A 55,856-nucleotide genomic window follows, 5' to 3' on the forward strand; every position below is an offset into this window, starting at 1 on the left:
TGCCAAACCAGCGCACTTTTCCTTCGGCAATTAGATCCTGTACCGTACCGGCCACCTCTTCCATCGGCACGTCCGGGTCAACGCGATGCTGATAGTAGAGGTCGATATAGTCGGTCCCCAGACGTTTCAGGCTGCCTTCTATCGAGCGGCGAATCTGTTCCGGGCGGCTATTGACGCCGCCGCGATGCTCGCCGGTCTGCTGATCGATATCCCAGCCAAATTTGGTGGCGATTTTGACCTGATGGCGAAACGGCGCAAGCGCCTCACCGACCATCCGTTCATTGGTCCAGGGACCGTACACTTCGGCGGTATCGAAGAAATCCATCCCCCGTTCAACCGCATGGCGAATCAGCGCAATCATCTGCTCGCGGTCCGGTAGCTCGCGGGCTTTGCCATAGCCCATCGCGCCAAGCGACAGCGCCGACACCTCAAGCCCTTGCCCTAACTGACGTTTTATCATCATGCCTCTCCTTACGGTTATGCCGCGCGCAGTTCGGCGGCAAACCGCGCCTGGAACTCGCTCAGCTTGTCCTTGTTACGGGCCGCCACCTCAAAGAACGCCAGCGGCGGGCGGTAGCCCATGCCCACGTAGCGGGCGCTGGCTTTCATGGGGGTGAGCACCTCTTCCATGGTGCTGTTGAGCAGACCTTCATGGGAATAGGTGAACTCGCTCGCCCCCGCTGTGGTAACAATTTGCAGTTGTTTCGCTTTCAGCGCCTCGCCGCCGGGGCCAAAGGCCCAGCCGTAGGTCCAGACCGCATTCAAATAGGCTTTGAGCATCGGCGTCAGGTTGAACCAGTGGGTAGGATAGAGAAACACCACCCGGTCGGCATCCGCATAGGCGGCCTGCTCTGCCGCCACGTCGATGGCCGCAGGGTTATCACCGTACAGCGCTTCCAGGTTACGTACCGTCACGTTTTCTGCCTCTTCGGCGGTTTGCTGCAGCGCGTGGATCGCGCGGGATTGTGAGAAATAAGGATGGGAAACCACCACCAGCGTTTTCATATGTCGATGACCTTGTCGTGTTTATCTCGAATGACACGCAGTATGCGACGACCTATTGCTAACTTTAATAGACCTTATGGTTGATGTACTTTCAACCTAAGGTTAATAATGAAGTACATTTCCCCAGCTACCGGAACCGGGCATGGACCTTTCTCAGCGCGTGCGCGCCATTACTTCGTTTATCGATGCCGCCGATGCAGGTAGCTTTGCCGCCGCCGCACGGCTTCAGGGCGTGAGCGCCGCCGCCATCAGTAAAAATATCGCCGGGCTGGAGCAGGCGCTGGGGGTTCGTTTAATGAACCGCACCACCCGCAAGCTCAGCCTGACCGAAGAAGGGGCGGCCTTTTTACAACAGGCGCGCATCGCCATTGAGGCACTGGATACCGCCGTCGATACGGTCGTAGCCGGGAAAATGGAGACGCGGGGGCACGTGCGCATCTCCACCAGCGCAGCTTTTGGGCGCGAGCAGTTGCTGCCCGCCCTGCCGGGGCTGCGTCAGCGCTATCCAGGCCTTTCCGTTGAGGTGGATTTTGACGATCGGGTGACGGATATCGTCCGCGATGGCTACGATCTGGCTATCCGCGGCGGACGCATTGTCGATTCGTCGCTGATTTCTCGCCCGGTCTGTCTGCTGAATATGGTGCTGGTAGCGTCACCGGCCTACCTGGCGGAGTGTGGCGTACCGACCACCCCGGACGCGCTCAGGCATCATCATCTGATCGCCCGTCGCTTTCTCGGCGGCAAAGTGTCGCCCTGGAACTTTCACGCACCCGATGGCAGCCTGATAACGCTGGAACCGGACGCCGCCGTTGTTACCCTCTCCGCCCCCGAAGCCCAGCTTCAGGCAGCGCTGCTGGGTCTGGGGATTGCGCAAGTTGGCGTCCATCACGCGCTGGCGCATCTGCAAAACGGTCAGCTAAAAACGCTGCTCTTCGGGCAACACGATAGCGGTAGCTATGAAATGGTGATTCAGTACCCGCACCGGGCGCTGGTTGCGCCGCGCGTCAAAGCCACCGTCGAATACCTGCTGGAGACATTCCGCCAGGATCCCAGACTGCATTTCCCTGTGGCCAGACTGGCGGAGTTTGCGGCATAGTCCAGAATAGATATATTCATCACACAAATATTGCATTTCATGCCGCATTTTCGGCATTTCATTCCCGTTTTCAGGCCGTTAATGCCTGAAATGTCTGACGGGCGACAAAAAGGCCTACAGTAGCGTTTATTTACAGGTGTGCCCTATGCCGAAGTCTCTGTTTCAACGTGAAAACCTGTTGTCCGGTTTTCAGTGGTTCTTCTTTATTTTCTGCAATACCGTGGTGGTTCCACCAACGCTGGTTTCCGCTTTCCATCTGCCTGACAGCAGCCTGTTGATGCTGACCCAGTACGCGTTTCTCAGCACCGCGGTTGCCTGTTTACTGCAGGTCTTTTTTGGCCTCCGCCGCGCCATAATGGAAGGGCCAACCGGCTTATGGTGGGGTACCATTCTGACCATCACCCTGGCAGAAGCCTCGCGTGGCACCCCACTGAACGATATTGCCAGCAGCCTGGCGGTGGGAATCGCCATCTCTGCGGTATTGACCGTTATTATCGGCATCAGCGGCCTTGGGAACCGCCTGTCGCGGCTGTTTACCCCGACGGTGATGGTCGCCTTTATGCTGTTGCTAGGCGCGCAGCTCACCACCATCTTCTTTAAAGGGATGCTGGGGCTGCCGTTTGGTATCGCCAAATCAACCGTCGGCCTGCAGCTTGCGCCGTTCGCCATTTCGACGGCCATTATGTTCTTCGTGATTGGCCTGATTATCTTCTTACCTGCGCGCATTTCCCGCTACGCCCTGCTGATTGGCACGGTCGTCGGCTGGCTGGTGTGGCGCATCTGCTTTGGCACGTCGGCCACCTCCTTCGGTGAACTGCACTGGCAACTGTTCCCGCTGGGCAGCCACGGTACGCTGTCGCCGGGGATTATTCTCACTGCGGTTATCACCGGTCTGGTGAACATCAGTAATACCTACGGCGCCGTGCGCGGTACCGATGTGTTCTACCCGCAGAGCCCTGCCAGCAGCGCGCATTATCGCCGCAGCTTTGTGGTTTCCGGGGTGATTACGTTGGTGACCGTGCCGCTGGCGGTGATCCCTTTCTCGCCCTTTGTCTCTTCCGTTGGCCTGTTAACCCAAACCAACGACAGCTCGCGAAAATCCTTTTTCTACGGTGCACTGCTGTTCCTGCTGGTCGCCATGGTGACCCCACTCACCCGCTTCTTCTGCTCTATTCCGCTAGGCGTCAGCAGCGCGGTGATGCTGGTCTCTTATCTGCCGTTATTATATTCCAGTCTGGTATTTAGCCAGCAGGTGAAGTTCACTTCGCGGAATATCTATCGCCTGGCACTACCTTTATTTATTGGGCTATTTTTAATGAACCTTCCGCCGGTATATTTACAGGATGTGCCGCTCACCATTCGTCCATTGTTAAGTAATGGCTTATTGATGGGGATTTTGTTATCCGTATTGTTAGATAATATTATTCCGTGGGATCGTTTTAAATAATTGTTCCTGCCGCTCCCCGTACCTTCGGGGAGCACATGCGCGTTCTACCTCACACACCGCTTTACATGCCAGCGTAATGTGCTATTAATAAGTATAGTTGTATGGCAAGTAATTAATTCAAAAAACACATAACGCAAGCGTTTCCTGTTGCATAAGAGAGAACGGTAAGAAGCTTTTTATCCCTTCCGCAAAGATGTGAATAAAGTGTTTCTTTACGTAACCAAATAATAGGCAAATCGTAATGAAAAAACGTATTGATAGCGACAAAATAACAAAAACATTCCTCGAATATACCTTAATTAACACCACTTCCGTTCCCACCAGTCAGAATTTACCGAGTTGCGATAATCAATTTAAACTCGCACAACACGTCGCCAATCAATTTGCTCATCATGCGGCAGTAACCGTTGATATAAACAGCCACGCTATCACCACCGTTACGCTTCCGGCGAATATTGCCAACGCCCCTTCTATCGTCTTCTTCGCGCACCTCGACACCGCGCCGGATCATACCGGCGATACCCATGCCATTCGCGTGAACCAGTATGACGGGCAGGCCATCGTCCTGCCGGGCAGCGGCGAACGTTTCTCACCAGAGAACCACCCGGAGCTGCTGGATTACATCGGCCAGGACCTCATCACCACCGATGGCACCAGCCTGCTGGGCGCCGATGACAAAGCGGCGATTGCTGCCGGTGCCGAAGCGCTGCAGTACCTGATTGCCCACCCAGAGGTGCCGCACGGCGATATTCGTCTGGTGCTGCTGCCGGATGAAGAAATTGGCATTCGCGGAGCAAAAGCGCTGGACGTACAAGCGCTGAACGCCGACTACGGCATTTGCCTCGACTGCTGCGGCGTCGGCGAATACGTGATTGAAAACTGGTACGCCGGTAGCGCGCAGATTACGGTTAAAGGCACCACCGCTCACCCGATGAGCGCGAAAGGCAAGCTGGTGAACGCGCTGTGTATCGCCACGGAAGTGATTACCTCTTTGCCGCCAAAAGAGCGCCCAGAGCACACCGAGGGCCGCGAAGGCTATTACTGGCCGCATAAGCTGACCGGTGATACTGCCAGCGCCACGCTGGATATCGCGATCCGTGATTTTGAAATCGACGGCTATCAGCAGCGTAAATCCACGCTGCAGGCGATTGTGGCCGACCTTAAACAGCGCTGGGGCGATGAGCGCATCTCCATCACGCTGAATGATATTTACGACAACGTGAAGCCGAGTCTCGACAAATCACCGGAGATTCTGGAAAACGTCAAACGGGCGATGCATAACCTCGGCATTACGCCAAAACCGCTGCTGATGCGCGGCGGCTACGACGGCAGTGTGATCACCCCGAAAGGCCTGCCGACCATCAACATCTTTACCGGCGCGCACAACTTCCACTCGACCAAAGAGTTTTTACCCGTCGAATCCCTGCGTCTGGCCGCTGAAATGTTGCTGGAGATGGTGGAGCTGAGCACCGGTGAGGTTCGCGCGTGAAAAAGTGGACCATTGAATTCGTACTCTATGCCGTCTACATGGTGTTCGGCGCCGCCTGGGCCACCACCGGTTCGGTGATGCCGCAGATTATGGCTGATTTCAACGTTGACGTGTCGCACGCCGCGCTAATGTCGAACGTTATTCTGTGGGCCAAGATTGTCGGTGCCGTGGGCACTGCCGTGCTGGTTGCCCGCATGGGAACGCGCAAATCGTACCTGCTGGGCTGCGTGATGATTGGCGTGTCGGTTTTTATTCCCTTTGTCGATAACTTCACCCTGCTGTTGATTATTCGCTTCCTCGGCGGCCTCGGCGGTGCAGTATGTCTGGTATCGCTGGTGCCAACGGTGGCCCGCTTCTTCGATAACAAAATGGCGGCCACCCTTAACAGCATCAACTGCACCTCAAACATCATCGGTACCATCATTGCCCTGACGCTGGCGGGCTATCTTTCCACCTTCTTCGGCGGCTGGCGTAACCTGCTGGCAGCCTACGGGGTCATTACCCTGGTGCTGGGCGCGGTGTGGATGCTGTGCTTTACCGACGAAGAACGCAGCGAGCAGCACGCGGCGAACCTGAGTCGTGAAAGCAAGATAGCGGTGCTGAAAGAGGCGATATTCAGCCGCATCGTGTGGGGGATGATTGCCCAGTACGCTGGCGCGATGATCATGATGGTGTTTATGTTCACTTTCCTGCCGCTGTACTACGCCAAATATGCGCATCTGCCGGCAGACTCGCACGCGCATCTGAGCGGAACAGTGAACCAGGTGGGGATTATGCTCGGCGCGCTGGTGGGGCCGTACTTTAAAAACCGCGGCTATCACTATAAAAACTGGCTGTTTATCTCCAGTATCTTTATGGCGGTAACGACTTTTGCCATGCTGTTCGCCACTAACGACATGGTGATCCTGGTCTGTTCATTCCTGACCGGCGGTATCTTTGCGACCTGGTTTGCGTTTATCTTCTCGATTCCCAAAGAGGGGCTCAAAAACGCCACCACGCAGACCGTCACCTACGCTATGTCCACCTTCTGGGTCTGCACCTTCCTGCTGGCCACCATCAACAGCCAGCTTATCGGCTGGTCGGTTGACCTGACCGGCGGCTTTACCGTGGGCTTTACCTACGTCTTCGCCCTGATGGTGGTTTCACCGATTGTGGCGCTGCTGGTCTTTCCCAAAAAAGCACGATAATCAGAAACAACAACGGGCACGATATTGTGCCCGCTTATCATGAAAAACGGGCCACCAGGCCCGTTAACGATTAACACACTTCAAGTAGCTGCCGCTTCGCGCTTTCCGCCTGCGTTCGGTAGAACTCATACCGCGCACAGAACCACGTTCTTTGCTGCTCGTTCATATTGCCGGTTACCGCGCAAATATCGACAGGGCGGCCTCGCGACTGCATTTGGGCAAAACTGCGGGCCAAAAAATCAAAGTTCATTAACGCCTGCTGATCCTGTTGTTGCATTGCATATCCCTCCGGTCTGATACTCGTTTTCAAGGCTATATGCTCTACTGTTTCCAGTATTCGCCTGTTATCAGTTACTTTTTGAACACTGCGTGCGCATTCCAGTCGCGCGCCGTCACACTTCAGCCATTTCCCTTTTTTCTTCACGAGCGGATCGTGCTGAATACGCGTGCGGGTCCATATGCGGGTACATCAATCAACATTTTTGCAATATACTGTGACAATTGTAGAACAGAGTGAGTACAGGTGAGCGATGGAAATTGATCTCGATAATCTGGTCTTTGATGGGCTGGAAGAGGCGCAAGAGCGCAACGCAGAACGTCTTGACGATGCGGACAAGAAAGCGCAGGCGATTGTCGCCGACGATGATTGCGGCGATGCCTGCAAAATCTGATAACCGAAACCGGCCTGAGGGCCGGTTTTTTTATATGGAGCGGGAGTCTTTCCCGGCGTCGCTGCGCTCGGCCGGGCTACTGCTTCGTGACAGTGTCACGCTAAATCAATCCGCTATCTGTTCTTTGGCGAGCGCTACTAGCTTTTTAATCGCGGCGGTGCGTTCCCGTTTGCGGTACAGCAGCCACAGCACAGATGGGATCGCCTCACCGGCAATCTCCCGATAGCACACGCCGGGGAGATTGATGGTCTGCGCCATCACCGCCGGAACCACCGCCACGCCGTTGCCCAGCGCAACGTTCGCCAGCACCTCCGTCAGCGCCCCGGCCCGCCGGGTGTGTTCAAGAGTAAAGCCGCCGCGTCTTGCCACTTCAACGGTGCCGGAGCGCTGTTCCGGCAGAATAAAGGTTTGCTGACGAAGGCTTTCCGGCACTATTTCCGCTGTCTGTGCCAACGAATGACCGTCACTTAGCGCCAGGCAAAAGTGGTCATGATGCAGCGCCAGATGGGCTATTTCAGCGGGCAACGCTAGCGGCCCGCGCACCAACGCGACGTCCAGTTTCCCCTCCCCCAATAGAGCTGCCATCCCCTCCATCGGCAGTTCGCTAACCTCAACGGCGACGTCGGGGTACTGCTGGCGATAGTGATTAAACAGCGAACTCAGTACCCCGGACATTAACGTCGATGACACATATCCGACACGCAGATACCCCCGCTCACCCCGCGCCGCACTCTGCACCCTCGCCCTCGCCTGCTCGGCCTGCGCAAGCGTCGCCTGCGCCTCATCTCGCAGAATCTCACCCGCCTGCGTAAGCTGTACCCGCCGCTGGCTGCGGACAAACAGCGACGTCCCCAGTTCACGCTCAAGCTGGGCTATCTGTACGGAGAGCGTTGGCACGGCGATACCGAGCGCCTCCGCCGCCGCACCAAAATGCAGGGTGTTAGCCACTTCAAGGAAATAACGCAGATGACGCAGCTCCATAGCCATTCCTGATTATTAGGTTTTATCTAATAATAACGGCAAGCATCTGGATTGAACAAGGCAGCCAGAACGCCGATGCTAATGGCTATACGAACCTTTTCGGATGCCGACCATGCTGTATCGTTTTGCCATTTTTAGCGATGTTCACGCCAATTTACCGGCACTTGACGCCGTCCTCGCCGATATTGACCACCACGACATTACCCAATGCTTCTGCCTTGGCGACGTTGTTGATTTCGCCCCCTGGCCGAATGAGGTTATCGCCCGACTGCGTGAGCGGCAGATTCCGGTGCTACGAGGAAACCACGACCAGCGGGTGGCCTGCGATGAACCGGTGACCACCATGGCGGTGCACAGCCCCGAAGAGCGGGATGCCAGGGTCGAAGCCATTGCGCTAAGTAAACGGGTTCTCAGCGAGGAAAACCGACGCTGGCTGCAAGCGCTTCCCGATACATTGCGCCCGGATCTGCCGCTGCCAATTCTGCTGGTGCATGCCAGTCCGCGCTCACTGTCGGAATATCTGTACGCCGATACCAGCGCACGCACGCTGCTGGCCTTTCCACAATTGCACGACGTCGACGCGTTAATTTGCGGACATACCCACTTTGCCTGCGTGCGGGAAATCGACAGAGGTACGAGACGGCCGTTACTGTTCGCCAACCCTGGCGCCGTAGGGCGTATTAAACCGGGACAGCCGCAGGCAAGCTGGTTATCAGGAGAAATTCGTGAAGGGAAGTTGTCGTTGATGGTCAAAACGGTGCAGTACGATGTGGAGCAGGTGGTACAGGCCATCCGCGACAGTGAAGTACCGGATTATTATGCCGATGAACTCATGCGTCGCATCGCGCAGTGATAAGCGCCGTTGCGCACCGAGCGGCGCAAAACAGCGGCAATGGTATGCACACCACCGCGTACCAGTCGCTGCTCTACTGGATTAAGACGTAAATCCAGCATCTCCTGCGCCCAGTCGGGCAGCAGGTCAATCCCTGCCTTCATCAGAATCGTGCCCGAGGGTTGTGCCATCCGCCCCGGAAGACGGGTGGTCATCAGCACGCGAGCGACTTCTCGTGTGCGTTCATCGCATCTTAGCTGAGGCCGCATCTGCTCGAGATAGTCCGCCACTGCCTGCGGCGTTTTTGGCACGTTACGCGCCCCCAACCGCTCGGCGATACTCGCGGACTCAATAAAATATTGCGCCTGCCTTGCCGGGCTCACCACTACACGGCGATAGCGCAGATGGGAGGCCATAAACGAACTGCACTCCGCAACGTGAACCCAGGTCAACAGATCCGGGTCGCTGGCGGCGTACGGCGTCCCGTCGATATCTACCCCGCTAACCCGCTCATGAATCGCTTTCACTTTGGCAATCAGCCGTTCAGCATCTGGAACGGTGGCGAAAGTGGTTGCTGAGATAAACTGGCTGGTACGGCGCAGGCGGCCAAAGATATCGTCACGAAACGAGGAGTGATCCCACACACCGGCCAGCGCCAGTGGGTGCAGCATCTGCAGTAATAACGCGCTGATGCCGCCGCACAGCATGGAGGTGAAATCGCCGTGCACCGGCCAGATAGCCGACTGCGGGCCGAACAGCCCCGGTTCCCCGGCAGGATGCTCGAAGTCGATTTCATTCAGCGCAATCCCCGTCAGGCCTAGCACCTGACGTTCAATACGCTGGCGTAGCCACTCCATGCGCTTTCTCCTTCAGGCTTACGCTTTACGCGCGTTATCAAGCCAGGCGTATACCGCCGCCAGATCCTGCTCGGCCAGCCCGCCCTGCGACGCCTGCGTCCACATATCGACGATATCGGCCATCATCGGCATGGTGCCCTGCGGAGCGTTTTCCAGCGCCAGACGCGCATCTTTGAGCGCATGCTGAAGCTGCATCTGCGGGGTGTAGTCCTCTTTACGGATCATCTCCAGCTTGCCCTTGACGTACGGCGCCGCCAGCGGCCCGCCTTCCAGCGTTTCCCACAGCTGGCCCGGCGTGAAGCCAAACTGTTTGGCAAGCTGCATACTTTCCGCCACGCCCTGCATCATTGAGATAAGCCAGGCGTTGATCACCAGCTTCATCTTCTGGCTGTTGCCCGCGTCGCCGTACCACTGGGTGCCGCGAGAAATGGCGTCAAAGACCTGCTGTGCATCGCCCGCTCGCGACGCATCACCGCTGGCCATTACCAGAATTTGAGCGTTTTCCGCCGGGGCTTTGGTGCCGGAAACCGGCGCATCGAGGTAGAGCATATCGGGGCGAAGTGCTTCGAGCAGCGCGATGGCATCAGCGGTTTCCTGAATGCCGATGGTCCCCATCTGGCAGAAGGTTGCCCCCTGCTGACAGGATGGCGCAACGGCGCGGATGGCCGCCAGGGTGGCGTCACCGTCGGTGAGCATGGCGATAATCACCTGCACGTCGCTTGCCGCTTGTGCGGCAGTTTCACGCACGATAAGGCCCGCTGACAGCAGATCGTCGCCGCGACCCGGCGTGCGGTTCCAGCCGTATACGGTGAAACCTTTTTTGAGCAGGTTGGCGGCAAATGCGTGCCCCATCGCGCCTAAACCCAGTACCGCTACCGCGGGCAGTGCCTTCATGTTTCTCTCCTCAGATGGTCGGTCTTTTAGGTAGCGTGATGATTATTCGGCAGAAAAGCAACTGGTTAATGGTTAAGCGCCCTTCTTATTTGCAACTTTTTGATAACAAAACTGGATACATGTCAGTTTGGTGAAAGGTTCCGTTCACTTTACGTTAGGTGGAATATGAAGTTCCATCACCGGTGAACGGGCCAAGGGGTGCGGCCGCGCACCCCTTCGCAATCCCCGCGGCCCCGCAGGGAAATCGGTGCTTCGCACTGCGCTCGCCTACGAACTCCAGCCTACGGCACGGCGAAACTCGACATCCCTGTCTCGGTTCGCCTCAGTCCGCCATCCATGGCGTCCTGACCTTGTCTTCCATTCTCCGGCTCGCCGATTTCCAGCGGGGACTCATCGGTTTCAGTGACTTTGGTTTTTGCTGTTAGCTAAAAGACCGCACGGTTTTGGGTGGCGTCTAAATCGCCGAAGCGTTTCCCGTAGACCGGGTCAGCCCACAGGGATGTGGGCTGAGGGCGCAGTTTACAGGGATGTAAACTTGCGCCCGACCTGAAGCCGGAGGGAATAAGCTGAGGGAACCGCGCAGCGGCGATTGGCCGCCCCTTGCGCGCTCTCTGCGCCAGTGCAGTTTATATGGCTACCGCTGGAAGAGAGCGCAACAGAGTGATAAGCCTGAATGCAACTCAGAACGAAGGCATTAGCAACGCTCGCGCTACCCCCCTTTCCGCCCCCCAGACTTCCCAATCGCCTTATACAAATCATTAATTCGCTTCATCGAACGCAGCGTCCGCTGTGAGTGGGTGGATGCCACCGACAGCACCAGCATCTCCAGACACACCATCACCGTACCATGTAGCGGCACGCGGCCATTCTCCCCACGAGGAACGTGGATCACCACCTGCGCCATATCGCTAAAGCGCGAATCAGTAGCCTGAGTCAGCAAAATCGTCGGAATACCCAACCGCTCCGCCTCACGCAGCGTCGTCAGCCCTTCCCGATGCGGCGATTTTTGCCCCATCATAATCAACACATCGCCGCGCTGCAGCGCAATAAGCTGCTCGGCAAGACTAAAGCCGGTGCGATTAAGCACGCAGGACGGCAGGCCAATCCGGCTGAACAGTCGCGCGGTGTACTCGGTCAAAATCCCCGACGCGCCGATGCCAAACAGCGCGACCTGACGCGCATCGCCCAGCAACACCACCGCCTGGGCTATCGCCGCACGGTTGCTGGTGCTGGCGAGCATCTCACAGGCACGCTGGTGCCCTTCCAGCACAAAATCGATACTGGAGTTCACGTCGCTGGTCAGAGCCCCAACCGTCGAAGCCATTTTTTCCGACGAGGTGATGGTCGGGCCAAACCAGTGCTGCATGGTCTGCTTCAGGTCGCGCAGCCCGGCAAAACCGAGCGCCTGGATGGCGCGTACCACGGTGGCATCGGAGGTTTGCGTGGCGGCGGCAATCTCCATTGCCGTGTGGTCGAGCACCGCCTCGCGGTTATCATCAATCCAGTGCGCGACCGCCAGCAGACGCGGCGAAAGCTGAGGCGTGCGGCTTCGCAGGCGTTCGCCGAACAGGTCAACCCGACGCTTCTCTTTACGCATCACCGTCTGGCTCATTTCGTCTCCTTAGGCAGTGGGCGTCCGGCAATCTGCGACTGCACCTCCGCCACCAGCAGGTTCAACGAGGCGTAAGAGTTAGAGATAACCTCGTCGCGCGGCAGCAGGATGTAATGCCCGGTGCGGCACGCGCGCATAAAGTCGCACCAGCCCGGCATCACTTTTTCCATATCGTTGAGTTCATCCTGCGGTTTACCGCCGGTATCCGAGCGCCAGGTGGCAAACAGGAAATCGGCATCCAGCTCCGGCAACTGCTCAGCGCTCACGTCAATACGCTGGCCGTCGGGAATACCTTCAATCATCGGCGGGAAACGGAAGCCCGCATCGCGTAGCACGCGTCCCAGTGAATGATAAGAGTGATGTACCGTGATTTTGCCGTTGTTGGCCTGAATCACCGATACGGTGATCTTATTGGTATCGATGGTCTGTTTAAGCTGTTCGATTTGCGTCTGATAGCGGCGCTCAAGGAGTGCCAGCCGCGCCTGTGAGCCGGTCAGTTCGGCAAGCTTGCCGTAGATACGCGGCGCGCTGCCGAGCAGATGGTCAATGCTCACCGTCGGGGCGATTTTCGCCAGCTGCTCAATCGGCACGTTACGGTTGGGTTCGGTAATAATCAGGTCTGGTTTGGCTGCTGCCACCGCTTCGAGGTCAATATCCGCGGTGCCGATAAACTGAATATCGCTGTTGTCAAAATCGACGCCGGTCAGCATCGCGCTGGAACGCAGATAGTGGCTACCGTCTGGACGTGTCCGCCCGTGGCTGGCGACCGGTGGCACGCCAAGCTCGATAAGCGGAATCGTAATATCGAGATCGTGCATCGACACGATACGTTTCGGGTGATCGGGAACCTGAACCACGCGGCCCAGATCGTCGGTAAACGGGTGCGTTTGTGCAAACGCCGAAACGCTAAACAGGCACAACACTGACATTAGCCCACGTAGGGTCATCCTGAACCTCACAATGCGTCGCGACGACGCCACAGCAGTAAAATAAAGAAGGGACAGCCAATCAACGAAATGATGATCCCTGCCGGAATTTGTAGCGGCGCAAAGGCCAACCGCCCGAGGGTATCGGTGAGCAACACCAGCAGCGCGCCAATCAAGGCGCTACCGGTAAGCAGCGCGACCTGGCCGCCGCGCAGCATAAAGCGCGCCATATGCGGCGCCATCAGCCCGACAAAACCGAGGCTACCGACGCAGGAGACGCTCGCCGCCGTCAGCAGCACCGGCGCGAAGAAGCGCAGCAGCGTCAGGCGTGATAACCGCACCCCAAGCCCGTTCGCCACCTGGTTGCCCATCAACGCGACGTCCGCCGCCCTTGCGGTCAAATAGAGGATCAGCACCGCCGGCAGCGCCCATACCACCGCGACCGCCAGCAGCGACCAGGTGGCAGCGTGCAGGCTGCCCGCAAGCCAGGTCATTGCCGTCTGCACATCGCGGATATCAGCAGTCGTGATAAACAGCCCCATCGCCGCCGACAGCGCCCACGACACGCCGATACCAATCAAAATAAAGCGCGGGCGCGAGAGGTCACGGGCCAGTACGATGACCAGCAGCGCCACCAGCACACCGCCGAGCATGCCGACCAGCGGCCGCCAGGCGAGACTCACGGCGGGGAAAGCCAGGATGAGGGTCAGCACCACCACGCTGGTTCCCTCCTTCACGCCAATTAATCCAGGGTCAGCCAGGCCATTGCGGGTAATCGACTGCATTGCCGCGCCGGCAAGGCCGAGCATACCGCCGCAGAACAGCGCCATCAGCAGTCGGGGTAAGCGGATGTCGCGCACGATGTACACCTGCTGCGCACTTAACGCCTCTGGCATAAACAGTGCGCGGCCAATGGCGCTGGTGGGAATGGGCAGCGAGCCTCGCGTGACGCCGAAAACCACTAATAGCAAAATCACGGTCATCAGCGCGGCGGCGATTTTCAGCAATCGGGGGCGCAGCAAAATACGTAATGGGCCAAGTGCTAATGGGCGAAAGCCCGCGCGGGTGACTGCTCGCGTCATTTAAAGAACCTCACCGCAATCGCAATAAACACCGGCGCACCGACCATCGCGGTCATCACCCCGGTCGCCAGTTCCTGCGGCGCCAGCAGCCAGCGGGCGAGAATATCCGCCAGCAGCAGCAGCAACGCCCCGGTCGGCAACGCCAGCAGCAGCCCGGTACGGATATCCTGCCCGGCCCAGCGGCGAATAACGTGTGGCACCACCAGTCCGATAAAACCAATCGGCCCGGCTACCGAGACCGCCGCACCGCACAGCAGCGCGATGGCAATCACCCCCAGCACGCGGGTGCGCACCACCGATACGCCAAGCCCGCTGGCCACCCGGTCGCCGAGAGCCAGAATGTTGAGGCGCGGCGCGAGCAACGCTGCCATCAACACCCCAAGCAGAGCTGGCACGCTGGCAATCTGTAGCGTGCTGAGACTAATGCCGGAGAGATCCCCCGCAAGCCAGGTACGCATCGCCTGTAACGTCTGTTCATCAAGGATCAGAATCGACGCGGTGACGGCCGACGCAAACGCCGACAGCGCCACCCCGCAGAGGGTAATTTTCATCGCCGTCGCGCCAACGCGCCCGGCTGAAGCCAGCAGCATCACTAGCCCAAACAGCGCCGCCGCCCCACAAGCCGCCGCCAGCGGGCGGCTCACACCGTAGGAGATCCCCGCCGCAGAGCAGACCACCACCGCCAGCGTAGCCCCGGCGTTGAGGCCGAGAATATGCGGTTCGCCCAGCGGGTTGCGAATCACCGTTTGCAGCAGCAGCCCCGCAACGCCCAGCGCCGCGCCGGTCAGCAGCGCCGCTAGCAGTCGCGTCAGGCGCAGGTTAATGATAATGCGGTGGTCAAAATTGCGTGGGTCGTAGTGCAGCAGCGCATCAACCACTACGCTGGGGGCAATGGCACGCGCGCCAAGCCCGAGATGAATAATCGCGCCGAGGCATAACAGGCTGCTAACCAGCAGCAGTGCCCACAGCGAACGAACCGTTTTTGGCCGTTGAATCAGGCTCTGCGTCGCCATCAGGCAGACTCCGGGCGGGCGCAGAACGGCATAAACAGCGGTTTTCCAGTTTGCGGGTTAGGCAACATATGCACGTCGACGTCGAAAACCTGTTTGATGATTTCGGCGGTGCAAGGCGCGCTGTCATCCACGATGCTGGCAATCTTCCCCTGCTTCATAAAAATCAGCGTGTCGGCGTAATTCACCGCAAAGTTGAGGTCATGCAGCACGGTCACCACGGTGCGCCCGTGTTCGCGGGTGAGTTGCTGGAGCAGTTCGAGGATCTCCACCTGATAGCGTAAATCAAGCCAGGTGGTCGGTTCATCCAGCAGAATGGTGGCGGTTTGCTGCGCCAGCGCCATGGCAATCCAGCAGCGCTGACGCTGGCCGCCAGAGAGGCTGTCGACCGGCAGATGCGCAAACTCCAGAGTGCCGGTCAGACGCAGCGCCGTCTCGACCGCCTGTTCATCGTCCGTCGACCATTGACGGATCAGCCCCTGCCACGGGTAACGCCCGCGCGAGACCAGTTCAAAGACGGTGAGCCCTTCCGGAGTCAGCGGCGACTGCGGCAGCAGGCCGAGCTGGCGCGCGACCTGTTTCGTTGGCTGTTGGTGAATATCCTGGCCGTCCAGACGCACGCAGCCGCCCAGCGGTTTGAGCATCCGCGCCATGGTGTTGAGTAAGGTGGATTTACCGGAACCGTTGGCACCCGCCAGCACCGTCATCTTGCCGACGGGGATGGTCAGGCTGATGTTATCAACGATGCGCTGATTGCCGTAACCGGCGCAAAGGGACTCCAGCACTATCCCGCGTTCCTGAGGGGCGTTTTGTTGCCGCTGTGGCATGTTTCTTTCTCTCCGGCCGCAACGACGTGGTATCGTTCTGCACTTTAAATAAATCTCATTCTCTTTTGATCATGCAATGCCGTAATGTAGTAGTCAATAGCACTACATTACCACTTCATTTCATAAGGAATAGGTTATGAAGCGCGATTTCCACACCTAACAAAAACCATTAAAAGCAATGATATTCAATTAATTATGAACAACACCCCTGTTTTCCAACCTCGTATTCCGACTCTTTTTAAGTCGCCGATAAATTTATTGCCGATTGGATTTACTACTACATTTTTGCATGTTTGAATGATTCTCAATTACATATCCTGAACATCCCGGCTTGGTGTGAATGGGTAATTTTGGCTTTTCAGGGCAATGATTTTTATCAATTTTGACTGCCATCCTTCGGCAGTTTTTTTATGGGAAACAGAGAGATGACACAGTTATTCCCGACGTTCACGGGAAAATCAGGACGCGCACTTTTTTCACTGGTTTTTCTGGGGGCGGTCGGCTCCCCTTCGCTGATGGCGGCAGAAAATACCCCGAGCGGCGATAGCGCGAAAAAAGAAGAAGCGATGACGGTTGTAGGCACCGCGCAGGCTGATCAGACGGTTACCGAAGGGTACCAGCCCATCAGCAGCTCCACCGCGACCCTCACCTCGATGCCGCTGCTCGATATTCCGCAGGTGGTCAACACGGTGAGTGACAAAGTGCTGGAGGACCAGCACGCCACTTCGCTTGACGAGGCGCTGTATAACGTCGCCAACGTGGTGCAAACCAACACCCTGGGCGGCACCCAGGACGCCTTTACCCGTCGTGGCTTTGGCGCTAACCGCGATGGTTCAATCATGACCAACGGCCTGCGCACTGTGCTGCCGCGCAGCTTTAACGCCGCGACTTCTCGCGTGGAAGTGTTGAAAGGCCCGGCCTCTACGTTGTACGGGATTCTGGATCCCGGCGGCCTGATTAACGTCGTTACCAAGCGCCCGGAACGCACCTTCTCCGGCGATATTTCCGCCACCTCCAGCAGCTTTGGTGGCGGCACCGGGCAAATCGACGTGACCGGCCCGATTGAAGGCACCCGTCTGGCGTATCGCCTGATTGGTGAATACCAGAACGAAGATTACTGGCGTAACTTCGGCAAAGAGCGCAGCAGCTTTATTGCCCCTTCCCTGACGTGGTTTGGCGACGATGCGACGGTAAACCTCTCCTGGTCACACCGTAACTACAATACCCCGTTCGACCGTGGCACCATTTTCGACCTCGATACCGGGAAGGCGGTGAACGTATCTCGTAAAACACGTTTTGACGAGCCGTTCAACATCACCGACGGTAATTCAGACCTGGCGCAGCTAAACGCTGAATACCGTCTGAATAGTCAGTGGACCGCGCGCTTCGATTACAGCTTTAGCCAGGACATGTACAGCGATAACCAGGCGCGCGTGATGGCTTACGATGCGAAGACCGGCAACCTGACCCGACGCGTCGATGCGACCCAGGGCTCGACCCAGCGTATGCACTCTACGCGGGCAGATTTGCAGGGTAATGTGGTAATTGGCGGCTTCTATAACGAGCTGCTCACCGGTATTGCCTACGAGAATTATGACCTGCTGCGTACCGATATGATTCGCTGCAAGAACGTCAAAAATGGCTTTAACATTTATGACCCGGTTTACGGTTCGCTGAGTAAATGTACCAGCGTCTCCGCGGCCGACAGCGATCAGCGCATTCAGCAGGAAACCTACGCCACCTACGTGCAGGACGCGCTGTACCTGACCGATAAATGGATTGTGGTGGCCGGCGCGCGCTACCAGTACTACACCCAGTACGCGGGTAAGGGCCGTCCGTTTAAAGAGAACACCGACAGCCAGGATGAGAAGTTGACGCCGAAGCTGGGTATGGTCTACAAACTGACGCCGAACGTCTCGCTGTTCGGCAACGTAGCGCAGTCGTTTATGCCGCAGTCCTCGATTGCCAGCTACATCGGCGATCTGCCACCGGAAGAGTCCACGGCCTACGAGATGGGCGCGAAGTTTGATCTGTTCAACGGCGTGACCTCGAACATCACCTTCTTTGATATTCATAAGCGCAACGTGCTGTATACCGAGACCATCGGCGACGAAACCTACGCTAAAACGGCGGGTAAAGTGCGTTCACGCGGGATTGAAGTGGATGTCGCAGGCTCGCTTACCGATAACCTGAACGTGATTGCCAGCTACGGTTATACCGATGCGAAGGTGATTGATGATCCTGATTATGCAGGTAAACCGCTGCCAAACGTTCCTCGTCATACCGGTTCACTGTTCCTGACCTATGACATCAACAACGTCTACGACAGCAACACCCTGACCCTCGGCGGCGGCGGCCACGCATTGAGCCGTCGTTCAGGCACCAACGGCGCGGATTACTACCTTCCGGGCTACGCGGTGGCTGATATCTTTGCGGCCTATAAGATGAAACTACAGTACCCGGTCACCCTGCAGGTCAACGTCAAAAACCTCTTTGACAAGACCTACTACACCTCCTCTATCGCCAGCAACAACCTGGGTAACCAGATTGGCGATCCGCGCGAAGTGCAGTTCACGGTGAAAATGTCCTTCTAACCGCCAGCGGCCCCACTCACGGGGCCGCCTTTACATACTCTTTCAAACCCTTAGCACTTCCCTACAGTTCCCTTCCGCATAATAGTCGCTTTAACTTTTAAGCAACATATTGCGACTTTGAGGGATTAGAGTAATGAAACAAACTCTGCAACTTTCACGCTGGCTACTGGGATTACTTCTCGTTGCCAGCGTTGCGCTGCCCGCCAGCGCCAACAGCTGGCCGTTACCGCCGCCCGGCAGCCGTCTGGTCGGCGAAAACCGTTTCCACGTCGTCGAGAATAACGGCGGTTCGCTGGAATCTATCGCCAAAAAATACAACGTCGGTTTCCTCGCCCTGCTTCAGGCTAACCCTGGGGTCGATCCTTACGTGCCCCGCGCCGGTAGCGTACTGACCATTCCGCTGCAAACGCTGTTGCCGGACGTTCCACGCGAAGGCATCGTGCTGAATCTGGCTGAGCTGCGTCTCTACTACTATCCGCCGGGTAAAAATACGGTCACCGTCTATCCTATCGGTATCGGTCAGCTAGGTGGCACAACGGTGACGCCAACCATGGTGACGACCGTCTCCGATAAACGCGCTAACCCAACCTGGACGCCAACGGCCAATATCCGTGCACGCTACAAAGCACAGGGGATCGATTTACCTGCGGTGATGCCAGCGGGTCCAGATAACCCGATGGGCCACCACGCAATTCGCCTCGCGGCCTACGGCGGCGTGTATCTGCTGCACGGCACCAACGCCGATTTTGGTATCGGCATGCGCGTCAGCTCCGGCTGTATTCGTCTGCGCGATGGCGACATCAAAGCACTGTTTGACCAGGTGACGCCGGGCACTAAGGTGACCATCATCAACACGCCGATTAAAGCGTCAGTCGAGCCAAACGGTGTACGTCTGGTGGAGGTTCACCAGCCGCTGTCCGAACATATTGATGACGATCCGCAGACGCTGCCTATCGTGCTAAACGCCAGCATGCAGGCGTTCAGCCAGAATGCGAACACCGACGCAGCCGTGATGAACAAAGTGATGGACGTACGCTCCGGGATGCCGGTTGATGTCACCCGTCACCACGACGTCGCACAGCAAAATATGTAGCAGGCTCCATAAAGAAAAAGGCCCTGAGCGGGATGCGCTCAGGGCCTTTTTTATGGCAGTGACATAAGCATTATGAGGGTTTTAACGCTTATTTATAGATAACTGCGGTGCCGTGCAGGTTGTTTGGACCGCTAACAGAAGTGATACGGAACGATTTCGCGCCCATGTCATCTGCTTTCTGAGCCAGTTCTTGTTCCAGAGACGCCAGGTTAGGGCCTGCGGAAGCGGAGATGCTGCCGACTTTATGCTGGTCTGCCGGAGTAGACTGCACTTCAACGGCAGCAAAGCTTGCGAATGATAGGGAGCTCAGTACGGCTGCGATGGCCAGAGTTTTTACGGTTTTCATGATTTTTACCTTTGCAGATGATTTTTGTAGGTCAGACGTTATTAACTTAACGATCGATAAAATAATCATAATGAGATCCAGGTCACACGTCAACGTATTTTTATAACGATCGTTTATTTAATTAAGATTCATATATTTTTCATATGAATATGTTCTTTTTATTTTTCCTCACGAAGCGCTAGCCCCTTCCGGGGATTATTTTTATAATGAGCGTTCACTAAACACCGACTAAGGTAGGCGGCACGATGACAACTGACACGCAAAGTTGCGCGAAAAAAGGCCGCGGTCGACCTAAAGTATTCGACCGGGAAGCGGCGCTTGATAAAGCGATGACGCTATTCTGGCAGTATGGATATGAAGCAACATCCCTCTCCGACCTCGTCGAAGCCACGGGTGCAAAAGCGCCGACGCTATATGCCGAGTTTGTGAATAAAGAGGGGCTGTTCCGCGCCGTTCTCGATCACTACATCACGCACTTTGCCTCAAAAAATGAAGCCTGTTTGTTCTGCGATGAGCAACCGGTGGTGGAAGCGCTACGCAACTACTTCACCGCGGTAGCAACCTGCTTTACCAGTAAGGACACACCGGCGGGCTGCTTTATGATCAACACCTCGGCGGCGCTGGCGGCGTCATCGAAAGAGATTGCGAAGACCATTAAGTCTCGCCATGCGGTACAGGAGCAGACGCTGAATCAGTTCCTTCAGCTGCGCCAATCGCGAGGGGAAATTCCGGCGGAGAAAAACGTCACCGAGCTGGCGTTGTTCTTGAGCTGTATTCTGCAAGGCATGTCCATCAGCGCCCGCGAAGGGGCCAGCTTTGATACCCTGATGCAGATAACCGACACCACGCTGCGACTCTGGCCGCAGATGATCGTCCCGTCATAAAAAAAACGCCCCGCCATCTGAGTGATGGCGGGGCGAACAACTTACTACCTGCTATTTTAGGCTTTATTCAGTACCAGCTGGCCGTTGCTATCCAGCGGGATCTGGCTACCAGGCTGTTTATCCATACGGATTTTTCCCTGCTGATCGCCAATTTTGTAGGTCACATCATAGCCGAGCGTCTTTTCGGATTTGTCATACACCGTTTTACAGCGCTGCTCGTTGGTGGTGTAGGTGTCATTATTCTGCATCGCACCCTGCACCTGGTTACCGGCATAGCCACCGCCTAGCGCGCCGACCACGGTGGCAACGCTTTTACCGTGCCCGCCACCAAACTGATGGCCAATCACGCCGCCTGCCACCGCACCCAGTACGGAACCGGCGATACGGTTTTCATCCTGTACCGGACGACGATGCGTCACCGCGACGTTGCGGCACTCCTGACGCGGGTTTTTGACGGTTTCCTTGATAGGCGTAGCGGAAATGACCTGCGCATACTGCGGGCCACGATCGAAAACGTTCATACTCGCTACAGCGGCAACCCCAAGCGCGGCGGCAACGCCAATACCTATACCCGCCAACATTGATTTATTCACGGGAGATCCTCCTTTGTTGCTATTGCTAACAATTGTGCAACCGATCGTTAGCAGTGCCTATCAGACAAAAACTCAAAAGCAGGATTTTATATGGGGAGATGGGTGTTTCGGAGAATTCTGAAGAGGGAATGTCCCGGCGTCGCGACGCTCGGCCGGGCTACTCGTCACTGCTGTAGCCCGGCCGAGGCGTTCACGCCGACGCCGGGAACGGCACGATAATTAATGCAACTTAAGACGCGGACGAATCACGCGGTTAATGCTACCCACCAGCATCATCAGGCCGGTTTTCACGTAGCCATGCAGCGCAATCTGGTGCATACGGTACAGAGAGATGTAAACCATACGCGCGATACGCCCTTCAATCATCATCGAACCGCGCATCAGGTTGCCCATCAGGCTGCCGACGGTGGAGTAGTTAGAAAGCGATACCAGCGAGCCGTGGTCTTTGTAGCTATACGCTTTCAGCTCATTGCCCTTCATCTGCGCCAGAATGTTATTCAGCGCGCAGGTCGCCATCTGGTGCGCCGCCTGAGCGCGCGGTGGCACAAAGCCGCCTTCCGGACGTGCGCAGGAGGCACAGTCGCCAATCGCGTAGATATCCGGGTCACGGGTGGTTTGCAGCGTTGGCTCGACCACCAGCTGGTTAATACGGTTAGTTTCCAGACCGCCGATCTCTTTCATAAAGTCCGGCGCTTTAATACCTGCCGCCCAGACCATCAGATCGGCCTGAATGTACTCGCCGTCTTTGGTGTGCAAGCCGCCTGCATCCGCGCTGGTGACCATCGTTTGGGTCAGCACGCGCACGCCCATTTTAGTCAGCTCGCTGTGCGCCGCACCAGAGATACGCGGCGGCAGCGCTGGCAGAATACGTTCACCGGCTTCCACCAGCGTCACGTTTAGCGCTTCGTTGCTTAAGCCTTTATAGCCGTAGCTGTGCAGCTGTTTCACCGCATTGTGCAGTTCAGCCGACAGCTCAACGCCGGTCGCCCCACCGCCAACAATCGCAATGTTCACCTTGCCGTTTGCGCCAAGATTCGCCGAGTACTTCAGGAACAGGTTGAGCATTTCCTGATGGAATCGACGCGCCTGATGCGGGTTATCGAGGAAAATGCAGTGCTCTTTCACGCCCGGGGTATTGAAGTCGTTGGAGGTACTGCCTAGCGCCATCACCAGCGTGTCGTACGCCAGCTTGCGCTCAGGCACCAGCAGTTCGCCCTTCTCATCGCGCAGTTCAGCGATGGTGAGGGTTTTCGCTTCGCGGTTGATATCCATCACCGAGCCCAGCTGGAACTGGAAGTGGTGGTTACGCGCATGCGCCAGGTAGCTCAGTGCATCTACGCCTTCATCAAGAGAGCCGGTTGCCACTTCATGCAGCAGCGGCTTCCACAGGTGGCTATGGTTACGATCCACCAGCGTGATTTTCGCTTTTTTACTGCGGCCAAGCTTTCTACCCAGTTGAGTAGCCAGTTCCAGGCCGCCAGCACCACCACCCACAATTACGATTTTTTTCATTGGCGTAGTCATGTGACCCCTTAAAATTTATTAACCAATTGTTAATTAAAAGTTATGAATATAGCCTTTAATTAACAACAAGTTACTTGTGTGAAACCATTCAGCTGCAATGAGAATAACACGAATGGTGCATTGGTCATACCAAAATTGATGTGCATCAAGTTTTATCGCGCAGAAGTTGAGCGAACGATATTTTGATAGCCGAAAAATGGGTTGGTTCGGTTAAAAATTAACAAAAAAAAGCCCCGGCAACGGAGCGTTGCCGGGGCGCTTTGCCGGTCTCTTAGCCTAAGGTTTTAAAGGCTTTGATCCGCTGCAGATGCGGGGAGATATTCTTGAACTTATGACCCTGCTCTTCATCCCAGATGATCTCATAGTAATGATGCAGCATGTCGGCTGAACGCTGGCTATCCAGCGCATCATCGTGACGCGAGAGAATAGCCAGGCAGCGATCGCGGTTCTTTTCACGGAAGTTATTCACGCACTTGGTCGCGATATCCATATACTCTTCCGGGCGATCAATCTTGCCGTCCATGTTCTCGTTCGGGAACAGGTTCGGGTTAAACATCACCTGACGGATATCGCACAGGAAGCCGATACGTTCCGCCCAAAAGCCACCCAGCCCTACGCCGCAAATCAACGGACGCTCATCGGCGTTCAGCTGCAGCATCTTGTCCACTTCCTTGAGCAGATGCTGCATATCATGTTTCGGGTGCCGCGTGCTGTAGCTAATCAACCGCACGTCCGGGTCGATAAACTGTAGCTGCAACACTTTTTCGTGGTTACCTGGGCTATTCGAGTCAAAACCGTGTAAATAGATAATCATTTGATCCTCACCACACCATTACTCCCACACCGGGAGGGTTAATGACCAGCCTTCTCTTCCTGCCAGCGTTCGTGGAGTTGCTCCAGCTCAGCGCTAACCGTTTTCCAGCGGGCGGAGTCCATCAGTTCCTGACGGCTAAATGAACCTTTATGATACAACTTCGTAACACGCTCAGCGTTGATCGGCGACAGGTTATCTAACACGCTGACGGCCCCTTTACGATTATTGCAGACGAGGATCATATCGCAACCTGCATCCAGCGATGCCTGACCGCGCTCAGCGTAGCTGCCCATAATTGCCGCCCCTTCCATCGACAAATCGTCGGAGAAGATCACCCCGTCGAAGCCCAGCTCGCCGCGCAGCACGGTTTTCAGCCAGTGCGGCGAGCCGCTTGCCGGACGCGGGTCGACTTCATCGTAGATAACGTGCGCGGGCATAATGGCGTCGAGCGCGTTTTCGGTAATCAGCGTTTTAAACACCGCCATATCTCTGGCGCGAATCTCAGCCTCTGAACGCGGGTCATGCGGCGTCTCTTTATGCGAGTCGGCGGTCACCGCGCCGTGGCCCGGGAAGTGTTTACCGGTGGTTTTCATCCCGGCACTGTGCATACCGTCAATAAAATGACGCGCCATTGCCAGCGCTTTGTGCGGATCAGCATGATAGGAACGTTCGCCGATGGCGGTGCAGATATGGCCAACGTCCAGCACCGGCGCAAAGCTGATATCAATGTCCATGGCGATCATTTCGCTCGCCATCAACCAGCCAGCGTCTAATGCCATACGTCCGCCCGCCTCTTCGCCCAGCACGGCGGCAAAAGATTGCGCAGCCGGCAAACGGGTGAAGCCTTCCCGGAAGCGCTGGACGCGCCCGCCTTCCTGATCGACCGCCACTACCAGATGATTTCGGGAGGCGCTACGGATCTGGCGAACCAGCTCACGCAGTTGCTCCGGGTCATGATAGTTACGGGTGAAGAGAATTAAGCCGCCTACCAGCGGATGCGCCAGAATTTCACGTTCTTCGGCATCCAGCTCATAGCCTTCAACATCCAACATTACTGGCCCCACACGGCCTCCTTTTTGTCGCTAAGCTGGCACCAAATCTCGTTGGCCAGCGTGATGAATTGTTTGTCGCCGCTTTGTTGCCAGCGACACTCGAACCAGCCGGCCATCAGCATCAGCACCCACGGCCGCCAGCGTTTAACCTGTCGCCAGAGCGCTTCCGGCGAAAAATGCGCCTGCTCGGCGTATGCCCACGTCAGTGCGCGGCGCTGCTTCATGTCTGCCGTCCAGACGGCAGCGAGCTCCAGCGCCACATCGCCGTCTCCCGCATATTCCCAGTCGATCAGCCGCAGCCCGTCGGCGGTATGGACGATATTGCCCGCATGCACGTCCATATGCAGCGGTGCCAGCCGCAGCGGGCGTGGTTCGCCCTGCTTACGCAGACGCTGAAGTTCCCGCAGCCACAGCGGCGTTCGCCGCGCCGGGTCGCATTGCTCCCAGTACTGCATCAGCAGCGGTTGCAGCGAAAGCGCCCAGCCAAACCGAGGCTGCTGGTGCAAATGATACAGGAGAGCGGCAAGCTGACGATGCGCCGGGAGCACGCTTTTGATCTCACCGGGTAAAAAATCGACGGCCATCCAGCCGGGCGTATAAAAAACCGGCTTTGGCGCCAGTGAGGACGGGAGTTGACGCAGGGCGTGATATTGACGCAGGAAGTCGCTTTCCGGCGCATGCGGGTCGTGGTGCTGACGTAGCACCAGCCGTCGTTCGCCGTGTTGCAAAATGCAGCTACTGCCGCTCAGCCCCGCGGTTTCGGGGCTGGCGACAATCTTATAGTGCGGGAAGACGCGTGACAGGAGTTCGTCACGCGAGAGTTTACTGTTGCGCAACCGCACCCTTACCTGACCAGACGATCTCACCGGTCTGTACCAGCATCAGCTGCATTTGCAGCATCGGCGCGTTGACGTTACCGGTGGCGTTGGAATAGAGCACGTACTGTGCGCCCACGTTACGGGCGATGCCCATCGCTTTGCTGCGGGAGCCGAGGCTATCCTGCGGCGACAGGCCAAGCTGCTGCTTCGCCACCGCCAGCTGCTGCGCTGACACCAGGGTGAATTTACCGTTACCCGCCAGCGCATTGCGCAGTGCGGTTGTCGCCTCACCGGCGTTCATCGAACCGTTGGTGCGGTTGTTGACGCTATCAACCAGCAGAATGCTGCCCGCGTTAACGCCGCCAGCCTGGAGCATTTTGCCCACCAGTGGCTGCGCGGCACCGTTCCAGTCATAGTGACGGACGCGCGGCGTTGGCTGCGCAGGCGTTTCACCACCGTGCTCAATTGGCCCTGGCTGCTGCGGAATCGTCGGCACGCTCGGTACCGTCGGCACCGGCTGCTGCGGTTCGGTTGGCTGCTGCGGCTGCTGTGGATTGACCGTGTCGACCGGTGCCGGCTGTTCACGCACCACACACCCGGCGAGGAACATTGCCAGGGAAGCAATTAACGCATAGCGACCCAATTTACTCATTGATAGTTTACCCCTCAGAGATAAAGATAAAGCCGGGCTTTATGCGCCCCAAGACTGTTAGCCGTCCCGTACAGCGTCACCGACCCCATTGCTGGAACCGTGATGCTGCGCGGCGCTTCCAGCGGGTGCATTTCCAGCCCTCTGGCGTCATACCAATAAAAACGATAGTGAACGGTGACCGGCTCTCGCCTTTCATTAAACAGCTTTGCGCTGGCGGTAGACTGGATATCCGATGAACTCAGCACCGGCTTTTCCGCGCTGACCCCCGCCGCCAGGACGTTGGATTCCATGACCAGCGTTTGCTGCTCGCTGACGGCAATTTCCGGGCGCGAATGGCACCCGGCAAGCAGCGTCGCGCAAAGTACAAGACCGAGACAGACCGGTTTCATAGGTTAGCCTTTATGCGCCAGCATTGGCCCCAGCGGGCGACCGCCCACCAAGTGCATGTGAATATGATAAACTTCCTGCCCGCCGTGGCGGTTGCAGTTCATGATCAGACGATAGCCGTCTTCAGCAATCCCTTCATCACGAGCAATTTTCGCCGCCACGGTAACCATGCGCCCCAGCGCCAGTTCGTGCTCGGCGGTAACGTCGTTGGTGGTGGCAATCAGCGTGTTAGGAATGATCAGAATATGCGTCGGCGCCTGCGGAGAAATATCACGGAAGGCGGTGACCAGTTCGTCCTGATAGACGATGTCTGATGGGATTTCGCGACGAATGATTTTGCTGAAAATCGTTTCTTCTGCCATTGGGAGTTCCTTTATTATTCTCATGTGCAGCCGGTAAAATCGTTACCGACGAACAGGTTACATGCCAAGAGTATGAGCGAGTTGCCGCCCCTGTTTCAACCGTAATACGTTTTTTCTTCTACGCGCCAGCCTTTACTTCCGCACCCACTGGCCGTTGATGCCCTGGACGTATTCCCCCGGCTGGGCTTTCTCAATCAGCTTTTTCCCGGCCAGACGCGCCACTTCCTGCGACGGCAGGTTGTTGCTTTGCGCCAGCTGCTGATAGCTTTGGCTGCGTGCTTCATTAATTTTCTTCACCAGCACCAGCGTCTCGCTATCCTGGGCAATGGCCGCCAGATAGCCCCCCTGCGTTTCTCCCACTCGTCCCTGCTGGCGAGCTTCGGGCAGTGTAAGCGCCAGCGCCTGTAGGCTGAAGAGCGTGAGCGCCAGCACGGCGATAATCCCGGATTTTCTCATCATAGCCTCAGAATAGGTCGCTACGGGACTTGAGCAGATCCTCAACGTCCTTATCGGCCTTAATATGGATTTCGTGTTCAATTTTCACGTTCATATTGATGGTGATCGGCTCTTTCGGTGCCGCCACTTCAATACGCGGCACGCACCCTGATAACAGGCCGGTTGCCATCAATCCCAGTATGGCGATGGATAATTTCATTGTTGCTCCTTACATTCCGTGCCGCTGCGACACGGCACATCGGGAAGGGTTGCGTGTTGCTCGAGCCATGACTGAAGTTTGTCGCCAAAGCGCAGGCTTCGCCACAAATCAAAAACATTCTCCTGGTGCGTGTAGTTCAGACGCACCGTGCTGCGTTTCTCGTCCATCACGCCGGTCCCGGTGACCGTTGCCTGTAGCGTCAGCAGACCGAGACTATCGAGATTGATACGCGTCCACGACCGCGAGATCTCCATATAGCGTAACCAGTTAATCGCGGCCCCGGCGGCAATATTGTCATCGGCGACGGCATCGGCGGTGTCTTTGTCCAGTCTCAGGGTCATCGGGCCAGGATTATGCAACCAGCCGTCTTTGATTATCCATTTGCTATCGTTCAGCCACAGCGGCAGCGCACCGTCCACCGGGCCGGACATGGCGAACTGTTTCGGGTTGACCGCGCTGACCAGCTCGCTGGTTGAAATATGCTGCAAGCGTAGCAGCGCCGCATCGTGCTGCGGCATACGCAGCTGCTGCATGGTCACCTTACCCCCGAGCACGTCAACGCTGACGTCGCTCAGTTGTAACGGCGATGCTTCACTCCACGGCCAGGTGCCCTGCAGGTCGGCAGTGACATTACGCGCCGTCACCTGGTTGACGATTTCAGCAATACGCAGCGACACCGGGCGGCGCGTTCCCAACTGCCATACGCCTGCTTTCAGGCGGAACGGCAGTACAAAATCAACGCCGTTGACTTCGTTATCCGGCATCCATGCGCTGCCGTTGCGCAGCACACCGTGGCCACCAGCCTCAAAACCTTGCCCTACCGCCGCAGAGAACGCTACCTGGGCATACAGCGAACCGTCACGCAGCTTCATTTTCCAGTCCGGTGGCACCAGCGGCTGGAACACCGTCAGCGACTGCTTCGGCCACCACGCTTGCCCGCGCAGACGTTCGCCGTCCCAGCGGCCGTTGACGCGAATCGGGCCAATCTCCTGCGCCCTCAGGTCACCTTTAAACTGGAAGAAAGTTGGGTCGCGGCCGTCAACGCTGAAGTTCAGGGCCGAGGCGGGCAAGACGCTGCCGCCGGTAAAGCGCGTCTCTTTGGCATCAAGCGCCAGCGCACCGGTAAAGGAGGGATGCTGTTCGTCGCGGATCCAGTGAATCGGCTGCTGGAGCGTCAGGCGCGGCTGCTCGATGGTCATGGTGCCGTACTGCAGCTTGTCAAAACCGGTGGAGAGTGCGTTGAGCACAATCGCGCTATCGCGCCACTCGCCGGTGCCGGTCACGTCCCAGCGCGCCTGCATCGGCGTAAAGTGACCGTCGCCCCAGTAGCGCCACTGCCAGGTACCTTTATCCGGCATGAAGTTATCGGCCTTGCCATCCAGGTGGAGAACAAAATCGCCGGTTTGCTGCTCATGGGCGCGAAGGATCGCCTGCAGACGGCCATCAATCCCCTGAGTGGAAATTTTGACCCCGGCCAATGGCCAGCGGACATCATCAATATTAAGAGCATCAATAACGCGACCGCGTGAACGGAGTAGCGAACCGGGCTGGAAAGCCAGCGTCGGCGCGGAAAGTGGGCCACTTAACTGTGCAGGAAGCTTAGCGTAGAAAATCAGGTCACCCTGTTTGGCCTCACCAACCAGATGCAGCGGCATGTCGCTGTTATCCATGCTCAGCGTTCCCGGCCCAACGTTCAGCACCGCGACGCCTTTACCGGCATCACCAGAGGTGAGTACGCTCAGTCGACCAGTAATCAGCGTTTTATCGATGCCCTGCTGCCAGTTGTCCAGCTTCACGCCCACGCGACCACGTAGCGGAATGCCCGCCTGAAACGGCCAGCTCCAGCGACCGTCGCTGATAATGAGCTGCTGTTCGGTAATCTGCCACGGGAAGTCGGCAATCGGGTCATCTTCACCGCGCGCCATCATCACCAGTTGCCCCTGATTGCCGTCCCAGTTCAGTTCAGCATCCACCGGCGACGGCACCTGAGGCACCTGGAACGTCGATTCAAGATGGCCCTTCACCGGCAGCCCGTCCGGCACCAGCGGCATGGTAAATTCACCGAGCAGCTTCACCGGCGGTTCGCCTTCCAGCAGGCTGGCATGAAACTCGCTGACCGTCAGCGCCTGCCCGCGCAGGCGGGCGTGCAGTGTCACCTGGTCGCCTTCATACTCCAGTTCCTGATGCTGGGCGGTGAGCGAGACCTTGAGCTTGCCCTGCCACTTTTCCCACGGCGAGATGCTCAGTGAGTCGATGGACAGCCAGGTGTTAGGCAGCATCGACTGCCATTCCGCCAGCGTTCGCGGCGCACCCGGCACCGCATCGTTTTGCGGGAGCTTATTAAAGCAGACGGCGTTGAGATTGACGGCGGCGGCATGCAACTGCCAGCGGCTAGGATGTGACAGCGTCACGTCTTTCAACGTGGCGAGCTCGCAATCCCCTACCAGATAACGTAAATCAGGAACGCGTAAGGAGGTGCGGGTGAAACGTGGGCTGTCGTTCAGCGCAATGCGAGTTCCCGCTGGCAGCCAGATACCCACCAGCGTAGGCACCCAATATCCGAGCGTCATCACCAGCGTCAACGGCAGGAGTATTAATACCAGGAGTAGCGCAATAACGGCTTTATATTTACCCTTCATGGGTGCAGTAATATCCAGATTAAGCAGGCAGTCATGCCGTGAACGCGCAGCGGGCGATCCAAAGAGGCATATTGTGTCATGTCAGACCTGTGAGTGAAAGCCGCCACCATGGATTAATCATAGCTGCTACAAAATAAAACGTGAGGAATTTCAGTTGATTCTGATTGAGACAGTGATTTCTCCCCCGCCGATTATCCGCGTATACTGGTGATAGTTTCTTTACGTAACTTTAGCCTTCAAAACATTTTTATATTTTGTAAGATTTTTTGAAATGTGCTAAATTAACGCCAAAATCATTGGAGAAAAGTCTTATGAAAATCGCCGTTTACAGCACCAAGCAGTACGACAAAAAGTACCTGCAAAATGTTAATGAGACATATGGCTTTGAACTCGAATTTTTTGATTTCCTGCTGACGGAAAAAACCGCGAAAACCGCCCACGGCTGTGAAGCGGTCTGTATTTTCGTCAACGATGACGGCAGCCGTCCGGTTCTGGAAGAGCTGAAGAGAATCGGCGTGAAGTACATTGCGCTGCGCTGTGCGGGCTTTAACAACGTCGATCTCGATGCGGCAAAAGAGCTGGGTCTGCGCGTGGTTCGCGTTCCGGCCTATTCGCCGGAAGCCGTTGCGGAACACGCTATTGGCATGATGATGACGCTCAACCGTCGTATTCACCGTGCTTATCAGCGTACCCGTGATGCTAACTTCTCACTGGAAGGCCTGACCGGCTTTACCATGTTTGGTAAAACCGCTGGGGTGATCGGTACCGGTAAAATTGGCGTCGCCGCCCTGCGCATCCTGAAAGGTTTTGGTATGCGTCTGCTGGCGTTTGACCCGTATCCAAGCGCGGCGGCGCTGGAACTGGGCGTAGAGTACGTTGATCTGCCGACGCTGTTCGCCGAGTCGGACGTTATCTCGCTGCACTGTCCGCTGACCGCAGATAACTATCATCTGCTCAACGCCAGCGCGTTTGAGAAGATGAAAGACGGCGTGATGATCGTCAACACCAGTCGCGGTGCGTTAATTGATTCCCAGGCAGCGATTGAAGCGTTGAAGACGCAGAAAATTGGCGCACTGGGGATGGACGTGTACGAGAACGAGCGCGATCTGTTCTTTGAAGATAAGTCTAACGACGTGATTCAGGATGACGTGTTCCGCCGTCTGTCAGCCTGTCACAACGTGCTGTTTACCGGTCACCAGGCGTTCCTGACCGCGGAGGCGCTGACCAGCATTTCGGAGACGACGCTGGAGAACCTGCGTTTGATCGATACGGGTGCTGATTGCCCTAACGCTATTGCTTAATGCGTTTTTCTTCCCCCACCAGGAACCCACCGTTGTGGGGGAAGAACCGACTACAGATAGGCACACAACGGGGTGATAAACCCAACCACTTTTCTTCTTGCCTGCCGGTACCAGGATTTGGACGAATAAGCGCCTGACCTACCGTCGGAAGCATTTTCCGCCAAGTCCTCCAGCCCTCTCCGGCTGTACAGTAACCCCTCAGAAGCATTCACCTGATCAATATATTTATAAGAAGTCCCGTGCAATGAAGAACCTGTTTTTATTGCTGGCCGCAGCCGCTCTGCTTTCAGGCTGCGTCTATAACAGCAAAATGTCTACCGGCGGTGAACAGCTCCAGCATCACCGTTTTGTACTTGAAAGCGTGAATGGCAAAACCGTCAATAGCAATGGCGCCCCACTCGAAGTGAGCTTTGGTGAAAAACAGTCGCTATTAAATAATATTTATCTCTCCGGCGAGATGTGTAACCGCTTTTCCGGAACCGCAAAAATCAGCAACGGCGAACTGAAAGCCTCCGAACTGGCAATGACCCGTAAGCGTTGTAGCGACGCGCAGCTAAACCAGCTCGACGCGACGCTCAGCAGCATGCTTCGCCAGGGAGCCCAGGTCGATTTAACTGAACATCAGCTGACGCTGGCAACTGCCGATCAGACGCTGACCTTCAAACTCGCCGACCTGGTGAGTTAACACTCAATAGCTACCGCAACTTCCCGCCGCCAGAGATTGTTCGCTGCAACGCTTACCGTTTGGCAGCGCGCACATGCCAATACTGGAGCCATCCAGCTGGCGGGCGGCGGAGAGTGACCCACCGATCATCGCGCAGTTTGCTTCGCCTGAGCTGGACATTGCCGCTCTCATCCCTGGCGTTACGTGCGCCGCCGTGGCCTGCTGGGCAGGTTCACTGCTACACGCGGATAATAAAAGCGCCGCACACCCGACAAAAAAAGCAGCTCGCATCACTTCCCTCCGAATCGCAAAAATAGGAACAAACCTATGCATCATAGGCAGTGCAGCCGCACTCGTCGAGAGAGGAAGCGCGCATTTATGCACCTTAGAAACATTTTCTGGCAATTTTGTGGCTAAAAACATTCGCGTCATTGATATAGACGCGCCCCAAGGACACAAAAGCAAAAATGATTCAGCGCGGGGTTTGCTAAACTTCACCTAACATCATCGACAAGAGCGATGTGTCTATTAAGGATAAATTTCCGGCCTTCGGTACGCCCGTGGGCCACTTTTCTGCGCAATGTAAGGTGTCATAACCAATGATCACAACTGACGGTAATGGTGCGGTCGCCTCAGTAGCGTTCCGAACCAGTGAAGTCATCGCCATTTACCCGATCACGCCGAGTTCAACGATGGCCGAACAGGCCGATGCATGGGCGGGGAATGGGCTTAAGAACGTGTGGGGCGATGTCCCGCGCGTGGTCGAAATGCAGTCTGAAGCCGGCGCCATTGCCGCCGTGCACGGCGCGCTGCAAACCGGCGCGCTGTCGACCTCTTTCACCTCATCGCAGGGTCTGCTGCTGATGATCCCAACGCTCTACAAACTGGCCGGTCAGTTGACCCCGTTTGTCCTGCACGTCGCGGCCCGTACCGTCGCGACCCATGCGCTGTCGATTTTCGGCGACCACTCCGACGTCATGGCTATTCGCCAGACCGGCTGCGCAATGCTCTGTGCCGGTAGCGTTCAGGAAGCGCAGGACTTTGCGCTGATTTCGCATATCGCCACGCTGAAAAGCCGCGTGCCGTTTATTCACTTCTTCGACGGTTTCCGCACCTCGCACGAAATCAACAAAATCGTGCCGCTGTCGGATAACACCATTCGCGACCTGCTGCCGCAGGATGAGATCACCGCACACCGCGCCCGCGCGTTGAACCCAGAACATCCGGTGATTCGCGGGACTTCCGCAAACCCGGACACCTACTTCCAGTCTCGCGAAGCCACTAACCCGTGGTACAACGCGGTATATGACCACGTTGAGCAGGCGATGGCTGATTTCGCCGACGCGACTGGCCGCCACTACAAGCCGTTCGAGTACTACGGCCATCCGCAGGCCGAGCGCGTGATTGTCATCATGGGCTCCGCCATCGGTACCTGTGAAGAGGTGGTGGATGAACTGCTGACCCGCGGCGAGAAAGTCGGCGTGCTGAAAGTGCGCCTCTATCGTCCGTTCTCCGCGCAGCATTTATTGCAGGCGCTGCCGGAAAGCGTGCGCAGCGTGGCGGTGCTCGACCGCACCAAAGAGCCTGGCGCACTGGCCGAGCCGCTGTACCTCGACGTGATGACCGCGCTGGCGGAAGGGTTCAATCAGGGCGAGCGCGAAACCTTACCTCGCGTGATTGGCGGCCGCTACGGCCTGTCGTCAAAAGAGTTTGGCCCGGACTGCGTGCTGGCTATCTTTAATGAGCTATCGGAAGCGAAGCCAAAACCGCGCTTCACCGTCGGCATTTACGACGATGTTACTAACCTCTCCCTGCCGCTGCCGGAAAACACGCTGCCGTCGCGCGCGCGTCTGGAAGCGCTGTTCTACGGGCTTGGTAGTGACGGTAGCGTCTCAGCCACCAAGAACAACATCAAGATCATCGGTAACTCGACGCCGTGGTTTGCGCAGGGTTACTTCGTCTACGACTCCAAAAAGGCCGGCGGCCTGACGGTTTCTCACCTGCGCGTGAGCGACACGCCCATTCGTTCCGCCTATCTGGTGGCGCAGGCCGATTTCGTTGGCTGCCACCAGCTGCAGTTTATCGATAAATACCAGATGGCCGAACGCCTGAAGCCTGGCGGTATTTTCCTGCTCAACACCCCTTACAGCGCCGATGAAGTGTGGGGACGTCTGCCGCAGGAAGTGCAGGCCGTTCTGAACCAGAAAAAAGCGCGCTTTTACGTGATTAACGCGGCGAAAATCGCCCGTGAATGCGGGCTCGCCGCGCGTATTAATACCGTAATGCAGATGGCGTTCTTCCATCTGACGCAAATCCTGCCAGGTGACAGCGCGCTGATGGAACTGCAAAACGCCATCGCCAAAAGCTACAGCAGCAAAGGTCAGGATCTGGTTGAGCGTAACTGGCAGGCGCTGGCGCTCGCGCGCGAGTCGCTGTTTGAAGTGCCGCTACAGCAGGTTAACGCCGCCAGCCCGAACCGCCCGCCGGTGGTGTCCGACGCCGCTCCAGATTTCGTCAAAACCGTGACCGCCGCAATGCTCGCCGGGCTTGGCGATGCGCTGCCGGTCTCCGCACTGCCGCCAGACGGTACCTGGCCGGTAGGCACCACCCGCTGGGAGAAACGCAACATTGCCGAAGAGATCCCTATCTGGAAAGAGGATCTTTGTACCCAGTGTAACCACTGCGTCGCGGCCTGCCCGCACTCGGCGATTCGTGCCAAAGTGGTCTCCCCGGAAGAGATGGAAAACGCCCCGGCGTCCCTGCACTCTCTGGACGTGAAGTCCCGCGATATGCGCGGCCAGAAATACGTCCTGCAGGTGGCGCCTGAGGACTGCACCGGCTGTAACCTGTGCGTGGAAGTCTGCCCGGCGAAAGATCGTCAGGATCCAAGCATTAAGGCCATCAATATGATGTCCCGCCTGGAGCACGTTGAAGAAGAGAAAGTAAACTATGACTTCTTCCTCGACCTGCCGGAAATCGATCGTAGCAAGCTGGAACGTATCGATATTCGTACCTCGCAGCTGATTACCCCGCTGTTTGAATACTCCGGTGCCTGCTCCGGCTGCGGTGAAACGCCGTATATCAAACTGCTGACCCAGCTTTACGGCGACCGTATGCTGATTGCCAACGCCACCGGCTGTTCTTCTATCTACGGCGGCAACCTGCCTTCCACACCGTACACCACCGATGCTAATGGTCGCGGCCCGGCGTGGGCCAACTCGCTGTTTGAAGATAACGCCGAGTTTGGTCTGGGCTTCCGCTTGACGGTCGATCAGCATCGTCAGCGCGTGATGCGCCTGCTGGACGGTTTTGCCGAACATATTCCGGCTGAGCTGAACGACGCGCTGCACGCCGATGCCACACCGGATGTCCGTCGCGAACAGGTCTCACAGCTGCGCAGCGCGCTGAAAGGTGTTGAGGGCGCTGAAGAGCTGCTGACCGATGCCGACGCACTGGTCGAGAAATCGATCTGGCTGATTGGCGGCGATGGCTGGGCCTACGATATTGGCTTCGGCGGCCTGGATCACGTGATGAGCCTGACCGAGAACGTCAATATTCTGGTGCTGGATACCCAGTGTTACTCCAACACCGGCGGCCAGGCCTCTAAAGCGACCCCGCTCGGCGCAGTCACCAAGTTTGGCGAGCACGGCAAGCGCAAAGCGCGTAAAGATTTGGGCGTCAGCATGATGATGTACGGTCATGTTTATGTGGCGCAGATTTCACTCGGCGCCCAGCTCAACCAGACGGTGAAAGCCATTCAGGAAGCCGAGTCTTATCCGGGCCCATCGCTGATCATCGCCTACAGCCCTTGTGAAGAGCACGGCTACGATCTGGCGTTGAGCCACGATCAGATGCGTCAGCTTACCGCTACCGGCTTCTGGCCGCTGTTCCGCTTCGACCCGCGTCGCGCTGACGAAGGGAAAATCCCGCTGGCGCTGGACTCTCGCCCACCGTCAGACGCGCTGGCAGAAACGCTGATGAACGAGCAGCGCTTCCGTCGCCTGAACAGCCAGCAGCCGGAAGTGGCCGAGCAGCTGTGGAAAGACGCGGCAGAGGACCTGCAAAAGCGCTACGACTTCCTCGCACAGCTGGCCGGAAAGGCTGAGAAGACAACGCCGCAGGAATAACGATTGTTATCGACAGCCGCCTTCTTTATGAAGGCGGTTTTTTTTGCCCGGTACGTAGTTAATTCGACCAATACGATTATTCCCGCGCATCACTATATTTTTTCATGTAAATCCGAACCGAATGCAGGAATGACAGAAACATTTAGTTTTATGCTATCGATCACACTATTTAATCTCGCATGGCCAAATTTCCGTCACCCGGTGTGAGAAACGTATTCAGCCATCGCGTTATTATCTACTTTCAGCCGCTTCTTAACGCGTCAAATATGTAGCATTACGTCCGTCTACCCTGTGCTTATTATCTATAAAAACTGACTATCGAATAGGGCGATAATGACCTAATGCGGGTGTAGATAGGATAGACTCAACGACCGACAGGCAAACGCCACCACACCGTAAAACACACATAAAAACAAGGCAATAAAAAAAGCCCGAATAGCAATTCGGGCTTGTCATTTGAGAGTGACGAATAAATGAAATGACACACGGCAACTTAAATACGTTGTGTGACAAAAAGGCATATAACGGAGATAGCTTACGGCAGCGAATATTCTTTGTATAATTTTTATTTTATATGTTTCAATGATAAATATTCATGAGAATTATCATCGTTTCATGGGAATTATATTCTTTAGATTTTACTTATGTTGTAACAAATGTTATTTACCATCTCCGATAGGTCTCCTTTAGCATTGCCTTACTTCCTCCATTTGAGTGGAAGTGCGCGAATAAAAATACTAAAGGAATAATTTCAATGAACAGAAAAGTACTGGCCCTCGTTATCCCTGCGCTGTTAGCAGCAGGCGCAGCTCATGCCGCAGAAATTTATAACAAAGACGGCAACAAATTAGACATGTATGGCAAGGTAGATGGTCTGCACTATTTCTCCAGCGATTCCAAAAAAGACGGTGATCAGACCTACGTCCGTTTTGGCTTTAAAGGCGAAACTCAGATTAACGATATGCTGACTGGCTACGGTCAGTGGGAATACAACGTTCAGGCAAACTCTTCTGAAGGTGACGGCGCTAACAACTGGACCCGTCTGGCATTTGCTGGCCTGAAATTCGGCGACTACGGCTCATTCGACTACGGTCGTAACTACGGCGTGCTGTACGACGTGGAAGGCTGGACCGATATGCTGCCAGAGTTTGGCGGCGATACCTATACCAATGCTGACAACTTCATGACTGGTCGTGCTAACGGTGTTGCGACCTACCGTAACAATGACTTCTTCGGTCTGGTTGATGGCCTGAACTTTGCTCTGCAGTATCAGGGCAAAAACGAAAGCAAAGGCACCGATGATGTTGGGACCAACAACCGCGGCAATGTCGGTGATAGTGATGTGCGCTACGATAATGGCGACGGTTTCGGTGTTTCTACCTCATACGATTTAGGTATGGGCGTAAGCGCTTCTGCTGCGTATGCAACTTCTGATCGTACTAACGATCAGATCGATGGCACGAATGCTAAAGGCGATAAAGCTGACGCATGGACTCTGGGTCTGAAATACGACGCTAACAACATCTACCTGGCAACCATGTATGCTGAAACCAACAACATGACCCCGTACGGTAATGATGGCGTAGCAAACAAAACCCAGAACTTTGAAGTTACCGCACAGTACCAGTTCGACTTCGGTCTGCGTCCAGCAATTTCTTACCTGCAGTCCAAAGGTAAAGATCTGTACGGCACCACTACTAACGCTAACGTTAGCTCCAACTCTGTTGGCGACAAAGATCTGGTTAAATACCTGGATCTGGGCGCAACCTACTACTTCAACAAAAACATGTCCACCTACGTTGATTACAAAATCAACCTGCTGGACGGCAACGATTCCTTCTATCAGGAAAACGGTATCTCTACCGACAACATCGTTGGCGTAGGCCTGGTTTACCAGTTCTAATGCAACAAAAAACCCGCTGGCAACAGCGGGTTTTCTCTTTTATCAGCCAGCACAGCATCACTGCACCGCGCTTTCTCCGTGAATCTCGCCCTTAAACCCGGTTTTGGCTATCGCCGCCAGCAGCTGTTGGTTATCAAAATTCTCCGGCACCACCACCTCCGCCTGACGCGTTTTCAGCGACGCTTTCGCCTTAATCACCCCATCGGTCGTACGTAGCGCCTGATTAATTGAAATCACGCACAGCGGGCAGTTCATCTCGCCGATATCAATGGTCACCAGCTTATCGGTGGCCCAGCCCAGCGGCGTAAAGAGCATCAACGCCAGACATACTGCTTTTTTCATTCCATCCACTCCCAAATCCAGGGCAGAACATAAGGATAGGTGATAAGCGCCAGTACCAGCGGTACCGACAGCCAATAGAGCCACACCAGCACCCGACGGCTCACCACGTTGACGCATACCGGTTTCGGCGACAAATGCAAACGCCAGAACCCCCGCGCCATCAGCCCTACCGCGACGACGATCATTGGGAACTGCAGCCAGGAGGCGCCAGGAATACCCACCAGCCCCGCTGCCGAGATACCAAACAGCAGATACAGCAGCGGCCCAATGCAGCACAGGGTCGAGGCACCGGCGGCAACGATCGCCGCCAGTAGCGTCAGGACGCCGCCCTTAATGCTGTTCGACGCTGACATAGTCGTAGCTAAATGCCGCAGGATCGTAGAAGTTCAGCGGATCGCCATCCACCTCGGCGTACGGGTAGCCCAGGTTGTTAACGTCACCCTGCTCTGCCGCTGGCGACAGCGCAAAATCACGCGCGTGGTTGAAGCCCACCCAGTTCATCTCCCAGTTGCCGAACAGATAGTCGTTCACCGCCGTCACCGCCGGGTCGCCGTTCTCTTTTTTCTCGGTCAGACGCATTTTGGTGACGTCCGCCGGGTCGGCAGGCATCCAGCCGAAGCCGGCCAGCCAGAACATCGCGCGGCAGTGTTGGCCGCCGCTGACTTTTGCCACGCCCTGCGCATCGGCGCTGCCGAAGGCTTTTTTAGAGTAGCCGTCGAGCTTGCGGCTCGCGCCCAGGCGAATACCGAACATTTCACGCGCCGGGATCCCGACCGCGCGGCACAGCGCCACGAATACCGAGTTGATGTCGGTGCATTTACCGCCAAGCTTACCGGTTTTCAGGATCTCACCCACGTCACCGGTACCGCAGCCAATCACCGCATCATCACGGTGCATATGCGTGCTCACCCAGTCATGAATCAGACGCGCCTGCTTCAGCGGCGCCTTTTCGCTGCCGATAATTTTCAGCGCAGTCTCTTTGACCAGACCATCAACGGGAATATGAGGGGTTGCCTGCAGGAACGGTTTGATCTCGTCAGGGATCACCGCGCCTTCCACCGGCAATTGCCAGTCGGCAAGACGGTTTTCTTTCAGCACTTCCCAATCGCGGGTTTCAATCTCCATGTCGACCTTAATTTCCAACGGGCCGCTGGAGGCAGGCCAGGTCACAAACAGGACTTTCGCCCCGTAGCGGTTATTGGCGTTGAGGGTAGCGCTTTGATAGTTGCCGCTAAAGGAGAGATCAAGCAGCTGCTGGAAGGCGGTATCTTCCGGGATGGGGATCCACAAATTGACCTTGCCGGAAGAGCCCTGTGGGGCCTTAAGGCTGTAGGTCTGGGTCATCACGAAACGGCGTGATTTGCCGGAAGACGAGACGGCAGGCTTTGCGACGGCTTCGGTTTTAGCAAAAACCGGGCTCACCAGCCCAAGGGTGGAGAGTGCCGCGGCACCTTTCAGAAAGTTACGCCTTTCCATTGTGTTTCCTTCATCACCAGAAAAAGCTGGCGCTTAACCCCGCACCTGCGGAGGTTGGCCGCTATTATGCGGCTACGCATTCATCACCACAATGAATAACAGGGCATTAAAGGCGCGAAATGCCAAGCGGACGACGGACAATGCGCCACTCGAGACCTATAATCTGGCATCGTGACAAAAATTGCGGGTATAATCCTCGCCATTATTCATCCTATTCAGAAGCGAAAATGACAAAACTTACCTTACAAGAGCAGATGCTAAAAGCGGGATTAGTCTCCAGTAAAAAAGTGGCCAAAGTTCAGCGTACGGCGAAAAAATCGCGCGTTCAGGCTCGTGAGGCAAGAGAAGCGGTCGAAGAGAATAAAAAGGCGCAGCTTGAGCGCGATAAATTGCTTAGCGAGCAGCAAAAACAGGCCGTGTTATCCAAAGAGTATAAAGCGCAGGTTAAACAGCTGATTGAAATGAACCGCGTCATGCCGGGCCGCGGCGATATTAGCTTTAACTTTACCGACGGCAGCATCATCAAAAAAATCACCGTCGATAAGCTGACGCAGACCCAGTTGATTAACGGGCGTCTCGCCATCGCGCGTCTGGCAACCCAGAGCAACGGTGAGAGCGAATACGCGATTATCCCGGCGGTCGTGGCGGAAAAAATCGCCCAGCGCGATGCCAGCAGCATTGTTCTGCACAGCGCCCTAAGCCAGGAAGTGCAGGATGAAGACGATCCGTACGCTGATTTCAAAATCCCTGACGATCTGATGTGGTAAACATCCCCCCGCCTACGTCTTACCAAAAGCCCTCACGGGCTTTTTTAATGTCTAAAATGGGCTAGCATGACGCACATTGACCGCTTCACCACTGACGGGATGAACAAAATTCAGCTCGCTGGCGTGCAGCATCAGTCTCGGTGTCCCTTCGGCACCGGACATCAGTAGCCCGCCGTACAGATCACAACCTAAAATCGGATGACCCAGTTGCTGGCAGTGTATACGCAACTGATGCGTGCGCCCGGTTTCCGGTGTTAACGAGACTCGCGTCAGCGGCAACTGAGTTCCCTCTTTCCCCTGCTGGAAAAAACGCGCTTCAACCCGGTAATGTGACCGTGCCGGTTTTCCCTGCTGCGGGCAAATTGTCATGCGCGGAAACCGCGCCGGATCCTTAGCAATCGCCGCGTCAATAATCCCTTCGTCATCTTCAAGATGGCCGCACAGCAACGCACTGTATACCTTAGTCACGCTACGCTGGCTGAACTGCTGACACAGCGCGGCATTCATCTCTTTGTTACGTGCCACCACCATGAGCCCGGAGGTGCCAAAATCAAGACGGTGAACCAACGTACAGCCGGGAAAATCCTTTACCAGCCGATAGTGTACTGAATCGAAGTTCTGCGGATTCTTACCCGATAGGCTCAGCAACCCGCTGGGCTTATTGATAAGTAGCAAATGCGCATCTTCATAGAGGATTTCTATCTCGGCGGAACACGGTGGAGCGATAAAAGTATCAACAATCGTAGACATCAGGCGACCAGTATTGCGAAGGAGTGAGGATCATAGCGAAATTCTCTCCCTCTGGCGAATCGGTTGTTTCGGGGAATACCAGCTGGAGAAGCATGTTATCCAAGCAGCCAGTTATGATTTTATTAATATGCTGGCGCACGTCCTTTATACCATTTGGCCTAATACGCCTGAACAAATGGATATTATTATATACATCAACAACAGAAATCATCACCCAAACCAATAAAATTATAGAGGCATATAGTTACTATGCCATTATCCTTTTTCGTTACATTCACTATTAATTAAAAACAAATTCAACCGAAATTATAAATTGCATTCAAAGCCAGCACGGGAATAATACACGTGCTTGATCAATTTACTTCATTCATAGGTATTAAAATGAAACGTGCATTACTTGTCTCTGCATTAATGATTTCTTGTTCTACTTTTGCAGCGTCAAATCAACTTGATCAATGGACTGGTTTTTATGCAGGGGGTAATCTCGGTTATGGTTCAGGCCACAGTCGCGATGAAGGGAATTCAACCTCCTGGGGTGATTCAATCGACGGCGTGGTCGGTGGTATTCAGGTCGGCCATAACTGGCAGTTCGATAATAATATCGTGCTGGGCGTGGCGGCAAACCTGAACCTGTCTGACATGGGCGACGCTTTCAAAAACAGCGACCATGATAAGTATGACGCATACGATGGTTCCATTGATATCAAACAGAACGGTTCTGTCGATCTCCTGATGGGTTACGCCTTTGACCGTGTCCTGCCATACGTAAAAGTTGGCGTCACCGTCGCGAAAGAAGATTTTACCATGGGCTGCCATAAAGGTAACGTGACGAAGACAAATGGTTGTGGAAACGAATTCAACACCAACGCGTCAAACATCTCTGCTGGTATGAACGTTGGTGCCGGTATTCAATATCGCGTCACTCAGAATTTATCTGCGGGTATTGAATATACTTACGTTGACTTAGGAACGTCTTCCGTTTATCTGCACGATCCTAACTATGCAGATTATGGTTCTCGTAACTTCAACACGTCATACAGCACCACCACACTGAACGTTAACTATCTCTTCTGATATTGACCACCAGGAGGTTTATTTACCTCATGGCCGTTAGCGTTTTATAACAGCGTAACATTAGCATGTTTCATTATTTTGGATGACAATTTGTCGCGGCTGATAAATTTCATCCACATAATAATGCTGTCGATAATGTTACCTGTCAGGCCCATTATTTTTAATGGGCCTTTTACTTTGCACGACGCATTTACTGATGCATTTCTACCCTTGATAGACCCCACCTCTCGCTTAGCCACACAGGCCCTCGCCCCGATTAGATAGCACGCAGCAGTAAAACGTGCTGACATTCGTCGCCGTAATCCGTACCATACACGCCACACATTCGCTGATTCGCTATTGACCGGTCAGCGCGAGACAGGTCTTTTATCGCAAATCAAATGGACGGGAAGACGCTGTGTTTGGCCTGAACTTCCATTTAGATTTTTGAGTAACCATTAAATGCAACAAAATCAAGAAATTAGCCAAAAAGAAAAATACAATCTGAACAAATTGCAGAAGCGTCTGCGCCGCAACGTGGGCGAAGCCATCGCTGACTTCAACATGATTGAAGACGGCGACCGCATTATGGTCTGCCTGTCCGGCGGTAAAGACAGCTACACCATGCTGGAAATTCTGCGCAACCTGCAGCAGAGCGCCCCGATCAGCTTCAGCCTAGTCGCGGTCAACCTCGACCAGAAACAGCCGGGTTTCCCGGAGCACATTCTGCCAGAGTATCTGGAGAAACTGGGCGTGGAGTACAAGATTGTCGAAGAGAATACTTACGGCATCGTTAAAGAGAAGATCCCGGAAGGGAAAACCACCTGCTCGCTCTGCTCGCGCCTGCGTCGCGGCATTCTTTACCGCACCGCCACGGAGTTGGGTGCAACCAAGATCGCGCTCGGCCACCACCGTGACGACATCCTGCAGACGCTGTTCTTGAACATGTTCTACGGCGGCAAAATGAAAGGCATGCCGCCGAAACTGATGAGCGACGACGGCAAGCATATTGTTATTCGCCCGCTGGCGTATTGCCGCGAAAAAGATATTGAGCGTTTCTCTGAAGCGAAAGGCTTCCCAATCATCCCATGCAACCTGTGCGGTTCGCAGCCGAACCTGCAGCGTCAGGTGATTGCGGATATGCTGCGCGACTGGGATAAACGCTATCCGGGCCGCATCGAGACCATGTTTAGCGCCATGCAGAACGTGGTGCCATCGCACCTGAGCGATATCAACCTGTTCGATTTCAAAGGTCTGACCCACGGCGGTGAAGTGATTGACGGCGGCGATCTGGCGTTTGATCGGGAAGAGATTCCGTTACAGCCAGTAGGCTGGCAGCCGGAAGAAGAAGATGGGCAGCTGGATGAGCTGCGTCTGAACGTCGTCGAAGTGAAGTAATCTGCTTATCGCGTCTCAGGTCCGCACCTGAGACGCGTTATTCTGCGGTTATTTCAGCAGACGCACTCGGCAAGCCTTGCCTTTGATTTTCCCTTTCTGCAGCAGTTTCCACGCCTGATGCGCCACGCCTTCGCGTACCGCCACGTAAACGTGTGCCGGATGAACGTCGATTTTACCGATATCTGCGCCAACCAGCCCAACATCACCGGTTAACGCACCCAGCACATCGCCCGCACGCATTTTAGCTTTCTTACCGCCGTCGATGCACAAGGTCATCATTTCTGGCTCCAGCGGCACGATACGCGCCTTACCCGGCTCAGCGACCCAGTTGAGTTTAATTTGCAGCATTTCGGCGAGAATATTGGCGCGCTGCGCCTCTTCTGGCGCGCAGAAGCTGATGGCCAGCCCGCTGTTACCGGCACGCGCGGTACGGCCAATGCGGTGTACGTGCACTTCCGGATCCCACGCTAACTCGTAGTTCACGACCATCGCCAGCGATTTAATATCCAGACCGCGAGCGGCAACGTCGGTTGCGACCAGGATACGGGCGCTGCCGTTAGCAAAGCGCACCAGCGTCTGGTCGCGGTCGCGTTGTTCGAGGTCACCGTGCAGCACGATGGTGCTCTGACCCGCGGCATTCAGTTCCTCAAAGACAGCCTGACAATCTTTTTTGGTGTTACAGAACACCACGCAGGACGCAGGCTGATGCTGGCTCAGCAGTTGCTGCAACAGCGCGATTTTACCGTGACGCGGCACATCGAAGAACTGCTGTTCAACGGCAGGCAACGCGTCCACAGAATCAATTTCGATGGTTTCCGGCGAACGCTGCACGCGGCCGCTGATGGCGGCTATTGCTTCCGGCCATGTGGCGGAGAACAGCAGCGTCTGACGAGACGCTGGTGCAAAGCGAATAACTTCATCGATAGCATCACTGAATCCCATATCGAGCATCCGGTCCGCTTCGTCCATCACCAGCGTTTGCAGCGCATCCAGAGAGACAGTGCCCTTTTGTAGGTGGTCAAGCAGACGGCCCGGCGTCGCTACAATAATATGTGGCGCATGCTGCAAAGAGTCGCGCTGTGCGCCAAACGGCTGGCCGCCGCACAGCGTCAGCACTTTAATGTTCGGCAGATAACGGGCCAGGCGACGAATCTCACCGGCGACCTGGTCGGCCAGCTCACGGGTGGGGCACAGCACCAGCGATTGGGTCTGATAGAGACCTGCGTCCACGTGCTGAAGCAGGCCAAGACCAAATGCAGCCGTTTTACCGCTGCCGGTTTTTGCCTGCACCCGCACGTCCTTTCCCGCAAGGATGGCCGGCAGCGAGGCCGCCTGTACCGGGGTCATTGAGAGATAGCCCAGGTCATTGAGATTTTCGAGCTGGGAAGCGGGCAGGATGTTCAGGGAGGCAAAAGCGGTCACGGTGTAGTTCTCACGAATTAGGGGCTGACGTTCAGCAGGCGCGTATCCTCGCAGATCTCGCCGCGTGATGCGACAACTAATCAACGAGTGTAGCCAAGGTAGCGGAAAAAAAGATAAAAAAAAGCCGACTATTCTAAGCCGGCGTCGTACGAATCAATTGTGCTATGCAGTAATTCAAAAAAAGGAAGTAAGACAATATGGAGCGCAACGCCCATCGCTTGACGTTGCATTCACCTGCAGGAACGATATTGCCTCGATTGGGGTGCTGGTTTATTGACCTCGCTCAAATTAAGTCGTGTTATTGGCGCTTAATGGAATAAAAAAGGTGACTTTTTACAACCATTTACTGCGATGTAACCACCACGTAACACCACCAATGAGTACTACCAGCATAATACAGAAGAGGGAGAAGCCCAGATGCGATCCGCCGCCGGGAATACCCCCAAGGTTGACCCCAAACAGCCCGGTCAGGAACGTGCTGGGTAAAAAGACCATCGCCATCAGCGACATGGTGTAGGTGCGGCGCGAGAGTGACTCCTGCATCATCTGCGCAATTTCATCGGTCATCACCGCCGTCCGCGCAATGCAGCCATCAATCTCATCCAACCCGCGCCCCAGGCGATCGGCAATATCCTGCATCCGACGGCGCTGGTCGTCGGTCATCCACGATAGACGTTCGCTGGAGAGTCGGGCATAGACATCCCGTTGCGGTGCCATATAGCGACGCATCACAATCAGCTGTTTACGCAGCAGCGCCAGGAAGCCACGTGGTGGCACCTCCTGCTCCAGAAGACTATCTTCCAGATCGATAATCTTGTCGTGCAACTGTTCGATAAATTCACTGGCATGGTCGGTCAGCGCGTCGCAGACATCCACCAGCCAGGAACCGCAGTCCGTCGGCCCGCTGCCGTCCTGAAGGTCGCTAACCACATCATCCAGCGCCAGCACTTTTCGCTGCCGCGTGGAGACGATCATGCGTTCATCTATATAGAGCCGCATTGCTACGAGTTGGTCAGGGCGTTCGTCAGTGCTGCCATTGATGCAGCGCAGCGTGATCAGCGTCCCTTCGCCTAAACGGCTGACGCGCGGGCGTAAGCTTTCGCCGGAGAGCGCGTCGCGCACCGTGTTGGGCAACAGCGGCGTTGTCGCCAGCCATTGCGCGCTGTCGGGGTGGGTGTAGTTCATGTGTAGCCAGCACGGGTTCTCTTTGCTGACGGTTTCATCATCGGTCAGGGGCCTTACGCCGCCCTGCCCGTCGAGCATCCACGCGAATACCGCATCAGGTACGTTGAGATCAGATCCCTTTATGGCTTCCACTTCGCCTCCGGTCAGAACTATTTATCCTGTTAGTCTAGCCATCTGCGTTTGTTAAGCAATATGTGGGCGAGGCATCGCGCTGAAATGGTTCAGAAAAGGAACAGCCTCAGCGGCAAACCGTCTAGTAAAACACCAGGGTAACCGATAGCCTCTGCGATGTGGTGAGTCGGTAATCTTTTTTCACGATGCGAATGGACAAGATGAAAGTATGCGAACTTGCCCAACGAGTAAAAGCAGGAAAAAACCAAGCCGAGGACGTTAACTATCTGATAAGCCAGGGATGGAAGCAGATTAGCCCCGGTAAATGGCTGAAAGCGAGTCACTCCTTGCTGCTAACAGAGCGCCACGGGCATGTGGGACAGGCTAAAATGGTGAAATGAATAAAAGCTCCCTCAGGAGCTTTTTTTTGAACACTTCAACATGTTGGAATAAAAGGATTTATTTCACCTCGCGACCACTTATTGACCACATTAATGATACGATAAGCCCCGCAAAAGTGGGGCTTATATAAATAGTATTTGATGTACGGTCGTCTGTCAGTGGGGAGCCTGTTCTTGACTTCCCAATTGTAACGTGCATATATTTTATAGAGTGGAAAGCATATGAAATTAATCATCTAATATCCTCGCGAAGCACTTTAGCTTAGTTGCTCTTAGTTTCATCGAATTTAGGTTAGAGGGATTTAGCGCAAGCGATTATAACAAATAATCTTTTAATAAAATCATTACGCTGTTAAGGTAAAAAAACGTCTGTAAGTTAAACCTCTTCTTATAAGGACAAGAATGATGCTCAATCGTCAGATTCAGAATAACAATATAACGTTTGCTTTTTCTTTACTAAGCACTGTCATAACATTCAATAGCAAACAAGGACTTTTTGATATAAATAAAACACTCGAGTCTGTGTTAATCCACATACTTAACAAAACATATAGTTTATCTTTAAAAAACTTAAATATTGAAAAACATAATCATCCTGCTGTTGACTTAGGCGATATCAGTAACGGTTTAGCTATTCAGGTCACTTCCGACGGTTCAAAAGATAAATTCGTCAAAACCATGGATATGTTAGTGAAACATGACTTGCACTATATATACAATGAAGTTTGGATGTTAATAATTTCTAACGATCCCATACAACATCATACAAAAAAAGGATTCGTAACTCATGTAAGAAATTTATCCGACCTTGCAAAATCCATTTGCGAAAAACCCAGTCCTGAATTTGATTACTTATACAATATATGTGAAAAAGAGTTTGGGGTTTACTTCCCGGGAAGGAATACTTCTATATTAAAACCAACTCAGATAGCCAGCGTTAATCCTAACATAAACATTGATAAGTTTATTAACGCCAATGGAATAGACCTCATCTACGAGTATGCTGATATTACAATGGGAGATATTAGAGACGATTTAATACTATTAAAAAACACAATATCTCAACTTAATGAAGAACAACGCTGGTTTCTCTTTAGGGTTTTAGAACACACAATAAAGAATGATAACGGAAAATATATTGAAACGTGTAAAATATCTAAAAGTATAATTTACAGCGGCAAAAGCCAAGGTGAAAAATCAGCCATATGGGAAATTATAGACTCCCTCATACATATGAACATGGCTTATTACGATGAAGAGGATTATAATTTAGAGACTCCCGTCTTTGGTATTTACTTTAAAAAAGGAAAATATGATGATTTCGATTACTTCTCAGCTCTCTCTATTTTTATAAAAAAACATCCCAACTACACAACCTTGAAAAATTAATAGTTAACTGTGATTTTTCATTTATCGAATAGTTGAACCACCCAATATATTATAAATGTCTAATGAGGTGTCTTTAGATTAAAAAGCACGGGTTTTATTAGAAGGGAATAAAACATATCTTATAATTAAGCCCTGTGTTAGCAGGACTCGTATTTAGTTACTGCCAGTGGATTTGTTGCTGACCTGATGCTGTCGGGTGAGGTGCCGCTGGCACTACTACCTCCGGAGAAACGATAAAGCGCTCTATCGTTTCAGTGGTGACAAACGTTTTCCGCCGGTGTGCTCGATGTCGCCGGTCATCTTCCCGCCTTTCTTCACTTCGGGTGTGTCGAGCGTGGTACGGGTCGAGGCTTTCACCAGTACCACCGGCACAGTGGCCGTAATTGAATCCGACACGGTGACGTCGGCGGTTTTGATACCAGACACGGTGAGCGCCCCGCTTTCGGGTTCGTACTCGATAACCGCCCCGTCAGGAAAGGCGATGTGAATCGTATCGGACGAGACTGACGACGCGGGATGGTCATCCAAGAAAATGTCCGGCAGTACAAAGGCCGTATCGAGCTCTCCGCCGATGGCCAGTAATAACACCTGCTCACCGACCGAGGGTTCGCAACTTCTGGAACATCGCCCGTTTAATCCGCCCGGTCTTATCCCTGAGAGGCAGATGTTTGCGCGCCTGATACGGTGAGCCGTCCGGGGCTTTTTTCCGTTTAATCCGTTGCTGTTATGACTTGCGCAGCTCCTTTGCAATGTCACCGGCAAGCTTGCGACGCCCTACGGGTGACATGTCAGCAAGCAGCCAGGAGAGCTGGTTGTCAAAAGGCTTAAAGTCACTCATCCCATTTGCTCACCAGTTCGCCGTTAATATAGAACTCTTTTGGTCGTGTCACGGGCTCAGGCAACGGAGGCTCAGGGACATAGCTGACACGTTTTCCTCTTTGATGAGGGTACGCTCGGTGAGCTGCAGGCTGATGCTAATGTCGACACTGTCCTCGTCGTTCAAATCCATCTGGAAACGGTAGTCCTTTTTGCGGCCGTCATCGAGCGTGCAGATATCCGGCTGATTCTCACGCAGCCATGCGGCCACCGGCACGAATATTAAATCGGGGATCACCCACAAAGTCACACACATTCACATTCAGTGTGTAAATTTTCTCGTGGGACAGCGAGGCCGCGAGCCGCGCATCGATATTCCCCTCATCGGCAAAGATGCGCATCATTTCTGGGTTTGTTTTTAACTGCAGGACAGCGTCAGTTAACGCCTTGCGCAGGCTGTGTGCTTTCTTCATCGAGTTTACCCGTAGCTGCACAAGCTATAAGGTCTGCATTGCGCAGAAGAGAATGGTTTTGGTGCGCGGATACTGGCCCGGTACAGCAAACGAAACCATCGTCTTACCCGGGCCAATTGAGACAAAGGCAAACCTTCGTCAAACGCTAAAACGACTGCCAAAAATCCTTATCATGGCTCCCGGCCACCGCTGGTTTAAGCACCGCCGCTCCCGGCGCGGCCTCCAGCTTCCGCGGCTCATCTCCGATACGGAAGTTTTGCGTCCGTGACTGCAGGTCGATAACCTGATTTTTCAGAATATCAGACGACCGCGCCAGCTCCTCCACCACCATCCCGTTACTCTGCGTTACAGTTTCCAGCTCCGTCAGCGCCAGCGTTATCTGATCGATACCTTTCTCCTGCTCGGCGGTCGACACGGCAATCTGTTCCATCAGACTGTTCAGCTCGCCGGAACCGCTCACGATATCCTGCATATTCCGCTCAGCCTCGGCGACAATATTCGCGCCCTGCGTCACGTTATCGCTGGTGACGCTAATTAAGGTCTTAATGCTCTTCGCCGCCTCGGCGCTGCGGTGCGCCAGATTCCGCACCTCACCGGCCACTACCGAGAACCCTTTACCGTGGTCGCCTGCCCTCGCCGCTTCTACCGCCGCGTTCAGCGCCAGAATATTCGTCTGGAAAGCAATCCCATCAATCATGGCAATGATTTCCGTCATCTGTCGCGCACAGTCGGTGATCGACTGCATGTTCGTTGCCACCTCCCCCATCAACTCCCCGCCTTTACGGGCGCATCGGGTAGCTTCACCCGCCCGCTCGCTTGCCAGACGGGTGTGCTCGGCATTGTTCTTAGTACCAGCGCCGATCTCTTCCATGCTGGAGGCGGTATGCATCAGCGTAGCGGACTGCTGCTCGGTCTTCACCGCCAGTTCCGCGCTGCGGTTTGCCAGCTGTTCAGACAACGTCATCGCCGTATCGGACGAAGAACGAATCTCCGCCACCAGCGTGGAGATATTATTCGATAAGCTATTGATACCCGGAATTAAGCGCCCGGCACAGTTATTACCAAATATCGGAATACGCACCGATAAATTACCATCATTAACTTCATCAATGCTGCGCTTTACGGCGTTAATCGGCGTAACAAGATATTTGGTCATATAAAGCCAGAGCGACGCCAGCGCCACTACCCAAACCAGGTTAATGGCTAAATGCAAGAATATATTCTTTGATAATATTAAGCAGATCACATCTACAATAAGGAAAACCGCCAGAATAAATACCAGGATAAACGTTCGGACGCTAATGTTTTTAAACATAATCTTTTCCCCAACACCTGTTGTGTCATTTTGTTATATCACCACAAGGGGTATTTTCCAGATTATTTCCATGTTTATAAGGAGTTTAATTGTTAGCAGTGCCAGTTTCACTTTTACCAGACAATTACGCCACCTTAAGTAAAATCAACAATCTCAACGACTAATGAAACACTTAAGCAGTGATAAAATAAGAATTATATAAAAAAGCAACACTTAACATTCATTGGCATTTCATCAAGTTTTAGCCGTACTTAATCGAGTTCAATTCAGTAAAAAGAGTCACAGGTTATTGCTATTTCGCTGTGTAAAATTCGGAATTTACTGATAGATTAATTAAACCCCCTTTATGAAAAGGTATGGATTACATGATGCTGCATGCTTCGTGGGACCCGATACTGGTCGGTATTTCATTTTTGGTGGCCTTCATTGCGTCTTTCGTTGCGCTTGATAGTGCTGCAAAAATTGCTGCGTCTAATAAAAAAGCCGCTATCTTCTGGCGCATTACCGGCGGCGCGACGCTGGGTATTGGTATTTGGTCAATGCATTTTATCGGCATGCTGGCGATGAAAATGCCGATGCCAATGAGCTATCACCTTGAGCTCACGGTTATTTCTCTGCTGGTAGCCATTATTGCCTCTTCATTAGCGATTAATATCGCGGTTGCAGGTAACACGCTGTCGTTAAAACGCCTCTGCATTGCCACCGCCCTGCTCAGCTCTGGCGTCGTCACCATGCACTACGTGGGCATGGCGGCATTGATGGCCCACGATGATATCGTCTGGAGCATTCCGCTGATTATCGCCTCGGTGGTCATTGCTATCGTGGCCTCCTGCGTGGGCCTGTGGCTGGCCTTCAGCCTGCGTCTCAACAGTAAAGGCGTGCTGTTGACCCGCGTCGGCGCGGCGTTCGCCATGGGTATCGCCATTGCCGCCATGCACTACACCGGCATGAGCGCCGCCACCTTTACCGGCCACGGCCATATGATGATGGGCCACGACGCGATGGTCAGCGAAGAGGGGCTCTCGATCTGGGTGTCGGTGACCACCCTGCTGCTGCTCGGGCTGATGCTGATGATTTCGATGGTCGACTCGCAGGTGCGTACCGCCCGGTTGACGGAAAACCTGCAGCGCCTTAACCAACAGTTGGAGCAACAAGCGCGCTTTGATGGCCTGACCGGGCTAGCCAACCGCAGCCAGATTGATATGCGTCTGCTGGCCTGCCTGCATCAATCCCGCCTGGCGGGCAGCACGTTTGCGCTGGTGCTGATGGATCTCGACCGCTTTAAGCTGATTAACGACGCCTGGGGTCATCACGTTGGTGATAATCTGCTGGTCTCCGTCGCCAACCGCATGAGCGCCTGCCTCAATCCCAAAATGACGCTCGCACGTATCGGCGGTGACGAGTTTATCCTGCTCGCGCCAAACTGCACTGAAGCGGAAATCACCGATATTTGCACCCGCCTGGTGGAGAGCGTCCGCCGCCCGTTCTACCACTCCGGGCAGATCCTACAGATTTCACTCAGCGTGGGAATAAGCCTCTATCCAGGCCACGGAGAAACGCCGCAGGAACTGAAACTCTCGGCGGATACTGCGATGTATCACGTGAAGCACAATGGCCGTAACGGCTGGGTTTTCTACCATGAATCGATGCTCGACAGTACCTGGCAAGGAGCACACTTCCTGCAGGATCTGACTCAGGCGCTGGATCGCGGCCAGTTTGAACTGTGGTATCAACCTAAGTATCACGTCAAAGAACAGCGTATTTACGGCTTTGAAGCGCTGCTGCGCTGGCGACACCCGAAAAAAGGTATCCTGCTGCCCGACGTATTCCTACCCACGCTGCAAAACACCGGGCTCATTGTCCCGGTGGGCAACTGGATAGTGGAGCAAGCAAGCCAGCAGTTGCATAAGTGGAGCATTGCCGGGCACGACGACTGGACGGTATCGCTGAATATCTCGCCGGTGCAGTTTGAGCAGCAGAACTTTTACGAACGGGTGTGCGAAGCGCTGGTGCGCCATCGCGTCTCCCCAACCCGCTTAACGATTGAACTGGCAGAAACCACCGCGTTACACGGCTTTGACCGCAGCGTGCAGATTTTCAACGACTTCTGCCGCATCGGCATCACCATCTCCATCGATAACTTCGGCGTGGGTTATTCCAACATGCTAGCGCTTCAGGATCTCCCCGCCGGAGAGCTGAAAATCGACAAGAGCTTTATGAAAGACATGCGAGAAAACAGTAAGCACGTCAAAATCGTCTCGACCATCATTAACATCGCTCACTCAATGAATATGGACGTCGTTGCCGAAGGTGTGGAAACGCAGGAGCAACAGCGCATCCTCAGCGGGTTGGGCTGTGATGCGCTGCAGGGCTTCTGGTTCTCCGACCCGGTGCCGGCTGAGGATATTGAGGTGATGCTGAGTAACCTGCCGCTGACCGGCGACCCGAATGCGCCCGCGGCGCTGAGGCGGGATATTTCGTCCGGGAAGAAACGGCAGGCTTGAAGTCTGGCGATCGGTTTACGCCGATTGCTGGCTTATTAATGAATTTTGATCATTACCATTAGTAAATTCCCCCCTCTAATCAAATAAATCCCCACGCGCTATCCTTCTTCTACTCAGAAGAAGGATAACCCCATGCAAACAGTACAACTGAACAACGGCATTGCGATGCCGCTACAGGGCTTCGGTGTCTACCAGATGACCGATGCTGCCGAATGTGAACGCGCGGTGCTGGATGCCCTCGAGACCGGCTACCGTTTAATTGATACCGCCGCCTCCTACCAGAATGAAACCCAGGTAGGCAACGCCCTGAAGCAGAGCGGTATTGCCCGTGATGCGCTGTTTATCACCACCAAACTATGGCTGCAAGGCACCAGCTATGAAGGGGCGAAAGCACAGTTCGAGCGCTCGTTGAACCGCCTGCAGCTTGACTACGTTGACCTCTATCTTATCCATCAGCCCTTCGGCGACGTCCACGGCGCGTGGCGAGCCATGGAGGAACTGCATGAGGCGGGAAAAATTCGCGCTATTGGGGTCAGTAACTTCCAGCCAGACCGACTGGCCGACCTGATGGCCTTCAACCGCATAGCACCCGCTGTTAACCAGGTCGAAGTCAACCCGTTCAACCAGCAGCTTCACGCCACGCCGTGGATGCAGAGCCGCAGCATTCAGCCGGAAGCCTGGGCACCGTTTGCCGAAGGGCGCAACGGCCTATTTGCGCATCCGGTGCTGACGGCTATCGGCAATAAATATGGCAAAAGCGTGGGCCAGGTCGTCCTGCGCTGGCTGCTCCAGCGCGGCATCGTATCGCTCGCGAAATCGGTGCGTAAGGAACGTATGGTCGAAAATTTTGCCATCAACGACTTTGCGCTGAGCGCTGACGACATGTTGCGCATTGCCGCGCTGGATACCGCCACCAGCGCCTTTTTCTCTCATCGTGACCCGGCCATCGTTGAGTGGCTGGCGGCCCGTAAACTCGACGTTTAACGTGATTAAGGATCCTTCAATGCAACAGAGAACTCTTGGCCAATCTGGCCTGAAAGTGTCCGCACTCGGTCTGGGCTGCATGGGCCTGAGCTACGGCTACGGCCCGGCAACCGATACCCGCCAGGCGATTGAGCTTATCCGTGCCGCCGTTGAACGCGGCGTGACCTTTTTTGATACCGCAGAAGTGTACGGCCCTTATCTGAATGAAGAGGTGGTCGGCGAAGCGCTGAAGCCGTTTCGCGATCGCGTGGTGATCGCCACCAAATTCGGTTTTACTTTTGGCGATGACAACAAGCAGCAGATTTTAAACAGCCGCCCGGAACATATCCGCCAGGCGGTTGAAGGCTCGCTTAAGCGCTTAAAAACCGACGTTATTGATCTGCTCTACCAACACCGCGTGGACCCGGAAGTGCCAATCGAAGACGTAGCGGGCGTAGTGAAAGACCTGATCGCCGAAGGCAAGGTGAAACACTTTGGCCTGTCTGAAGCCGGCGCGCAAACCATTCGCCGCGCCCATGCCGTCCAACCCGTTGCCGCACTGCAAAGCGAATACTCCATGTGGTGGCGTGAGCCAGAGCGGGAAATTATTCCGCTGCTGGAAGAGTTGGGCATCGGTTTTGTGCCGTTCAGCCCGCTGGGTAAAGGCTTCCTGACCGGTGCCATCACCACCGACACCGCCTTTGGTAGCGATGATTTCCGCAGTAAAGTGCCGCGCTTCCAGGCTGAGGCCCGCGAAGCAAACGCCCAGTTGCTGACCGTGCTGTCTGACCTGGCCGCCGAGCGCGGAATTACCCCGGCACAGATTGCCCTCGCGTGGCTGCTGGCGCAGAAACCGTGGATTGCGCCGATTCCGGGCACCACCAAGTTACACCGTCTGGAAGAGAATCTGGGTGCGGCAGAGATTGTACTCGCGGCAAACGACCTGCAGAAAATCACCCAGGCGCTGGATGCGATTAAGATTGTGGGTGACCGTTATCCGGCGTCCATCCAGGCTCGCGTTGGGCGCTGATTGACCCTCCCGGCGTCGCGATTGTACGACCGGATACATAGGTAACACTTCAGACCGGGAACATAGGTAACACTTTCCTAGTCTATCCGGATAATACTACGGCTTTTCCGGTCATAGTAAGCAAGCGTTATACCGTT

The 55,856-nt window shown here is 54.9% G+C and carries 51 protein-coding genes and 4 pseudogenes (1 of these 55 cut by a window edge); 21 read left to right on the top strand and 34 right to left on the bottom strand.

All coding sequences use genetic code 11. The features are described 5' to 3' along the window. A protein-coding gene (locus tag FHC49_RS11080; RefSeq protein ID WP_220439800.1) for an aldo/keto reductase crosses the window boundary here: on the bottom strand, nt 1-460 show its beginning. 524 nt of this gene lie to the left of the window's left edge; the window shows 460 of its 984 coding nt (coding positions 1-460); it begins with the start codon at nt 458-460; the stop codon falls past the left edge of the window. Between the two features lie 17 nt (nt 461-477). Further along, entirely contained in the window at nt 478-1,005 is a 528-nt protein-coding gene (locus FHC49_RS11085; protein ID WP_220439767.1) for an NAD(P)H-dependent oxidoreductase, read from the bottom strand. Nucleotides 1,006-1,147: 142 nt separating this feature from the next. Here FHC49_RS11085 and FHC49_RS11090 point away from each other — a divergent pair, with 142 nt between their 5' ends. From FHC49_RS11090 to FHC49_RS11105, 4 genes are all read left to right on the top strand, one after another. After that, the gene (locus FHC49_RS11090) at nt 1,148-2,101 is read left to right on the top strand and encodes a LysR family transcriptional regulator (RefSeq protein WP_220439768.1); all 954 of its coding nucleotides are present in this window, start codon (nt 1,148-1,150) and stop codon (nt 2,099-2,101) included. Between the two features lie 145 nt (nt 2,102-2,246). Further along, on the top strand, nt 2,247-3,548 hold the full coding sequence (locus tag FHC49_RS11095; RefSeq protein WP_220439769.1) for a uracil/xanthine transporter: 1,302 nt from the start codon (nt 2,247-2,249) through the stop codon (nt 3,546-3,548). Between the two features lie 241 nt (nt 3,549-3,789). Next, entirely contained in the window at nt 3,790-5,037 is a 1,248-nt protein-coding gene (gene pepT, locus FHC49_RS11100; protein ID WP_220439770.1) for a peptidase T, read from the top strand. Then, a complete protein-coding gene (locus tag FHC49_RS11105) occupies nt 5,034-6,224 on the top strand; it encodes an MFS transporter (RefSeq protein ID WP_220439771.1) in 1,191 nt (396 codons plus the stop codon). The genes pepT and FHC49_RS11105 overlap by 4 nt, the downstream gene beginning before the upstream one ends. A gap of 70 nt (nt 6,225-6,294) precedes the next feature. On the opposite strand, the gene FHC49_RS11110 is transcribed toward FHC49_RS11105, so the two are convergent. Then, nucleotides 6,295-6,501 carry a glycogen synthesis protein GlgS gene (locus FHC49_RS11110; RefSeq protein WP_185666118.1) on the bottom strand — a complete coding sequence of 69 codons (207 nt, stop codon included), beginning with the start codon at nt 6,499-6,501 and terminating at the stop codon, nt 6,295-6,297. 253 nt (nt 6,502-6,754) lie between these two features. On the opposite strand from FHC49_RS11110, the gene FHC49_RS11115 reads away from it, so the two are divergent. Further along, a complete protein-coding gene (locus FHC49_RS11115; RefSeq protein ID WP_112205122.1) occupies nt 6,755-6,895 on the top strand; it encodes a hypothetical protein in 141 nt (46 codons plus the stop codon). 105 nt (nt 6,896-7,000) lie between these two features. Here the strand turns inward: FHC49_RS11115 and FHC49_RS11120 are convergent, their stop codons facing one another. Next, nucleotides 7,001-7,876, bottom strand: coding sequence for a LysR substrate-binding domain-containing protein (locus tag FHC49_RS11120; RefSeq protein WP_220439772.1), 876 nt, complete (start codon nt 7,874-7,876; stop codon nt 7,001-7,003). A gap of 112 nt (nt 7,877-7,988) precedes the next feature. On the opposite strand from FHC49_RS11120, the gene FHC49_RS11125 reads away from it, so the two are divergent. Beyond that, nucleotides 7,989-8,729, top strand: coding sequence for a metallophosphoesterase (locus FHC49_RS11125; protein WP_220439773.1), 741 nt, complete (start codon nt 7,989-7,991; stop codon nt 8,727-8,729). On the opposite strand, the gene FHC49_RS11130 is transcribed toward FHC49_RS11125, so the two are convergent. The 7 genes from FHC49_RS11130 to FHC49_RS11160 form a co-directional block, all read right to left on the bottom strand. After that, nucleotides 8,693-9,565: an oxygenase MpaB family protein gene (locus FHC49_RS11130; protein ID WP_220439774.1), complete on the bottom strand. Its 873-nt coding sequence runs from the start codon at nt 9,563-9,565 to the stop codon at nt 8,693-8,695. The genes FHC49_RS11125 and FHC49_RS11130 overlap by 37 nt on opposite strands. An 18-nt stretch (nt 9,566-9,583) precedes the next feature. After that, nucleotides 9,584-10,459 carry an NAD(P)-dependent oxidoreductase gene (locus FHC49_RS11135; protein ID WP_220439775.1) on the bottom strand — a complete coding sequence of 292 codons (876 nt, stop codon included), beginning with the start codon at nt 10,457-10,459 and terminating at the stop codon, nt 9,584-9,586. A 709-nt stretch (nt 10,460-11,168) separates the two neighbouring features. Then, nucleotides 11,169-12,071, bottom strand: coding sequence for a MurR/RpiR family transcriptional regulator (locus FHC49_RS11140; RefSeq protein ID WP_220439776.1), 903 nt, complete (start codon nt 12,069-12,071; stop codon nt 11,169-11,171). Next, nucleotides 12,068-13,018, bottom strand: coding sequence for an ABC transporter substrate-binding protein (locus tag FHC49_RS11145; protein ID WP_220439777.1), 951 nt, complete (start codon nt 13,016-13,018; stop codon nt 12,068-12,070). The genes FHC49_RS11140 and FHC49_RS11145 overlap by 4 nt, the downstream gene beginning before the upstream one ends. A gap of 8 nt (nt 13,019-13,026) precedes the next feature. Beyond that, the gene (locus FHC49_RS11150) at nt 13,027-14,079 is read right to left on the bottom strand and encodes an iron ABC transporter permease (protein ID WP_220439778.1); all 1,053 of its coding nucleotides are present in this window, start codon (nt 14,077-14,079) and stop codon (nt 13,027-13,029) included. Beyond that, nucleotides 14,076-15,092, bottom strand: coding sequence for an iron ABC transporter permease (locus FHC49_RS11155; RefSeq protein WP_220439779.1), 1,017 nt, complete (start codon nt 15,090-15,092; stop codon nt 14,076-14,078). The genes FHC49_RS11150 and FHC49_RS11155 overlap by 4 nt, the downstream gene beginning before the upstream one ends. After that, the gene (locus FHC49_RS11160; protein WP_185666109.1) at nt 15,092-15,916 is read right to left on the bottom strand and encodes an ABC transporter ATP-binding protein; all 825 of its coding nucleotides are present in this window, start codon (nt 15,914-15,916) and stop codon (nt 15,092-15,094) included. Before FHC49_RS11160 ends, FHC49_RS11155 begins: the two co-directional genes overlap by 1 nt. A gap of 425 nt (nt 15,917-16,341) precedes the next feature. Between FHC49_RS11160 and FHC49_RS11165 the strand changes: the two genes are divergently transcribed. Together FHC49_RS11165 and FHC49_RS11170 are read left to right on the top strand one after the other, a co-directional pair. Further along, the gene (locus FHC49_RS11165; RefSeq protein WP_220439780.1) at nt 16,342-18,510 is read left to right on the top strand and encodes a TonB-dependent siderophore receptor; all 2,169 of its coding nucleotides are present in this window, start codon (nt 16,342-16,344) and stop codon (nt 18,508-18,510) included. Between the two features lie 133 nt (nt 18,511-18,643). After that, the gene (locus FHC49_RS11170; RefSeq protein ID WP_220439781.1) at nt 18,644-19,603 is read left to right on the top strand and encodes a L,D-transpeptidase family protein; all 960 of its coding nucleotides are present in this window, start codon (nt 18,644-18,646) and stop codon (nt 19,601-19,603) included. Between the two features lie 88 nt (nt 19,604-19,691). On the opposite strand, the gene bhsA is transcribed toward FHC49_RS11170, so the two are convergent. Next, nucleotides 19,692-19,949 carry a multiple stress resistance protein BhsA gene (gene bhsA, locus FHC49_RS11175; RefSeq protein ID WP_185666106.1) on the bottom strand — a complete coding sequence of 86 codons (258 nt, stop codon included), beginning with the start codon at nt 19,947-19,949 and terminating at the stop codon, nt 19,692-19,694. Between the two features lie 245 nt (nt 19,950-20,194). On the opposite strand from bhsA, the gene FHC49_RS11180 reads away from it, so the two are divergent. Then, nucleotides 20,195-20,833, top strand: coding sequence for a TetR/AcrR family transcriptional regulator (locus FHC49_RS11180; RefSeq protein WP_220439782.1), 639 nt, complete (start codon nt 20,195-20,197; stop codon nt 20,831-20,833). Between the two features lie 56 nt (nt 20,834-20,889). Here the strand turns inward: FHC49_RS11180 and FHC49_RS11185 are convergent, their stop codons facing one another. The 11 genes from FHC49_RS11185 to FHC49_RS11235 form a co-directional block, all read right to left on the bottom strand. Further along, on the bottom strand, nt 20,890-21,426 hold the full coding sequence (locus FHC49_RS11185) for a glycine zipper 2TM domain-containing protein (RefSeq protein ID WP_185666104.1): 537 nt from the start codon (nt 21,424-21,426) through the stop codon (nt 20,890-20,892). Nucleotides 21,427-21,645: 219 nt separating this feature from the next. Further along, a complete protein-coding gene (locus FHC49_RS11190; RefSeq protein ID WP_220439783.1) occupies nt 21,646-22,950 on the bottom strand; it encodes an NAD(P)/FAD-dependent oxidoreductase in 1,305 nt (434 codons plus the stop codon). Between the two features lie 271 nt (nt 22,951-23,221). Continuing rightward, nucleotides 23,222-23,764 carry an alpha/beta hydrolase YcfP gene (gene ycfP, locus FHC49_RS11195; RefSeq protein WP_185666102.1) on the bottom strand — a complete coding sequence of 181 codons (543 nt, stop codon included), beginning with the start codon at nt 23,762-23,764 and terminating at the stop codon, nt 23,222-23,224. A 38-nt stretch (nt 23,765-23,802) separates the two neighbouring features. After that, nucleotides 23,803-24,828 (bottom strand): beta-N-acetylhexosaminidase, encoded by a 1,026-nt coding sequence (gene nagZ / locus FHC49_RS11200; RefSeq protein ID WP_220439784.1) that lies wholly within the window; start codon nt 24,826-24,828, stop codon nt 23,803-23,805. Next, nucleotides 24,816-25,658, bottom strand: coding sequence for a thiamine kinase (thiK, locus tag FHC49_RS11205; RefSeq protein ID WP_220439785.1), 843 nt, complete (start codon nt 25,656-25,658; stop codon nt 24,816-24,818). The genes nagZ and thiK overlap by 13 nt, the downstream gene beginning before the upstream one ends. Beyond that, nucleotides 25,639-26,277, bottom strand: coding sequence for a penicillin-binding protein activator LpoB (gene lpoB, locus FHC49_RS11210; RefSeq protein WP_220439801.1), 639 nt, complete (start codon nt 26,275-26,277; stop codon nt 25,639-25,641). Before lpoB ends, thiK begins: the two co-directional genes overlap by 20 nt. Before the next feature lie 23 nt (nt 26,278-26,300). Continuing rightward, nucleotides 26,301-26,675: a YcfL family protein gene (locus FHC49_RS11215; protein ID WP_220439786.1), complete on the bottom strand. Its 375-nt coding sequence runs from the start codon at nt 26,673-26,675 to the stop codon at nt 26,301-26,303. A gap of 3 nt (nt 26,676-26,678) precedes the next feature. After that, the gene (hinT, locus tag FHC49_RS11220) at nt 26,679-27,035 is read right to left on the bottom strand and encodes a purine nucleoside phosphoramidase (protein WP_185666099.1); all 357 of its coding nucleotides are present in this window, start codon (nt 27,033-27,035) and stop codon (nt 26,679-26,681) included. A 132-nt stretch (nt 27,036-27,167) separates the two neighbouring features. Further along, nucleotides 27,168-27,491, bottom strand: a complete 324-nt coding sequence (locus tag FHC49_RS11225; protein ID WP_220439802.1) for a YdbL family protein — start codon at nt 27,489-27,491, stop codon at nt 27,168-27,170. Nucleotides 27,492-27,498: 7 nt separating this feature from the next. Further along, on the bottom strand, nt 27,499-27,690 hold the full coding sequence (locus FHC49_RS11230; RefSeq protein ID WP_185666098.1) for a YnbE family lipoprotein: 192 nt from the start codon (nt 27,688-27,690) through the stop codon (nt 27,499-27,501). Then, on the bottom strand, nt 27,687-30,329 hold the full coding sequence (locus tag FHC49_RS11235; protein WP_220439787.1) for a YdbH family protein: 2,643 nt from the start codon (nt 30,327-30,329) through the stop codon (nt 27,687-27,689). Before FHC49_RS11235 ends, FHC49_RS11230 begins: the two co-directional genes overlap by 4 nt. A gap of 311 nt (nt 30,330-30,640) precedes the next feature. Here FHC49_RS11235 and FHC49_RS11240 point away from each other — a divergent pair, with 311 nt between their 5' ends. Both FHC49_RS11240 and hslJ read left to right on the top strand, forming a co-directional pair. After that, a complete protein-coding gene (locus FHC49_RS11240) occupies nt 30,641-31,630 on the top strand; it encodes a 2-hydroxyacid dehydrogenase (RefSeq protein ID WP_220439788.1) in 990 nt (329 codons plus the stop codon). A gap of 244 nt (nt 31,631-31,874) precedes the next feature. Continuing rightward, a complete protein-coding gene (gene hslJ, locus FHC49_RS11245) occupies nt 31,875-32,315 on the top strand; it encodes a heat shock protein HslJ (protein WP_220439789.1) in 441 nt (146 codons plus the stop codon). Between the two features lie 3 nt (nt 32,316-32,318). Here the strand turns inward: hslJ and FHC49_RS11250 are convergent, their stop codons facing one another. Continuing rightward, nucleotides 32,319-32,585, bottom strand: a complete 267-nt coding sequence (locus FHC49_RS11250) for a DUF333 domain-containing protein (RefSeq protein WP_220439790.1) — start codon at nt 32,583-32,585, stop codon at nt 32,319-32,321. Nucleotides 32,586-32,893: 308 nt separating this feature from the next. Here FHC49_RS11250 and nifJ point away from each other — a divergent pair, with 308 nt between their 5' ends. Next, nucleotides 32,894-36,421 carry a pyruvate:ferredoxin (flavodoxin) oxidoreductase gene (nifJ, locus tag FHC49_RS11255; RefSeq protein ID WP_220439791.1) on the top strand — a complete coding sequence of 1,176 codons (3,528 nt, stop codon included), beginning with the start codon at nt 32,894-32,896 and terminating at the stop codon, nt 36,419-36,421. 754 nt (nt 36,422-37,175) lie between these two features. Continuing rightward, a complete protein-coding gene (gene ompC / locus FHC49_RS11260; protein WP_220439792.1) occupies nt 37,176-38,324 on the top strand; it encodes a porin OmpC in 1,149 nt (382 codons plus the stop codon). A 57-nt stretch (nt 38,325-38,381) separates the two neighbouring features. On the opposite strand, the gene FHC49_RS11265 is transcribed toward ompC, so the two are convergent. The 3 genes from FHC49_RS11265 to FHC49_RS11275 are packed head-to-tail and all read right to left on the bottom strand — an operon-like array spanning nt 38,382 to nt 40,142. After that, nucleotides 38,382-38,666 (bottom strand): heavy-metal-associated domain-containing protein, encoded by a 285-nt coding sequence (locus FHC49_RS11265; protein WP_220439793.1) that lies wholly within the window; start codon nt 38,664-38,666, stop codon nt 38,382-38,384. Continuing rightward, entirely contained in the window at nt 38,663-39,019 is a 357-nt protein-coding gene (locus tag FHC49_RS11270) for a hypothetical protein (protein ID WP_185666090.1), read from the bottom strand. The genes FHC49_RS11265 and FHC49_RS11270 overlap by 4 nt, the downstream gene beginning before the upstream one ends. Next, complete coding sequence (locus tag FHC49_RS11275) at nt 38,997-40,142, bottom strand: transglutaminase-like domain-containing protein (RefSeq protein ID WP_185666089.1); 1,146 nt, start codon at nt 40,140-40,142, stop codon at nt 38,997-38,999. Before FHC49_RS11275 ends, FHC49_RS11270 begins: the two co-directional genes overlap by 23 nt. Nucleotides 40,143-40,369: 227 nt before the next feature. On the opposite strand from FHC49_RS11275, the gene FHC49_RS11280 reads away from it, so the two are divergent. Continuing rightward, a complete protein-coding gene (locus FHC49_RS11280) occupies nt 40,370-40,909 on the top strand; it encodes a DUF2058 domain-containing protein (RefSeq protein ID WP_185666088.1) in 540 nt (179 codons plus the stop codon). A gap of 51 nt (nt 40,910-40,960) precedes the next feature. Here the strand turns inward: FHC49_RS11280 and FHC49_RS11285 are convergent, their stop codons facing one another. Next, the gene (locus tag FHC49_RS11285) at nt 40,961-41,659 is read right to left on the bottom strand and encodes an RluA family pseudouridine synthase (protein ID WP_220439794.1); all 699 of its coding nucleotides are present in this window, start codon (nt 41,657-41,659) and stop codon (nt 40,961-40,963) included. A gap of 381 nt (nt 41,660-42,040) precedes the next feature. Between FHC49_RS11285 and FHC49_RS11290 the strand changes: the two genes are divergently transcribed. The 3 genes and pseudogenes from FHC49_RS11290 to ttcA all read left to right on the top strand — a co-directional run bounded on the left by FHC49_RS11290 (nt 42,041) and on the right by ttcA (nt 44,110). After that, nucleotides 42,041-42,733, top strand: a complete 693-nt coding sequence (locus FHC49_RS11290) for an outer membrane protein (RefSeq protein ID WP_185666086.1) — start codon at nt 42,041-42,043, stop codon at nt 42,731-42,733. 264 nt (nt 42,734-42,997) lie between these two features. Beyond that, nucleotides 42,998-43,128: pseudogene (locus FHC49_RS24705) on the top strand (site-specific integrase); the annotation flags it as partial. A 46-nt stretch (nt 43,129-43,174) separates the two neighbouring features. Next, complete coding sequence (ttcA, locus tag FHC49_RS11295; protein WP_185666085.1) at nt 43,175-44,110, top strand: tRNA 2-thiocytidine(32) synthetase TtcA; 936 nt, start codon at nt 43,175-43,177, stop codon at nt 44,108-44,110. Nucleotides 44,111-44,158: 48 nt separating this feature from the next. Here the strand turns inward: ttcA and dbpA are convergent, their stop codons facing one another. Beyond that, nucleotides 44,159-45,532: an ATP-dependent RNA helicase DbpA gene (dbpA, locus tag FHC49_RS11300; protein ID WP_220439795.1), complete on the bottom strand. Its 1,374-nt coding sequence runs from the start codon at nt 45,530-45,532 to the stop codon at nt 44,159-44,161. Nucleotides 45,533-45,865: 333 nt separating this feature from the next. Then, the gene (gene zntB / locus FHC49_RS11305; RefSeq protein WP_220439796.1) at nt 45,866-46,849 is read right to left on the bottom strand and encodes a zinc transporter ZntB; all 984 of its coding nucleotides are present in this window, start codon (nt 46,847-46,849) and stop codon (nt 45,866-45,868) included. A 782-nt stretch (nt 46,850-47,631) separates the two neighbouring features. Between zntB and FHC49_RS11310 the strand changes: the two genes are divergently transcribed. Beyond that, nucleotides 47,632-48,618, top strand: a complete 987-nt coding sequence (locus FHC49_RS11310; protein ID WP_220439797.1) for an SMEK domain-containing protein — start codon at nt 47,632-47,634, stop codon at nt 48,616-48,618. Nucleotides 48,619-48,888: 270 nt separating this feature from the next. Here the strand turns inward: FHC49_RS11310 and FHC49_RS11315 are convergent. The 4 genes and pseudogenes from FHC49_RS11315 to FHC49_RS11330 form a co-directional block, all read right to left on the bottom strand. Next, nucleotides 48,889-49,224 (bottom strand): annotated as a pseudogene (locus FHC49_RS11315) (phage baseplate assembly protein V); the annotation flags it as partial. Beyond that, nucleotides 49,223-49,456 (bottom strand): annotated as a pseudogene (locus FHC49_RS11320) (phage virion morphogenesis protein); the annotation flags it as partial. The pseudogenes FHC49_RS11315 and FHC49_RS11320, both read right to left, overlap by 2 nt. Continuing rightward, nucleotides 49,449-49,907, bottom strand: a pseudogene (locus FHC49_RS11325) (phage tail protein). The pseudogenes FHC49_RS11320 and FHC49_RS11325, both read right to left, overlap by 8 nt. A 145-nt stretch (nt 49,908-50,052) precedes the next feature. After that, nucleotides 50,053-51,222, bottom strand: coding sequence for a methyl-accepting chemotaxis protein (locus FHC49_RS11330; RefSeq protein ID WP_185666082.1), 1,170 nt, complete (start codon nt 51,220-51,222; stop codon nt 50,053-50,055). A gap of 365 nt (nt 51,223-51,587) precedes the next feature. On the opposite strand from FHC49_RS11330, the gene FHC49_RS11335 reads away from it, so the two are divergent. The 3 genes from FHC49_RS11335 to FHC49_RS11345 all read left to right on the top strand — a co-directional run bounded on the left by FHC49_RS11335 (nt 51,588) and on the right by FHC49_RS11345 (nt 55,719). Beyond that, nucleotides 51,588-53,726 carry a bifunctional diguanylate cyclase/phosphodiesterase gene (locus FHC49_RS11335; protein WP_255581341.1) on the top strand — a complete coding sequence of 713 codons (2,139 nt, stop codon included), beginning with the start codon at nt 51,588-51,590 and terminating at the stop codon, nt 53,724-53,726. Nucleotides 53,727-53,858: 132 nt separating this feature from the next. Further along, entirely contained in the window at nt 53,859-54,710 is an 852-nt protein-coding gene (locus tag FHC49_RS11340; protein ID WP_220439798.1) for an aldo/keto reductase, read from the top strand. Nucleotides 54,711-54,729: 19 nt separating this feature from the next. Continuing rightward, the gene (locus FHC49_RS11345; RefSeq protein WP_220439799.1) at nt 54,730-55,719 is read left to right on the top strand and encodes an aldo/keto reductase; all 990 of its coding nucleotides are present in this window, start codon (nt 54,730-54,732) and stop codon (nt 55,717-55,719) included. The last annotated feature ends 137 nt before the right edge of the window (nt 55,720-55,856 follow it).

This window comes from Kluyvera sp. EC_51 (genome assembly GCF_019584505.1).
GTDB classification, from domain to species: domain Bacteria; phylum Pseudomonadota; class Gammaproteobacteria; order Enterobacterales; family Enterobacteriaceae; genus Kluyvera; species Kluyvera sichuanensis.

What these genes read in the sequence shown, in the direction of transcription:
- pepT (WP_220439770.1), top strand. Translation starts at nt 3,790, where the DNA reads ATGAAAAAACGTATTGATAGCGACAAAATAACAAAAACATTCCTCGAA.
- hslJ (WP_220439789.1), top strand. Translation starts at nt 31,875, where the DNA reads ATGAAGAACCTGTTTTTATTGCTGGCCGCAGCCGCTCTGCTTTCAGGC.
- FHC49_RS11265 (WP_220439793.1), bottom strand. Translation starts at nt 38,666, where the DNA reads ATGAAAAAAGCAGTATGTCTGGCGTTGATGCTCTTTACGCCGCTGGGC.
- FHC49_RS11190 (WP_220439783.1), bottom strand. Translation starts at nt 22,950, where the DNA reads ATGACTACGCCAATGAAAAAAATCGTAATTGTGGGTGGTGGTGCTGGC.
- FHC49_RS11275 (WP_185666089.1), bottom strand. Translation starts at nt 40,142, where the DNA reads ATGGAAAGGCGTAACTTTCTGAAAGGTGCCGCGGCACTCTCCACCCTT.
- FHC49_RS11290 (WP_185666086.1), top strand. Translation starts at nt 42,041, where the DNA reads ATGAAACGTGCATTACTTGTCTCTGCATTAATGATTTCTTGTTCTACT.
- FHC49_RS11215 (WP_220439786.1), bottom strand. Translation starts at nt 26,675, where the DNA reads ATGAAACCGGTCTGTCTCGGTCTTGTACTTTGCGCGACGCTGCTTGCC.
- ompC (WP_220439792.1), top strand. Translation starts at nt 37,176, where the DNA reads ATGAACAGAAAAGTACTGGCCCTCGTTATCCCTGCGCTGTTAGCAGCA.
- ttcA (WP_185666085.1), top strand. Translation starts at nt 43,175, where the DNA reads ATGCAACAAAATCAAGAAATTAGCCAAAAAGAAAAATACAATCTGAAC.
- FHC49_RS11230 (WP_185666098.1), bottom strand. Translation starts at nt 27,690, where the DNA reads ATGAAATTATCCATCGCCATACTGGGATTGATGGCAACCGGCCTGTTA.
- FHC49_RS11345 (WP_220439799.1), top strand. Translation starts at nt 54,730, where the DNA reads ATGCAACAGAGAACTCTTGGCCAATCTGGCCTGAAAGTGTCCGCACTC.
- ycfP (WP_185666102.1), bottom strand. Translation starts at nt 23,764, where the DNA reads ATGATTATCTATTTACACGGTTTTGACTCGAATAGCCCAGGTAACCAC.
- FHC49_RS11160 (WP_185666109.1), bottom strand. Translation starts at nt 15,916, where the DNA reads ATGCCACAGCGGCAACAAAACGCCCCTCAGGAACGCGGGATAGTGCTG.
- FHC49_RS11145 (WP_220439777.1), bottom strand. Translation starts at nt 13,018, where the DNA reads ATGACCCTACGTGGGCTAATGTCAGTGTTGTGCCTGTTTAGCGTTTCG.
- FHC49_RS11340 (WP_220439798.1), top strand. Translation starts at nt 53,859, where the DNA reads ATGCAAACAGTACAACTGAACAACGGCATTGCGATGCCGCTACAGGGC.
- FHC49_RS11280 (WP_185666088.1), top strand. Translation starts at nt 40,370, where the DNA reads ATGACAAAACTTACCTTACAAGAGCAGATGCTAAAAGCGGGATTAGTC.
- FHC49_RS11125 (WP_220439773.1), top strand. Translation starts at nt 7,989, where the DNA reads ATGCTGTATCGTTTTGCCATTTTTAGCGATGTTCACGCCAATTTACCG.
- FHC49_RS11270 (WP_185666090.1), bottom strand. Translation starts at nt 39,019, where the DNA reads ATGTCAGCGTCGAACAGCATTAAGGGCGGCGTCCTGACGCTACTGGCG.
- FHC49_RS11120 (WP_220439772.1), bottom strand. Translation starts at nt 7,876, where the DNA reads ATGGAGCTGCGTCATCTGCGTTATTTCCTTGAAGTGGCTAACACCCTG.
- FHC49_RS11285 (WP_220439794.1), bottom strand. Translation starts at nt 41,659, where the DNA reads ATGTCTACGATTGTTGATACTTTTATCGCTCCACCGTGTTCCGCCGAG.
- hinT (WP_185666099.1), bottom strand. Translation starts at nt 27,035, where the DNA reads ATGGCAGAAGAAACGATTTTCAGCAAAATCATTCGTCGCGAAATCCCA.
- FHC49_RS11150 (WP_220439778.1), bottom strand. Translation starts at nt 14,079, where the DNA reads ATGACGCGAGCAGTCACCCGCGCGGGCTTTCGCCCATTAGCACTTGGC.
- FHC49_RS11090 (WP_220439768.1), top strand. Translation starts at nt 1,148, where the DNA reads ATGGACCTTTCTCAGCGCGTGCGCGCCATTACTTCGTTTATCGATGCC.
- FHC49_RS11115 (WP_112205122.1), top strand. Translation starts at nt 6,755, where the DNA reads ATGGAAATTGATCTCGATAATCTGGTCTTTGATGGGCTGGAAGAGGCG.
- FHC49_RS11310 (WP_220439797.1), top strand. Translation starts at nt 47,632, where the DNA reads ATGATGCTCAATCGTCAGATTCAGAATAACAATATAACGTTTGCTTTT.
- FHC49_RS11330 (WP_185666082.1), bottom strand. Translation starts at nt 51,222, where the DNA reads ATGTTTAAAAACATTAGCGTCCGAACGTTTATCCTGGTATTTATTCTG.
- FHC49_RS11335 (WP_255581341.1), top strand. Translation starts at nt 51,588, where the DNA reads ATGATGCTGCATGCTTCGTGGGACCCGATACTGGTCGGTATTTCATTT.
- FHC49_RS11135 (WP_220439775.1), bottom strand. Translation starts at nt 10,459, where the DNA reads ATGAAGGCACTGCCCGCGGTAGCGGTACTGGGTTTAGGCGCGATGGGG.
- FHC49_RS11140 (WP_220439776.1), bottom strand. Translation starts at nt 12,071, where the DNA reads ATGAGCCAGACGGTGATGCGTAAAGAGAAGCGTCGGGTTGACCTGTTC.
- FHC49_RS11130 (WP_220439774.1), bottom strand. Translation starts at nt 9,565, where the DNA reads ATGGAGTGGCTACGCCAGCGTATTGAACGTCAGGTGCTAGGCCTGACG.
- FHC49_RS11180 (WP_220439782.1), top strand. Translation starts at nt 20,195, where the DNA reads ATGACAACTGACACGCAAAGTTGCGCGAAAAAAGGCCGCGGTCGACCT.
- FHC49_RS11240 (WP_220439788.1), top strand. Translation starts at nt 30,641, where the DNA reads ATGAAAATCGCCGTTTACAGCACCAAGCAGTACGACAAAAAGTACCTG.
- FHC49_RS11110 (WP_185666118.1), bottom strand. Translation starts at nt 6,501, where the DNA reads ATGCAACAACAGGATCAGCAGGCGTTAATGAACTTTGATTTTTTGGCC.
- FHC49_RS11235 (WP_220439787.1), bottom strand. Translation starts at nt 30,329, where the DNA reads ATGAAGGGTAAATATAAAGCCGTTATTGCGCTACTCCTGGTATTAATA.
- FHC49_RS11085 (WP_220439767.1), bottom strand. Translation starts at nt 1,005, where the DNA reads ATGAAAACGCTGGTGGTGGTTTCCCATCCTTATTTCTCACAATCCCGC.
- nifJ (WP_220439791.1), top strand. Translation starts at nt 32,894, where the DNA reads ATGATCACAACTGACGGTAATGGTGCGGTCGCCTCAGTAGCGTTCCGA.
- FHC49_RS11165 (WP_220439780.1), top strand. Translation starts at nt 16,342, where the DNA reads ATGACACAGTTATTCCCGACGTTCACGGGAAAATCAGGACGCGCACTT.
- FHC49_RS11095 (WP_220439769.1), top strand. Translation starts at nt 2,247, where the DNA reads ATGCCGAAGTCTCTGTTTCAACGTGAAAACCTGTTGTCCGGTTTTCAG.
- bhsA (WP_185666106.1), bottom strand. Translation starts at nt 19,949, where the DNA reads ATGAAAACCGTAAAAACTCTGGCCATCGCAGCCGTACTGAGCTCCCTA.
- FHC49_RS11155 (WP_220439779.1), bottom strand. Translation starts at nt 15,092, where the DNA reads ATGGCGACGCAGAGCCTGATTCAACGGCCAAAAACGGTTCGTTCGCTG.
- FHC49_RS11170 (WP_220439781.1), top strand. Translation starts at nt 18,644, where the DNA reads ATGAAACAAACTCTGCAACTTTCACGCTGGCTACTGGGATTACTTCTC.
- FHC49_RS11225 (WP_220439802.1), bottom strand. Translation starts at nt 27,491, where the DNA reads ATGAGAAAATCCGGGATTATCGCCGTGCTGGCGCTCACGCTCTTCAGC.
- FHC49_RS11250 (WP_220439790.1), bottom strand. Translation starts at nt 32,585, where the DNA reads ATGCGAGCTGCTTTTTTTGTCGGGTGTGCGGCGCTTTTATTATCCGCG.